Annotated in this window: 61 protein-coding genes and 1 tRNA gene (2 of these 62 running past the window's edge); 32 read left to right on the top strand and 30 right to left on the bottom strand. The window is 63.9% G+C overall.

The genetic code is table 11. The annotated features are described in order from the left end of the window. The 3 genes from ACZ5WT_RS05685 to ACZ5WT_RS05675 form a co-directional block, all read left to right on the top strand. On the top strand, positions 1–493 hold the 3' portion of the coding sequence (locus ACZ5WT_RS05685; RefSeq protein ID WP_464286410.1) for a YggS family pyridoxal phosphate-dependent enzyme. The gene continues 185 nt to the left of window position 1, outside the view; the window shows 493 of its 678 coding nt (coding positions 186–678); the start codon falls outside the window, past its left edge; its stop codon occupies positions 491–493. A gap of 150 nt (positions 494–643) precedes the next feature. Beyond that, positions 644–1,327 (top strand): response regulator transcription factor, encoded by a 684-nt coding sequence (locus ACZ5WT_RS05680; protein ID WP_464286409.1) that lies wholly within the window; start codon positions 644–646, stop codon positions 1,325–1,327. Positions 1,328–1,440: 113 nt separating this feature from the next. Continuing rightward, positions 1,441–1,899, top strand: a complete 459-nt coding sequence (locus tag ACZ5WT_RS05675) for a Crp/Fnr family transcriptional regulator (RefSeq protein WP_464286408.1) — start codon at positions 1,441–1,443, stop codon at positions 1,897–1,899. Between the two features lie 58 nt (positions 1,900–1,957). Here the strand turns inward: ACZ5WT_RS05675 and ACZ5WT_RS05670 are convergent, their stop codons facing one another. The 4 genes from ACZ5WT_RS05670 to rimM all read right to left on the bottom strand — a co-directional run bounded on the left by ACZ5WT_RS05670 (position 1,958) and on the right by rimM (position 4,894). Then, a complete protein-coding gene (locus ACZ5WT_RS05670) occupies positions 1,958–2,770 on the bottom strand; it encodes an exodeoxyribonuclease III (protein ID WP_464286407.1) in 813 nt (270 codons plus the stop codon). A 168-nt stretch (positions 2,771–2,938) separates the two neighbouring features. Then, positions 2,939–3,472 (bottom strand): 50S ribosomal protein L19, encoded by a 534-nt coding sequence (gene rplS / locus ACZ5WT_RS05665; protein WP_464286406.1) that lies wholly within the window; start codon positions 3,470–3,472, stop codon positions 2,939–2,941. Between the two features lie 190 nt (positions 3,473–3,662). Continuing rightward, entirely contained in the window at positions 3,663–4,361 is a 699-nt protein-coding gene (gene trmD, locus ACZ5WT_RS05660) for a tRNA (guanosine(37)-N1)-methyltransferase TrmD (RefSeq protein WP_464286405.1), read from the bottom strand. Next, positions 4,358–4,894, bottom strand: a complete 537-nt coding sequence (gene rimM, locus ACZ5WT_RS05655) for a ribosome maturation factor RimM (protein WP_464286404.1) — start codon at positions 4,892–4,894, stop codon at positions 4,358–4,360. The genes trmD and rimM overlap by 4 nt, the downstream gene beginning before the upstream one ends. A gap of 123 nt (positions 4,895–5,017) precedes the next feature. Here rimM and ACZ5WT_RS05650 point away from each other — a divergent pair, with 123 nt between their 5' ends. Beyond that, positions 5,018–5,317, top strand: a complete 300-nt coding sequence (locus ACZ5WT_RS05650; RefSeq protein ID WP_464286403.1) for a hypothetical protein — start codon at positions 5,018–5,020, stop codon at positions 5,315–5,317. 34 nt (positions 5,318–5,351) lie between these two features. Here the strand turns inward: ACZ5WT_RS05650 and ACZ5WT_RS05645 are convergent, their stop codons facing one another. The 3 genes from ACZ5WT_RS05645 to leuC form a co-directional block, all read right to left on the bottom strand. Then, the gene (locus ACZ5WT_RS05645) at positions 5,352–5,657 is read right to left on the bottom strand and encodes a hypothetical protein (protein ID WP_464286402.1); all 306 of its coding nucleotides are present in this window, start codon (positions 5,655–5,657) and stop codon (positions 5,352–5,354) included. Between the two features lie 122 nt (positions 5,658–5,779). After that, positions 5,780–6,208 carry a metallopeptidase family protein gene (locus tag ACZ5WT_RS05640; protein ID WP_464286401.1) on the bottom strand — a complete coding sequence of 143 codons (429 nt, stop codon included), beginning with the start codon at positions 6,206–6,208 and terminating at the stop codon, positions 5,780–5,782. After that, positions 6,199–7,605, bottom strand: a complete 1,407-nt coding sequence (gene leuC, locus ACZ5WT_RS05635; RefSeq protein ID WP_464286400.1) for a 3-isopropylmalate dehydratase large subunit — start codon at positions 7,603–7,605, stop codon at positions 6,199–6,201. The genes ACZ5WT_RS05640 and leuC overlap by 10 nt, the downstream gene beginning before the upstream one ends. 229 nt (positions 7,606–7,834) lie before the next feature. Between leuC and ACZ5WT_RS05630 the strand changes: the two genes are divergently transcribed. Together ACZ5WT_RS05630 and ACZ5WT_RS05625 are read left to right on the top strand one after the other, a co-directional pair. Next, the gene (locus tag ACZ5WT_RS05630) at positions 7,835–9,139 is read left to right on the top strand and encodes a lipopolysaccharide biosynthesis protein (RefSeq protein WP_464286399.1); all 1,305 of its coding nucleotides are present in this window, start codon (positions 7,835–7,837) and stop codon (positions 9,137–9,139) included. Positions 9,140–9,193: 54 nt separating this feature from the next. After that, complete coding sequence (locus tag ACZ5WT_RS05625; protein WP_464286398.1) at positions 9,194–10,396, top strand: carboxylate--amine ligase; 1,203 nt, start codon at positions 9,194–9,196, stop codon at positions 10,394–10,396. A 39-nt stretch (positions 10,397–10,435) separates the two neighbouring features. Here ACZ5WT_RS05625 and purH read toward each other — a convergent pair whose 3' ends face one another. The 4 genes from purH to htpX form a co-directional block, all read right to left on the bottom strand. After that, entirely contained in the window at positions 10,436–12,022 is a 1,587-nt protein-coding gene (purH, locus tag ACZ5WT_RS05620) for a bifunctional phosphoribosylaminoimidazolecarboxamide formyltransferase/IMP cyclohydrolase (protein WP_464286397.1), read from the bottom strand. 150 nt (positions 12,023–12,172) lie between these two features. Then, positions 12,173–13,771 carry a heparinase II/III family protein gene (locus tag ACZ5WT_RS05615; RefSeq protein ID WP_464286396.1) on the bottom strand — a complete coding sequence of 533 codons (1,599 nt, stop codon included), beginning with the start codon at positions 13,769–13,771 and terminating at the stop codon, positions 12,173–12,175. Positions 13,772–13,881: 110 nt separating this feature from the next. Beyond that, positions 13,882–15,183: an RsmB/NOP family class I SAM-dependent RNA methyltransferase gene (locus ACZ5WT_RS05610; protein ID WP_464286395.1), complete on the bottom strand. Its 1,302-nt coding sequence runs from the start codon at positions 15,181–15,183 to the stop codon at positions 13,882–13,884. Positions 15,184–15,191: 8 nt separating this feature from the next. Further along, a complete protein-coding gene (gene htpX, locus ACZ5WT_RS05605) occupies positions 15,192–16,175 on the bottom strand; it encodes a zinc metalloprotease HtpX (protein WP_464286394.1) in 984 nt (327 codons plus the stop codon). Positions 16,176–16,269: 94 nt separating this feature from the next. Here htpX and ACZ5WT_RS05600 point away from each other — a divergent pair, with 94 nt between their 5' ends. Then, positions 16,270–16,494: a DUF1674 domain-containing protein gene (locus ACZ5WT_RS05600; protein ID WP_464286393.1), complete on the top strand. Its 225-nt coding sequence runs from the start codon at positions 16,270–16,272 to the stop codon at positions 16,492–16,494. 2 nt (positions 16,495–16,496) lie between these two features. Here ACZ5WT_RS05600 and ACZ5WT_RS05595 read toward each other — a convergent pair whose 3' ends face one another. From ACZ5WT_RS05595 to ccmA, 7 genes are all read right to left on the bottom strand, one after another. Then, the gene (locus ACZ5WT_RS05595; protein WP_464286392.1) at positions 16,497–16,640 is read right to left on the bottom strand and encodes a Flp family type IVb pilin; all 144 of its coding nucleotides are present in this window, start codon (positions 16,638–16,640) and stop codon (positions 16,497–16,499) included. Between the two features lie 77 nt (positions 16,641–16,717). Continuing rightward, positions 16,718–17,185, bottom strand: coding sequence for an SRPBCC domain-containing protein (locus tag ACZ5WT_RS05590; protein WP_464286391.1), 468 nt, complete (start codon positions 17,183–17,185; stop codon positions 16,718–16,720). 3 nt (positions 17,186–17,188) lie between these two features. Beyond that, positions 17,189–17,722, bottom strand: coding sequence for a DsbE family thiol:disulfide interchange protein (locus ACZ5WT_RS05585; protein WP_464287153.1), 534 nt, complete (start codon positions 17,720–17,722; stop codon positions 17,189–17,191). Then, entirely contained in the window at positions 17,722–17,874 is a 153-nt protein-coding gene (gene ccmD / locus ACZ5WT_RS05580; RefSeq protein WP_464286390.1) for a heme exporter protein CcmD, read from the bottom strand. The genes ACZ5WT_RS05585 and ccmD overlap by 1 nt, the downstream gene beginning before the upstream one ends. Beyond that, positions 17,871–18,632: a heme ABC transporter permease gene (locus tag ACZ5WT_RS05575; protein ID WP_464286389.1), complete on the bottom strand. Its 762-nt coding sequence runs from the start codon at positions 18,630–18,632 to the stop codon at positions 17,871–17,873. The genes ccmD and ACZ5WT_RS05575 overlap by 4 nt, the downstream gene beginning before the upstream one ends. Before the next feature lie 11 nt (positions 18,633–18,643). After that, positions 18,644–19,297 (bottom strand): heme exporter protein CcmB, encoded by a 654-nt coding sequence (gene ccmB, locus ACZ5WT_RS05570; protein WP_464286388.1) that lies wholly within the window; start codon positions 19,295–19,297, stop codon positions 18,644–18,646. After that, on the bottom strand, positions 19,294–19,926 hold the full coding sequence (gene ccmA / locus ACZ5WT_RS05565; RefSeq protein ID WP_464286387.1) for a heme ABC exporter ATP-binding protein CcmA: 633 nt from the start codon (positions 19,924–19,926) through the stop codon (positions 19,294–19,296). Before ccmA ends, ccmB begins: the two co-directional genes overlap by 4 nt. A 170-nt stretch (positions 19,927–20,096) precedes the next feature. Here ccmA and acnA point away from each other — a divergent pair, with 170 nt between their 5' ends. The 4 genes from acnA to ACZ5WT_RS05545 all read left to right on the top strand — a co-directional run bounded on the left by acnA (position 20,097) and on the right by ACZ5WT_RS05545 (position 24,831). Then, entirely contained in the window at positions 20,097–22,769 is a 2,673-nt protein-coding gene (acnA, locus tag ACZ5WT_RS05560; protein WP_464286386.1) for an aconitate hydratase AcnA, read from the top strand. 170 nt (positions 22,770–22,939) lie between these two features. Next, entirely contained in the window at positions 22,940–23,689 is a 750-nt protein-coding gene (locus ACZ5WT_RS05555) for a DUF1223 domain-containing protein (protein WP_464286385.1), read from the top strand. 249 nt (positions 23,690–23,938) lie between these two features. Further along, positions 23,939–24,361: a DUF2794 domain-containing protein gene (locus tag ACZ5WT_RS05550; protein ID WP_464286384.1), complete on the top strand. Its 423-nt coding sequence runs from the start codon at positions 23,939–23,941 to the stop codon at positions 24,359–24,361. Then, complete coding sequence (locus ACZ5WT_RS05545) at positions 24,358–24,831, top strand: GNAT family N-acetyltransferase (RefSeq protein WP_464286383.1); 474 nt, start codon at positions 24,358–24,360, stop codon at positions 24,829–24,831. Before ACZ5WT_RS05550 ends, ACZ5WT_RS05545 begins: the two co-directional genes overlap by 4 nt. Positions 24,832–24,883: 52 nt before the next feature. Here ACZ5WT_RS05545 and ACZ5WT_RS05540 read toward each other — a convergent pair whose 3' ends face one another. Further along, complete coding sequence (locus ACZ5WT_RS05540; RefSeq protein WP_464286382.1) at positions 24,884–25,381, bottom strand: N-acetyltransferase family protein; 498 nt, start codon at positions 25,379–25,381, stop codon at positions 24,884–24,886. 87 nt (positions 25,382–25,468) lie between these two features. Continuing rightward, entirely contained in the window at positions 25,469–26,239 is a 771-nt protein-coding gene (locus ACZ5WT_RS05535; protein ID WP_464286381.1) for a Bax inhibitor-1/YccA family protein, read from the bottom strand. A gap of 195 nt (positions 26,240–26,434) precedes the next feature. Between ACZ5WT_RS05535 and thpR the strand changes: the two genes are divergently transcribed. The 4 genes from thpR (at position 26,435) to rlmN (ending at position 29,678) form a co-directional block, all read left to right on the top strand. Then, a complete protein-coding gene (thpR, locus tag ACZ5WT_RS05530) occupies positions 26,435–26,974 on the top strand; it encodes an RNA 2',3'-cyclic phosphodiesterase (protein WP_464286380.1) in 540 nt (179 codons plus the stop codon). Between the two features lie 216 nt (positions 26,975–27,190). Then, positions 27,191–27,712 (top strand): invasion associated locus B family protein, encoded by a 522-nt coding sequence (locus ACZ5WT_RS05525; protein ID WP_464286379.1) that lies wholly within the window; start codon positions 27,191–27,193, stop codon positions 27,710–27,712. A gap of 88 nt (positions 27,713–27,800) precedes the next feature. Further along, positions 27,801–28,304: an invasion associated locus B family protein gene (locus ACZ5WT_RS05520; protein ID WP_464286378.1), complete on the top strand. Its 504-nt coding sequence runs from the start codon at positions 27,801–27,803 to the stop codon at positions 28,302–28,304. A gap of 165 nt (positions 28,305–28,469) precedes the next feature. Continuing rightward, entirely contained in the window at positions 28,470–29,678 is a 1,209-nt protein-coding gene (gene rlmN, locus ACZ5WT_RS05515; RefSeq protein ID WP_464286377.1) for a dual-specificity RNA methyltransferase RlmN, read from the top strand. Between the two features lie 133 nt (positions 29,679–29,811). On the opposite strand, the gene ACZ5WT_RS05510 is transcribed toward rlmN, so the two are convergent. Next, positions 29,812–29,901 (bottom strand) — tRNA-Ser (locus tag ACZ5WT_RS05510). A gap of 124 nt (positions 29,902–30,025) precedes the next feature. On the opposite strand from ACZ5WT_RS05510, the gene ACZ5WT_RS05505 reads away from it, so the two are divergent. The 17 genes from ACZ5WT_RS05505 to ACZ5WT_RS05425 all read left to right on the top strand — a co-directional run bounded on the left by ACZ5WT_RS05505 (position 30,026) and on the right by ACZ5WT_RS05425 (position 44,120). After that, positions 30,026–30,442, top strand: coding sequence for a gamma-glutamylcyclotransferase family protein (locus ACZ5WT_RS05505; protein WP_464286376.1), 417 nt, complete (start codon positions 30,026–30,028; stop codon positions 30,440–30,442). 92 nt (positions 30,443–30,534) lie between these two features. Further along, positions 30,535–31,296, top strand: a complete 762-nt coding sequence (locus ACZ5WT_RS05500; RefSeq protein WP_464286375.1) for an MBL fold metallo-hydrolase — start codon at positions 30,535–30,537, stop codon at positions 31,294–31,296. Positions 31,297–31,527: 231 nt separating this feature from the next. Continuing rightward, positions 31,528–32,025 carry a 50S ribosomal protein L21 gene (gene rplU, locus ACZ5WT_RS05495; RefSeq protein ID WP_464286374.1) on the top strand — a complete coding sequence of 166 codons (498 nt, stop codon included), beginning with the start codon at positions 31,528–31,530 and terminating at the stop codon, positions 32,023–32,025. A 12-nt stretch (positions 32,026–32,037) separates the two neighbouring features. Beyond that, positions 32,038–32,307: a 50S ribosomal protein L27 gene (gene rpmA, locus ACZ5WT_RS05490; protein ID WP_464286373.1), complete on the top strand. Its 270-nt coding sequence runs from the start codon at positions 32,038–32,040 to the stop codon at positions 32,305–32,307. Between the two features lie 120 nt (positions 32,308–32,427). Beyond that, positions 32,428–32,958, top strand: coding sequence for a GNAT family N-acetyltransferase (locus ACZ5WT_RS05485; RefSeq protein WP_464286372.1), 531 nt, complete (start codon positions 32,428–32,430; stop codon positions 32,956–32,958). After that, a complete protein-coding gene (locus tag ACZ5WT_RS05480; RefSeq protein WP_464286371.1) occupies positions 32,955–33,491 on the top strand; it encodes a GNAT family N-acetyltransferase in 537 nt (178 codons plus the stop codon). Before ACZ5WT_RS05485 ends, ACZ5WT_RS05480 begins: the two co-directional genes overlap by 4 nt. Further along, positions 33,488–34,531, top strand: coding sequence for a GTPase ObgE (gene obgE, locus ACZ5WT_RS05475; RefSeq protein ID WP_464286370.1), 1,044 nt, complete (start codon positions 33,488–33,490; stop codon positions 34,529–34,531). Before ACZ5WT_RS05480 ends, obgE begins: the two co-directional genes overlap by 4 nt. 81 nt (positions 34,532–34,612) lie before the next feature. Then, positions 34,613–35,752, top strand: coding sequence for a glutamate 5-kinase (gene proB / locus ACZ5WT_RS05470; RefSeq protein WP_464286369.1), 1,140 nt, complete (start codon positions 34,613–34,615; stop codon positions 35,750–35,752). Further along, positions 35,739–37,019 carry a glutamate-5-semialdehyde dehydrogenase gene (locus tag ACZ5WT_RS05465; protein WP_464286368.1) on the top strand — a complete coding sequence of 427 codons (1,281 nt, stop codon included), beginning with the start codon at positions 35,739–35,741 and terminating at the stop codon, positions 37,017–37,019. Before proB ends, ACZ5WT_RS05465 begins: the two co-directional genes overlap by 14 nt. Before the next feature lie 8 nt (positions 37,020–37,027). After that, positions 37,028–37,669 (top strand): nicotinate-nucleotide adenylyltransferase, encoded by a 642-nt coding sequence (locus ACZ5WT_RS05460; RefSeq protein WP_464286367.1) that lies wholly within the window; start codon positions 37,028–37,030, stop codon positions 37,667–37,669. A 176-nt stretch (positions 37,670–37,845) separates the two neighbouring features. Next, on the top strand, positions 37,846–38,238 hold the full coding sequence (rsfS, locus tag ACZ5WT_RS05455) for a ribosome silencing factor (protein ID WP_464286366.1): 393 nt from the start codon (positions 37,846–37,848) through the stop codon (positions 38,236–38,238). A 9-nt stretch (positions 38,239–38,247) separates the two neighbouring features. Further along, the gene (gene rlmH / locus ACZ5WT_RS05450; protein WP_464286365.1) at positions 38,248–38,730 is read left to right on the top strand and encodes a 23S rRNA (pseudouridine(1915)-N(3))-methyltransferase RlmH; all 483 of its coding nucleotides are present in this window, start codon (positions 38,248–38,250) and stop codon (positions 38,728–38,730) included. A 120-nt stretch (positions 38,731–38,850) separates the two neighbouring features. Continuing rightward, the gene (locus ACZ5WT_RS05445) at positions 38,851–40,230 is read left to right on the top strand and encodes a murein hydrolase activator EnvC family protein (RefSeq protein ID WP_464286364.1); all 1,380 of its coding nucleotides are present in this window, start codon (positions 38,851–38,853) and stop codon (positions 40,228–40,230) included. Positions 40,231–40,237: 7 nt separating this feature from the next. Next, positions 40,238–41,659 (top strand): S41 family peptidase, encoded by a 1,422-nt coding sequence (locus tag ACZ5WT_RS05440; RefSeq protein ID WP_464286363.1) that lies wholly within the window; start codon positions 40,238–40,240, stop codon positions 41,657–41,659. A 97-nt stretch (positions 41,660–41,756) separates the two neighbouring features. Then, positions 41,757–42,881, top strand: a complete 1,125-nt coding sequence (locus ACZ5WT_RS05435) for a divergent polysaccharide deacetylase family protein (RefSeq protein ID WP_464286362.1) — start codon at positions 41,757–41,759, stop codon at positions 42,879–42,881. A 10-nt stretch (positions 42,882–42,891) separates the two neighbouring features. Next, a complete protein-coding gene (locus tag ACZ5WT_RS05430; RefSeq protein WP_464286361.1) occupies positions 42,892–43,428 on the top strand; it encodes an RNA pyrophosphohydrolase in 537 nt (178 codons plus the stop codon). 5 nt (positions 43,429–43,433) lie between these two features. Further along, a complete protein-coding gene (locus ACZ5WT_RS05425) occupies positions 43,434–44,120 on the top strand; it encodes an aspartate/glutamate racemase family protein (protein WP_464286360.1) in 687 nt (228 codons plus the stop codon). A gap of 90 nt (positions 44,121–44,210) precedes the next feature. Here the strand turns inward: ACZ5WT_RS05425 and ACZ5WT_RS05420 are convergent, their stop codons facing one another. The 9 genes from ACZ5WT_RS05420 to ACZ5WT_RS05380 form a co-directional block, all read right to left on the bottom strand. Continuing rightward, positions 44,211–44,636, bottom strand: a complete 426-nt coding sequence (locus tag ACZ5WT_RS05420; RefSeq protein WP_464286359.1) for a F0F1 ATP synthase subunit epsilon — start codon at positions 44,634–44,636, stop codon at positions 44,211–44,213. Between the two features lie 58 nt (positions 44,637–44,694). After that, entirely contained in the window at positions 44,695–46,131 is a 1,437-nt protein-coding gene (atpD, locus tag ACZ5WT_RS05415; protein WP_464286358.1) for a F0F1 ATP synthase subunit beta, read from the bottom strand. A 24-nt stretch (positions 46,132–46,155) separates the two neighbouring features. Beyond that, positions 46,156–47,043: a F0F1 ATP synthase subunit gamma gene (locus tag ACZ5WT_RS05410; RefSeq protein WP_464286357.1), complete on the bottom strand. Its 888-nt coding sequence runs from the start codon at positions 47,041–47,043 to the stop codon at positions 46,156–46,158. Positions 47,044–47,127: 84 nt separating this feature from the next. Next, the gene (gene atpA, locus ACZ5WT_RS05405) at positions 47,128–48,663 is read right to left on the bottom strand and encodes a F0F1 ATP synthase subunit alpha (protein ID WP_464286356.1); all 1,536 of its coding nucleotides are present in this window, start codon (positions 48,661–48,663) and stop codon (positions 47,128–47,130) included. Next, a complete protein-coding gene (locus ACZ5WT_RS05400; protein WP_464286355.1) occupies positions 48,664–49,206 on the bottom strand; it encodes a F0F1 ATP synthase subunit delta in 543 nt (180 codons plus the stop codon). A 309-nt stretch (positions 49,207–49,515) separates the two neighbouring features. Then, positions 49,516–51,684, bottom strand: a complete 2,169-nt coding sequence (locus tag ACZ5WT_RS05395) for a primosomal protein N' (RefSeq protein WP_464286354.1) — start codon at positions 51,682–51,684, stop codon at positions 49,516–49,518. A gap of 71 nt (positions 51,685–51,755) precedes the next feature. Beyond that, positions 51,756–52,430 (bottom strand): L,D-transpeptidase, encoded by a 675-nt coding sequence (locus tag ACZ5WT_RS05390; protein ID WP_464286353.1) that lies wholly within the window; start codon positions 52,428–52,430, stop codon positions 51,756–51,758. A gap of 62 nt (positions 52,431–52,492) precedes the next feature. Further along, positions 52,493–52,804: a hypothetical protein gene (locus ACZ5WT_RS05385; protein WP_464286352.1), complete on the bottom strand. Its 312-nt coding sequence runs from the start codon at positions 52,802–52,804 to the stop codon at positions 52,493–52,495. Between the two features lie 153 nt (positions 52,805–52,957). Beyond that, positions 52,958–53,698, bottom strand: partial view of an omptin family outer membrane protease gene (locus ACZ5WT_RS05380; protein ID WP_464286351.1) — the 3' portion only. 246 nt of this gene lie beyond the right edge of the window; 741 of the gene's 987 nt are visible here — the last part of the coding sequence; its start codon lies beyond the right edge, outside the window; its stop codon occupies positions 52,958–52,960.

Here is a 53,698-nt window from a genome sequence, read left to right as displayed (position 1 = left end):
AGCCAAGGACAAGTGGCCCGAACTGCGTCAGCGTCATCCCGATATAAGGCTGCACCTGATCGGTCCGCTGCAGACCAACAAGGCGCGCGAGGCCGTGGCGCTGTTCGACGTCATCGAGACGGTCGATCGCGAGAAACTTGCCAGCATGCTTGAAGAAGAGATGCAGCATGCTGGAAGAAATCTGCCCTGTTTCGTGCAGGTCAATATCGGTCTCGAACCGCAAAAGGCAGGCATCGCCCCTGCTGACACCGTCGCCTTTGTCGAGCGGTGCCGGCAGGTGCATGGGCTCGATATCGTCGGGCTGATGTGCATCCCGCCCGATGGCCAGCCGCCCGGGCCCTATTTCGCCTGGCTGGCCGAGCTTGGAAAAGCCGCCGGCACTGCCCATCTGTCCATGGGAATGAGCAGCGATTTCGAGACCGGAATTGCCATGGGCGCCACCCATGTGCGGGTCGGTTCGGCCCTCTTCGGAGGCCGTCCGAAGGCGGTCTGAGCGGAATATCGCGCTTGGTGCCGGGGCGGTTGCAACTTCCCATGGCACTGCGCCGTTGCTGTTCATAACGCCGTTGTGATTGGCAGGCCAAAAACCGGTCGCAATATTGTGACCCTTGGCTGTGTCGACGCAAAAAGTCCGGAGAAAACAATGAACAAGCGACGCATCCTGCTGGTGGACGACGACGTGGATCTGCGCCAGACCCTGGTCGAGCAGCTCGAAACGCATCGCGAATACGAGATCCTGCAGGCGGGCACGGCCAATGACGCGCTCAAGGCCACGCGCGAGCACAATGTCGACCTGATGATTCTCGACGTCGGCCTGCCCGACATGGATGGTCGCGAGGCGGTCAAGGTGCTGCGCAGCGAGGGCTACAAGAGTCCGATCCTGATGCTGACCGGCCATGACAGCGATGCCGACCAGATCCGCGGCCTCGATTCGGGTGCCAATGACTACCTGACCAAGCCCTTCCGCTTCCCGGTGCTGATGGCGCGTATCAATGCCGCCCTTCGCCAGCACGACCAGAGCGAGGATGCGGTCTTCACCATCGGTCAATACAGCTTCCAGCCCTCGGCCAAGCTGCTTGAGGCCAATGATGGCGGCAAGGTGCGCCTGACCGACAAGGAAACCTCCATCCTTAAATATCTCTATCGCCAGGGGCCCAAGACCATCACCCGCGATGTGCTGCTCAAGGAAGTGTGGGGCTACAATAACCGCGTCACCACGCATACGCTGGAGACTCACATCTACCGGCTGCGCCAGAAGATCGAGCGCGATCCCTCCAATGCCCGCCTGCTGGTGACCGAAGACGGTGGCTATCGCCTGGTTCCGTAACGCTGCAAAGCCGGTGAACCCGCGCAAAATCCGGTACAAACGGGCCGAAAATGCCCTATAGGTTGGAGCGGCTCCGTGATGACGGGGCCGCTTGTCTATCCGGAACGGGGCATATGATCAGGGACGATGCGGCCGAGGCGCTGGCTCAGGCCGAATTTTTCGATATCTGCGACGACGAGCAGCGGCGCATGCTGGCCTTTGCCGGCGATATCCGCCAGTTCGAGCCCGATGACGTATTGTACCAGGCCGGCGAGGTGCCGCTGGGCGCGTTCGTGCTGATCGCAGGAACACTCAAGGCCAAGCCCGAAGGCCCCGGCGCCGGCAAGCCCTATGCGATTTCCGAGCCGGGCAGCGTCGTCTCGGCCATGGCGCTGATCCTGGCAAAGTCCCGTCCCGTCACCATCACCGCCGTCACCGAATGCGACGTGCTTTTCGTTCCGCGCTCGGCCTTCCTCAAGCTGGTGCAGCAATCGCCCGACCTAGCGCAGCGCGCCGTGGCCCGCGTGCAGCAAGACTTGGGCAATTATCTCGGCGCGCTGGAACCGGTGCGCCGCAAGATGAAGCCGGAATAGGTTTTTTGCCACGCCTCGGGGATCGAGGTCGCAAACGCTGTCGCCGCACGGGCTTTCTCTAGATCCCCGCGAAGCGGGCAATAACGGGCACGTGGTCGCTCGGCTGCGGGCTGTAGCCGCGATAGGGCTTGATGATCTCGGCGCCGATGCAGTGCTCGGCCACGTCATGGGTTGACCAGATATGGTCCAGGCGGCGCCCCTTGTCGGCGTTTTCCCAGTTGGCGCTGCGATAGCTCCACCATGAATAGAGCTTCTGGTCATGGGGCACATGCTTGCGCACCAGGTCCGTCCAGCCATGGCCGCCATTGAGGATCGCATTGAGCGCCTCGGTTTCGACCGGCGTGTGGCTGACGATCTTGAGCAGCTGCTTGTGGCTCCAGACGTCGTTTTCATGCGGGGCGATGTTGAAGTCGCCCGCGATCAGGTGGCCGCGCTGGAACATGGGTTCGCTGAACCACTGGGTCAGCTCGGACAGGAACCCCAGCTTGTGCTTGAACTTGGGGTTGATCTCGGGGTCGGGCTCATCGCCGCCGGCCGGAATATAGAAATCGTGCAGCGTCACCGGGCCATGGCCGAAATCGGTCAGCGCCGAGATGTGGCGCGATTCCGGGATTTCGCAGAACATGCGGCTCGATACGTCGGTCAGCGGGAATTTCGAAACGATGGCGACGCCGTGATAACCCTTCTGGCCGTGCACGGCATGGTGGGGGAAACCCGCCTCGGTGAAGGCATTGCGCGGGAACTGGTCATCCGTGCACTTGATCTCCTGGAACATGATCACGTCCGGGCTGTGCTGGGCGATGAAGTCGAGCACCATCGGCAAGCGCAGGCGGATGGAATTGATGTTCCAGGTGACGATCTTGATGGACATGGACGGACTCGAACAGGGCAGGGTGCCCCCTTATCGCCAAGCCGGTGCCGGGGGACAAGCCGGAAATGGCGGAGGCCGCCCCACCGCGGGCCAGCGTTTCACGTGAATCCACCCCAACAAAAAACCCGGCCTTGCGACCGGGTTTTTAGATTCAATCCAATGCCGGACTTATTCGGCCTTGGGTGTCTCTGCTGCTGCAGCTTCGGCGGCGGCGGCAGCTGCTGCTTCCGCTGCTGCTGCTTCTGCGGCAAATGCCTCTGCAGCGGCGATCTTTTCGGCTTCGCGGGCGTTCTTGGCTGCGGCAGCGGCTTCGCGCTCGCCGGCCTCGATCTTCTTGGTGCGCGAGTTGGTCGATTCGAAAATACGAGCCGACTTACCGCGACGATCGCGCAGGTAGTACAGCTTGGCGCGACGAACCTTACCGCGCTTGAGCACTTCCACCTTGGCAACGTTGGGCGAGTAGAGCGGGAACACGCGTTCCACGCCTTCGCCGTACGAGATCTTGCGCACGGTGAACGAAGCGGTGATGCCGCCGCCATTGAGGGCGATCACGACGCCTTCATAAGCCTGCAGGCGTTCCTTTTCGCCTTCGCGGATCTTGACCCACACCTTGACGGTATCGCCATGGGTGAAGTCGGGCAGTTCGCGCTTGGCGGCCAGTTCTGCAACATGCTCGGCATTGAGCTGCTGGATGATATTCATTGATCCGTCCTGAATCTTTTCAAAGGAGCGTTTGCGGGCCTTGCGGCTCGTCGCCCGGTCTTGGTTGGTAACGGAGTTTTGGTCGTCTTTTTATTGGTGCGCCACGGGTCCGATTAGCCCAGCGACGCGGATAGTGGCGCGGCTATAGGCGAAAATGACCGCAGAGTCTAGGGTTTCCGTCGGTTTTATGTCAGCGGCCGCGCTTGGACGGGGTCAGCAGGTCCGGCCGGCGCGCCTGCGTCAGCGCCAGGCTTTGCTCGGCCCGCCATTTGGCAATTTTTCCATGATCGCCCGAGGTCAGCACCGCCGGGATGTCGACGCCCTCGAAGGTTTGCGGCCGGGTATATTGGGGATATTCGAGCTGGCCGTTCTCAAAGCTCTCATCGGCATGGCTGTCCGCCCCGCCCAGTACGCCCGGAATGAGCCGCACAACGGCTTCCAGCAGCACCATAGCGGCAACCTCGCCACCGGCCAGCACATAGTCGCCGATGGACACTTCCTCGAGCTGGCGGGCGTCGATGACGCGCTGGTCGATGCCTTCAAAACGCCCGCAGACGATAACCACGCCGGGCCCGAGTGCCAGTTCGCGCGCGCGCTGCTGGGTGAGGGGCTTGCCGCGCGGCGACATCAGCAGGCGCGGGCGTGGATCGCCTGCCGGTGCCACCGTGTCGATTGCCTTGGCCAGGATATCGGGCTTGAGCACCATGCCGGCGCCGCCGCCCGAAGGGGTATCGTCGACTGTGCGATGCCGGTCGGTGGCAAAGTCGCGCAGATGGGTGGTCTGCAGCGTCCAGAGGTTATCGGTCAGACCGCGCCCAAGCACCGAAGCGCCCAGCGTTCCGGGGAACAGGTCGGGGAAAAGCGTGATGATGTCGGCGGAAAAACTCAATCGGGTTCTTCCTCGCCCTCTTCGGCATCGAGCGGCACGACGATGGTCAGATAACCCTCGGCGATGCGGATGACGGGCACCACGGCCTTGGTGAAGGGATAGAGGAAGGTGTCGCCGCTGGTGGGGTCGCGCACCTCGATCAGGTCGCCCGCGCCAAAATTGGGCAGCGCCGAGACCTTGCCGATGGTGGTGCCATTGTCGAGCCTCGCATCGAGCCCGATCAGGTCGGTGTGGTAGAAATCATCCTCGTCGTCGGGCTCGGGCAGGCGGCTGCGATCGACGAACAGGCTGACCCCGTTGAGGGCTTCGGCCGCTGTGCGATCATCGATTCCCTTGATGTGAGCGATGACCACATTTTTTTGCAGCCGCGCCTTGGTGATGGTGATCACCAGGCCCGGCCGGTCGGTCTCCAGCGGGCCGTAACTGCCAATGGCCTCGGGGTCCTGGGTATGGGCGCTGATGCGGACGCTGCCCTTGATGCCATGGGCCGCACCGATCTGGCCGAGAAAAACGCGATTGGTTGGGGTCGTCATGCTGGCTCCGGCGAGTTTGGGGCTTCTTAGCAGGCGTTGGGCGGCTTGGGAATTGCGGTGCGCCAGCACGGAACCAACGCTGCACAGCGCGATTGTTGGGGTAGACGATAAAGGATGCCGATCATGGCCAGGACCCTGACAAAACGCGAAGACATCCGCCAATGGGCCGAAGCCCGTGGCGGCAATCCGATGCTGATGGATACACCCGATGGCACGGGGATACGAACCCTGCTGCAACTGACCTTTGGTCAGCACGCCATCAATACCGACGGCAATGAAGGTCCTGACCGCATTGGCGGGTTTCATCTGGTGAGCTGGGAGGAATGGTTCGCCGCGCTCGACGAAGGCAAGCTGGCGCTGCGCGTGTCGGACGATCAAGCAGGCGGCAACGAGGCCGAGTTCGAATTCGTGGAACGCAGCTAGAAATGCAGGTCGCCGCCTGCCAGGCTGATAGGCATCAGGCGCTTGCCGGAAGCGAGTTCAGCCCGCTTTCGTAGAGTCGCATGGTGGCCTCGATGTCTTCGAGATGCATGGCCAGGCCTTGCTCGACAGCTTCAACCTGACGGCGCAGCAGGTCGCGGCGCGAGATCAGTTCAAAGCGTTCGCTTTCCAGTTCCTTCACAGCCAGGTCGATACGGTCGCGATGCGTGGCGAGACGCTGCACCATCGGGGCAGCCTGCCGGGCGGTATCATGCAAGATCGCTTCGACCTGTTCGATTTCAGGCTGCACGATCTTAAGCGCTGTCTTGGGCTTAACAGTCATGTTCGTGTTCCCACATCTTTGGCGTTTACGGGCGCAGTATAGGGTTTTTGCGCCCAGTGAGACGATATCCAAAGATTTAACGGATTAACGTGACTGGTCTATCGAGCCTAATTCTGGCGGGTTCAGTCCTCTTCCGCCGCGGCCTCGATCGCTTCCATATCGTCGTCGGAAAAACCGAAATGGTGGCCCAGTTCGTGGATCAGCACGTGGGTGACGACTTCGCCCAGCGTATTGTCGTCATTCTCGGCCCAGTAATCCAGGATTGCCCGGCGATAGAGGAAGACCGTATTGGGCAATTGCCCGGTCTGGGGCGTGGCGCCGTCCTCGGTCATGCCGATGCCGTGGAACAGCCCCATCAGCTCGAAAGGGCTTTCCATGCCGAAACCGGCGAGAACGTCGTCCTCGGCAAATTCGGCGACCGAGCAGGTGACATCGGCGGCCAGCGACTTGAAGGGCTCAGGCAGGGCCTTGAGCGCCTCGGTCGCCAGCGCTTCGATATCGTCAAGGGTGGGCGCGAACCGCGCGCCCCAATCGCTGGCGGTTACTGCCACTCGCGGATGTCGACGAAGTGGCCGGCAATCGCTGCCGCGGCTGCCATGGCAGGCGACACCAGGTGGGTGCGGCCCTTGAAGCCCTGGCGGCCTTCGAAGTTGCGGTTGCTGGTCGAAGCACAGCGCTCCTGCGGCTTGAGCTTGTCCGGGTTCATGGCCAGGCACATCGAGCAGCCGGGCTCACGCCATTCAAAGCCGGCATTGATGAAGATGGTGTGCAGGCCTTCGGCCTCCGCCTGATCCTTCACTAGGCCCGAGCCAGGCACGACCATGGCGCTGACCGTGGAAGCGACCTTGCGGTCGCCGATGACGGCTGCGGCGGCGCGCAGGTCTTCGATGCGGCCATTGGTGCACGAGCCGATGAACACGCGGTCGACGCCGATCTCGGTGATCGGGGTGCCGGGCTTGAGGCCCATATAGTCGAGCGCGCGCCACTTGGAGGCCCGCTTGTTCTCGTCGGTGATCTCGTCGGGGTTCGGCACGGCGCCGGTGACCGAGATCACGTCTTCGGGCGAGGAGCCCCAGGAGACGATCGGCGGCAGCTTGGCAGCGTCGAGGATCACGACCTTGTCATAGACCGCGCCTTCGTCGGTATAGAGGGTCTTCCAGTAGTCGAGCGCCATGTCCCAGGCCTTGCCCGTGGGCGCACGGTTGCGGCCCTTGACGTATTCGAAGGTCTTTTCGTCAGGCGCGATGAGGCCGGCGCGGGCGCCGCCTTCAATGGTCATGTTGCAGACCGTCATGCGGCCTTCCATCGACAGCGACTGGATGGCTTCGCCAGCGAATTCAATGACGTGGCCGTTGCCGCCGGCCGTGCCGATCTCGCCGATGATGGCCAGGATGATATCCTTGGCGGTGACATGGGGCGGCAGCTTGCCGTCGACACGCACCAGCATGTTCTTGGCCTTCTGCTGGATCAGCGTCTGGGTGGCCAGAACGTGTTCCACTTCCGAGGTGCCGATGCCATGCGCCAACGCGCCAAAGGCGCCATGGGTCGAGGTGTGGCTGTCGCCGCAAACGATGGTCATGCCGGGCAGGGTAAAGCCCTGCTCGGGGCCCACGATATGCACGATGCCCTGGCGCTTGTCGAAGGGGTCGAAATATTCGATGCCGAAATCGCGCGTGTTCTCGGCCAGAGCAGCAATCTGGATCGCGCTTTCCGGGTCGGGATTGGGCAGCGAACGGTCGGTGGTGGGAACGTTGTGATCGACCACGGCCAGCGTGCGCTCGGGGTGGCGCACCTTGCGGTTGTTCATGCGCAGGCCTTCAAAGGCCTGGGGGCTGGTAACCTCGTGCACGAGGTGCCGATCGATATAGATCAGCGAGGTGCCATCCTCGTTGTTCTGGACCAGATGGTCGTCCCAGATCTTGTCGTAGAGCGTGCGGGCCTTGGTCATAGCGGGGTGTTCCGGCATCAATAGTTTGGAGTGGTTCTAAGCCCCAAAGGGCGCAGGGGTCAAGCACAACCGTACTCGGCGGTACGGCTCGTCCGGGTGGCCCCTGGCGGCGATCGGCACGGCGGTTTAACCGATTTGACACGTCTGAGGGTCAGAGTCACCGCCGCTGGCCGGACGGGATCTGTCGTCCGTCGGATGGGCCAGCCCGATTGAAACAGGCAGTGAGCCGATGAAGCGTATCTTGATGGCGGTTGTCGGGCTCATGGGAGCCCGGCTGGCCGGGGCCGGCTTTGGCTTTTTGAGCCAACTGGTGCTGGCGCGCACCTTCATGCCCCATGATGTGGGCATGGCCTTCCTGGCCATGAGCGTCACCGCCTTCGTCAGCCTGCTGGCCACGGGCGGCTATCACACCATTGCCCTGACCTATCTGGCGCGCTTCCGGGCCTTCGGGCGCGAGGGGCTGGTGCAAGCTTTTTTGTGGGCGGCCCGGCGCGACATGGCAGTGCTGATTGTCCTGTTCCTGGTCGCGGCGCCCCTGACCTTCCTGCTGCCGCTCGAGGACGGCGTTGCCAAGGCCGTGCTCTATGGCGTGCTCGCCGCCATTCCGCTGGCCATGATCCGCCTCAACAACAGCGCCGCCAATGCGCAGAAGCGCTTTGCCCTGTCCTATGTGCCTGATTTCGTGGTGCGGCCGGGTCTGCTTCTGGTGTTCTTGGGCGTTCTGGTGGCGCTGGGGCTCAATTCCAATATCGATTATGTGCTGATCGCCATGGTGGTGATCGCGGTCGTGGTAGCGGCCGGGCAGGCCGTGCTGATGGGCCGGGACAATGCCTTTGCCCGCGCCACGTCCGACCAGATGCGCGACCTGCGCCCCTTCTATCGCCGCCGCGCGGCCGCCATGCTGATGGTCACGGTGGTGGCCGGGGCCACTGCAGATCTCGTGGTGCTGGTGGGTGGCGTCTTCCTGCCGCCAAGCCAGGTGGCGGTGCTGGGCGTTGCAGTGCGCGTGGCAGCGCTGGTCGGGTTCTTCAGCTCCGCTTCCCAACATTTCGTGCTGCGCGATCTGGTGTCGGCCATGTCGAGCATGAGCCGCACCGAATCCGATGCCTTGCTGTGGCGCACCAATGTGGTGGGCCTGGGCACCATGGTGGCAACGACACTGATGGCGATTGCCTTCGGACCCTTCGTGCTCGCCCTGTTTGGGCCCGATTATGTGCAGGGCTATTGGCCCCTGGTCATCTTCCTCATCGGGCAATCGGTGCGGGTCATGGGCGGCATGAACGGGCACCTGCTGGCGCTGGGGGGCCATCAGGTGCGCAGTGCGGCGCTCTGCGTGGTGGCCGTGGTGCTGCTGGTGGGGCTCTCGGCCATCCTGACCCCGCTCTGGGGGCTGGTGGGGATCGCGCTGGCCATGCTGGTCGCCGAACTGGTCTGGGCCATCGGGCTGGGATGGCTGACCCAGCAGCTTGTCGGTCGGCGCGGCGACATTTTTCAGGGGCTTGCCGCTCATAGATTGTTTACAGCCGCGCGCTAAGCAGGGTTGTTTTACCTGGGGCGGGCCGTTCCGTCCCCGATTGGCAGACTAGTCGTGATGACGCTTGCAGCCCAGAAGTCAGATCTATCGACCGGTATTGCCGGGGTCATTATCCTCGGCGGGTCCTATGGCAGTCTGGCAGCGGCGCGCAGCCTGGGACGGCAGGGCATCAAGGTCGCCTATTTCAGCACCCAGCATACGGCGGCGCAGTATTCGCGCTACCTGACCCATCATATCCCCTGGGCGGGCCCCGGCGCGCCCGATGCACTGGAACAATTTCTCGCCACCTGCGACCGGTTGGGCATGAACGGCTGGGTCGTGCTGCCCAGCAGCGACCACGAGGTGCAATTCCTCACACAGCACCATGAGCTGCTGTCACGGCGCTTTGCGCAGGTCACCATGCCCTGGGAGGTGCTCGAGCGGCTCAACGACAAGGGGCACCTTTACGTGCTGGCCGAGGCACTGGGCCTCGATTTCCCCCGGGTTTACTGGGATGGCGACGCCCATCAGGTCGGCGCGGATCAGATCCGTTTTCCCGTCGTGCTCAAGCCCGCCTCGACCGAAAAGGTCAATCCGTTGACCAAGGCCAAGGCCTGGCGGGCGGATAGCCGCGCCGACTACGACAGCAAGTTTGCCCTGGCGACGCACTATATGGGCCCGCGTGGTTTCGTGGTGCAGGAGATGATTCCCGGCGACGGCGCCACGCAGTTTTCCTATGCCGGGCTGTGGGATCATGGCCGAGAACTGTGCGGGCTGACCGCCCGGCGGTCGCGCCAATTCCCGGCGGAGTTCGGCACCAGTCCGTTTGTCGAGACCGTGGACCTGCCACGCGTCGCCGACGAGGCGCGCCGGTTGCTCAAGGCGGTCGACTATCACGGGCTGGTCGAGGTGGAGTTCAAGCTCGACCGGCGTGACGACCGGCTCAAGCTGCTCGACGTCAATACCCGCATCTGGGCCTGGATCGGCCTGGGCGCGGCAGCGGGGCTGGATTTTCCGGTGCTGGCGGCAACGCTGGCGACGGGGCGGCAGCCGGTCATCGGGCCAGTGCGCTATGGCGCCAGCTGGCGTCATCCGGTGCCCAACGTTCTATCGCTGCTGCAATCGCTGCTTGGGACTGGCGGGCTGGGCTATGCCGGCCGCCAGTCGCTGTTCGATCACGCGGTTTCGTCGGTCTTTGCCGTCGACGATCTCAAGCCGGCTTTGGCCGAGATACCGGTTCATCTCATCCGCAAGACGCGCGGGCTGTTCCAGCGCTAGGCCCGGGTCGCTCTGCGACGTTGGATCAGCCGCTTTCGCCTAGTGGCGGAAGTGGCGCATGCCCGTCATCACCATGGCGATCCCGGCCGCATCGGCGGCGGCGATGACTTCGTCGTCGCGCATCGAGCCGCCCGGCTGGATCACCGCCGTCGCGCCAGCGGCGACCAGCGCCTCCAGTCCGTCGGCAAAGGGGAAGAAGGCGTCCGAAGCGGCCACCGAACCTGCGGTCAGCGCGCCTTCGATCCCGGCGGCAGCAGCTGCGTCGATCGACTTGCGGTGGGCAGTGCGGGCCGAATCGACACGCGACATCTGCCCGGCACCGATGCCCACGGTCGCGCCGTCCTTGACGTAGACGATGGCGTTGGACTTGACGTGCTTGGCAACCTTGGCGGCGAGGCGCAGGTCGGCCATTTCCGTCGCGGTGGGCTGGCGCTTGGTCACAACCTTGAGGTCGCAATCATCGACATTCTGGTTGTCACGAGACTGCACGAGCAGGCCCCCGGCCACCGACTTCACGGTCAGGCCGTCGGCCTTGGGATCAGCAATGCCACCAGTCAGCAGCAGGCGCAGGTTCTTCTTGGCGGCGATGATGTCTTGGGCTTCCTGGGTGGCCGAGGGGGCCACGATCACCTCGGTGAACACCTTGACGATTTCGGTGGCGGTGGCGGCGTCGATCTCGCGATTGGTGGCGACGATGCCGCCAAAGGCCGAGACCGGGTCGGTGCGCAGCGCATTGTGATAGGCGGTGGTCAAGTCACGGGCGACGGCCACGCCACAGGGATTGGCGTGCTTGATGATGGCGACGGCAGCCACTTTCGCGGGGTCGAATTCCGAGACCAGCTCGAAGGCGGCATCGGTATCGTTGATATTGTTGTAGCTGAGCGTCTTGCCCTGCAGCTGGGTGGCGGTGGCCACGCCCGGGCGCTGCTCGCCAGTGCTGTAGAAACCGGCCCACTGATGCGGGTTTTCGCCATAGCGCATGACTTCGCGCAGTTCGCCGGCAAAGCTGCGATAGGGGATTTCGGGATAGTCGATCGCCTGAGCGAACCAGGTCGAAATGGCGCTGTCATAGGCGGCGGTGCGGGCATAGGCCTTGGCAGCGAGCTTCTGGCGCAGCGCGAAGGGCACGCCGCCGGTCTCGGTGATGGCGGCGAGGATTTCCGGATAGTCGGCGGGGTCGACGACCACGGTTACATAGGCGTGGTTCTTGGCCGCCGAGCGCACCATGGCCGGACCGCCAATGTCGATATTCTCGATAATCTCGTCATAGCTGGCGCCCGAGGCGACGGTCTTTTCGAAGGGGTAGAGATTGACCGCGACCAAGTCGATGGCGCCGATTTCGTGCTCCTGCATCGAGGCGGCATGGTCAGCCTTGTCGCGCACGGCCAGCAGGCCCCCATGCACCTTGGGATGCAGCGTCTTGACGCGGCCATCCATCATTTCGGGGAAGCCGGTCAATTCGGAAATCTCGCGGACCGGCAGGCCCGCATCCTTGATCAGCTTGTGGGTGCCGCCGGTAGAGACCAGCTCCACCCCTGCGGCGCTAAGCCCCTTGGCGAAGTCCGCCACGCCCGCCTTGTCGAATACCGAAAGCAGCGCCCGCCCGACCTTGACCGTCTTGCTCATGAGGATGTCTCGCCTGTGATGTGGATTTGCGCGCTCGCTAGCACGAAGCGGGCCCTGCGCCAACCCGGAAACCGGGATTGCAGCATTGCGTGGGCAGGTCGCTAGGCAGCAGAGGTGCTGGTCAGCGCCTCCTCGGCCTTACGGCGTGTCTCAGCTCTGTTCGAGCGTAAAGATCCAGGCGACTTCGCCATTGGCGGTCACGTCGGTTTCCAGCACCAGCTGACGCGTCTTGTGAAAGCCCAGATAGGCCGACTGGCGCACGCTTTCCTCTTCGCGGAAACTGGCGCCTTCCCACAGGAAGCTCCATACCGCGCCGTTGGGCAGCACCAGCCGCACTATGCCTTCGCCGCGATTGCGCCGCACCATGACGCCCGGCGCCAGGTGGAAGCGGATGGCCAAAAGGCCAGATGGCGTGCCGGTGGCGATCAGCTGGTCCTGACCGACCAGGGTGGTGCCCGCTGACAGCAGCGTCACCCGCCGCTCGATTTCCACGCCGAAGGGCTTGGCATAACCGCTGGTGCGCAGCGTCAGGTTATGGTCGACCGGATCAAAATTCATCACCGGCGCTGTGGCGCCCGGGGCATCCTCGGCGTCGATGGTGGGCGCCGAATGGGCAATGCCCTGGCGAAACAGTGCCTTGCTGTCCGGCAGGTCAGATGGCGCGGGCCCGCAGGAGCCCAAGATCAGCTCGCTCCCATGAGAGAATTCGAGCGCCAATGCGCTGGCGTGGATATCGCCGTCGTAACCGGGCTTGGGCAGCAGGCCGGAATCGGCCACCACCACGGCCTCGCCGTCGCGCAGGATGCCGTAGCCGCCCAAGAGCGCCGAGCGACGCTTGCGTGCGGGACCATTGGCCTGGATGGCGATCAGCACGTCATGCGGCAGCTGTCCGCAGCCGTTGAAATAGACGGGTTCGCCGCTGGAAAGCGTCAGCGCATCAAGGCTTTCATGCATGCGGTCGATCTGCGCCGCCAATTCGTTGGCGGCCTCGGATTTGACCGTGCCGGCAACCCGGCGGACGCTGACCAGCTCCACCAGCAGGTGGAGCTGCAGGCGCGGATTGCGCGAGAGATGCAGGCCGTCGCTGTCGAGCTGGGTGGCCAGTTGGGCATTGAGCTTTTCGACCCGGCGCGGCACGTCGGCCTTGTCGTCCTGGTCGCAATATTCGGCCCCCAGCAGGGCGATGGCGGCAAACAGCGCATCGACCGGATCGCTGGCAAGCGGCGCGCGCACCTTGAGGCTCTGAACTTGCGCGCCCAGGGCGCGCTGGATGGTCTTGGCTTCGGGGCCGGTGGCGCCTTCGAGCAGCAGGGGCAGGTGGCGCAGCCAGTTCAGTACGCGTTGTGCAGTGAGGGCCGGGGCCCAGGTCTGATGCTGGAACTGGCCTTCCCGGCCGATCCAGTCGAGCACCAGCATGCGGGCAAAGCCGCGCTCGCCGGGGTCGCGGACGTCGCGGAAATGGCGCATCCAGGAGAAACCATGCAGGTTCAGCCACCAGTCCAGGTGGTCGACATCGAGACTGAAGGGCGAGGCGCCGCCGGTTTCGACGAGCTTGCTGGCCAGCAGGTAGCGGCCGGCCATCATTTCGCGCACGGCCTCGCGGTCCGGCGGGCGGAATTCGGGGAGTTCGCGGGCATAGGCATTGTCGGCCAGGCCCCGCCAGGTCCAGCGCATGATGGGCAGGGTGACGACACCATCGGCCAGACCAAGCGCCAGCCGGCGCAGGCTATGGGCCAGCGACCGCGCCATCAGCGCGCCCGCTCCCGCCGCGCGGGGTGCGCCAGCGTTGTCTTATATTTGCCCGTCAAAAGACCCATTCCTAGTTCGGCGCTGTCCCCCAACAGCGCCCTTGCATATTGTCAGCGGCGCCGAAACCGCGCCACGAAAAACCCATCCATGCCACCTTCGTGCCCGCCCGGTGCCATGCCCGGATGGGTACGGACCAGGCCGCGCGCGGTGACGGCGCTTTCCAGTCCAGGCATTTCGTCCGGCGCGACCGGCCAAAGCTCGAGACCGGGCAGCGAATCAAGCGCCCAATCGACCTGTTCCTCGCCTTCGGCCGGTTCGAGCGAGCAGACGCAATAGACGAGCACGCCATCGGGTTCAATGCAACGAAAGGCGTTTGCCAGCAGTGCCCGCTGCAGGCGCACGCGGCCGGCCACGTCATTGGCCGAGCGGTGCCAGATCACTTCGGGATGGCGGCGGAACGTGCCGGTGGCCGAGCAGGGTGCATCGAGCAGCACGCCATCAAAGGCCGATACCGGCGCGAAATTGGCGGCGTCGGCGACGACGGTCTCGGCCTCGTAGTTGAGGCGCTTGAGGTTGTCCTGCAGGCGCGCCATGCGGTTGGCGTCGCTGTCGAGCGCGGTGACGGTATAGCCGGCCTTGATCAGCTGGGCGGTCTTGCCGCCAGGGGCGGCGCAGAGGTCGAGCACGCGGCCGCCGGCCTTGGCGCCAAGCAGGCGCGCCGGAATGGCCGATGCCGCATCCTGCACCCACCAGTCGCCGCTGTCATAGCCGGGCAGGGCCTCCACCGGCCGGTCGCGCTGCTCGATGCGCACGGTATCGGCCATGATGGGCTGCGCGCCCAGCGCGTCGATCAGCCCGGCATCGTCGGTCTTGAGGGTGAGGTCGAGCGGCGCACCGGCCAGCAGGGCGCGCGAAAAGCCGCTGATGGCCTCTTCGCCATAGGCGTCCAGCCAAGTGTCGCCAAAAGTGTCGGGGATCAGGAGGTCGTCGCTCAGCATGCCGAACTTGGCCGAATTGGCCTGGGCGCTGCGCAGCACCGCATTCATCAACCCGCTGAGATGGCGCGCCTTGGGATCGCGCTTGATGGCTTCAACGGCGAGGAACAGCGCGCTGTGGGCGCCCAGATCGGGCAGGAAGACCAGCTGCGCCAGGCTCAGCCGCAGCACCGCTTCAAAGCTGCCGGACTTGCCGGGCATGCCCTTGTCGAGCAGCGCATGGATGATGAAATTGAGCTGGCCCTGGCGGCGCAGGGCGGTGGTGATCAGCCGGTTGGCCAGCGCGCGGTCGCGCCCGTCGGCCAGCTCGGCCGCGGTCAGGGGCGAAAAGTTGTCGCCCGCGAGAACGTCCTTGAGCCGCTGTGCGGCAATAAGGCGGAGCTTGAGCCCCGCCGGATCAGGTTTGTTATGCGCCACGCTTGTTACTATCCCCAGGGACCGCGTTGTCCGCCGTCCTCGTCGGTTCGTCCGACGGTCGGCACGCGCCAGCCGCCACCGATATCGCGACCGGTCGAATCCGGTTGCGGGCGAGGCTGAGGCCTGCGGCCCTTATCATCCACGCTCATCTCCGCTGCAAGCCTGCGCAGCGCATCAATGCGGTTGCCGGTGTCAGGATGGGTGGAAAACAGGTTGTCCATACGCTGCCCCGACAGGGGATTGATGATGTACATATGGGCCATGGCCGGGTTGCGTTCGGCCGCGACATTGACCTCGCGGCTGGCATAGCCGGCGATTTTCTGCAGGGCCGACGCCAGAGCCAGCGGGTCGTTGGCGATCTCAGCGCCCAGCTTGTCGGCCTCGTATTCGCGGGTGCGGCTCACCGCCATCTGCACCAGCATGGCGGCGACGGGCGCCAGGAACACCATCAGCAGCGCACCGATGCCGCCCAGCGGATTGTCGCGATTATTGCCGCCGCCAAAGAACAGGCCAAACTGCGCCAGCGCGGAAATCGCACCGGCAAAGGTAGCGGTGATTGTCATGGTCAGCGTGTCGCGATTGCGGATATGGGCCAGTTCGTGGGCCACGACTGCCGCGACTTCGCGGGTTTCCAGCGTCTGCAGCAGGCCGGTCGACACCGCGACGGCGGCGTTCTGCGGGTTGCGCCCCGTGGCGAAGGCATTTGGCTGATCGGTCTGGATCACATAGACGGCCGGGGTCGGCAGGCCGGCGCGGCGCGACAGGGTATCGACCATGTCATAGAGCTCGGGCACGCGGCTGCGCTCGACCGGCACGGCGTTCTGCATGCGCAGCACCATCTTGTCGGAGTTCCAGTAGCTGAACAGGTTGGTCACCACGGCAAAGCCGAAGGCCACCACCATGCCGCCCGTGCCGCCGATAAAATAGCCCACCACCATGAACAGCGCGGTCAGCGCCGCGAGCAGGATGGCCGTGCGAAGCGTATTGAACATTGGGAGCCCTTGGGTTCGTGTTCTCGAGCAATTATGTTGTGTGCCCAAGGGTTCCATGCAAGCGGGAACGCCAAATCGCAATGGTGAAGACGGTATGAGCGAAGACGAAACGCCCCAACAGATCCCGGAAGAGGCTGTGGAAGCCCCGCGCCCGCCGCTGAGCGAAGCGGCCAAGCGCGCCCTGGCCGAGGCCGAGGAACGCCGCAGGGCAATCGACGCCAAGACCGCCTTTGCGCCCAAGGAGCAGGGCGGCCGGGGCGGGCTCGAGCCTGGGCGTTATGGCGACTGGGAAATTAAGGGGTTGACCAGCGACTTCTGATTCTAGCCGACGAAATCCGCCAGGCTGTATCCGGCAGCCGAGACGGCAACGGTCATGACAACGGCCAGGATCGCAGCGATCAGGCCATATTCTACGGGTGTCACGCCAGCATCGTCTTTGGCAAATCGGATCAGTCCAGTCAGCATGGATAGGCTTTCAGTCGGTAGCAGTGATCCCGACCATGCCGCCGCTATGCTGAACGCTATCTGAACAGAATGCATATTCACGGGTCGGCGACGACATAGTCCGCAAGATTCTGCAGCGAGGCGGCAAATCCTTCGGCGTGATCCGCCGCGCTGATGCCCTCGGGCACATTCTCGGCGATGATGGTGACCCGGGTGCCGGTACCCTCGGGGGCGAGCAGCCAGCGCATAGTCATGGTGCCGGCAAAGCGGGGGTCATCGGCGACGAAATCGACTTCCTGCACCACGCTCTGGTCCGGCACCAGCACGACGAAGCGCACGGCCACGATATCGGTGCTGTCGCCGCTCTTGCCGTCTATCTGCTTGTCGTCATAGCGCAGGGCCATGCGGTAATGCCCGCCGGGGCGTGGCTCGAAAGCCAACATTTGCCCACTCATGCCGCTGGGCGGGAGCCAAAGCTCCAGGGCTGTGGCTGAGGTCATGGCCCGGTAGATGGCGCTGGCGGGTGCCTCGATAACGCGGTGTGCGGTATCGGTGCGGCCCGCCATGGCTCAGCTCCGCGCCCGCTCGATGGCCGGTACCAGTTCGGCTTCGATATCGGCGGGGCTCAGGGGGCCGGTATGCTTGAAGGTGATGACACCCTCGGCATTGACCACGAAGGTTTCGGGCACGCCATAGACGCCCCAGTCGATCGAGACACGGCGATTGGTGTCGGCGCCGACCGCGTCATAGGGGTTGCCCAGCTCATTGAGGAAGGCGCGCACGTTTTCGGTGGCGTCGGCCTGGTTGATGCCGAACAGGCGCACGCCGGAGGCCTGCTTGAGTGCCGTCAGCAGCGGATGCTCGGCCCGGCAGGGAATGCACCAGCTGGCAAACACATTGACCACGGTGACCTCGCCCTTGAGGGCGGCGGTATCAAAGCCCGGTACGCCGAGGTCAGGCACCGCGGCCAGCGCGAATTCTGGCACCGGCTTGTCGATCAGCACCGAGCGCACGAGGTTCGGGTCGCGGTTCATCGAGCCGGCGAAGATCGCCACCAGCCCGACCAGCAGGATCAGCGGCAGCCCGAACAGGACGTAGCGCATCACCGTGCGGGCCGCCGTGCTTCGAGCGCCTCAAGCTTTTTGGCGGTGGCGCGGGCGTCATAGAGCGTCCAGGCGATCAGCGCGGCAACCGCGCCGAAGACCCCGACATAGCTCATGACGATGAAGACGGCGTGGGGTCCCAGGTCGATCATGGCCGTGCCTCCTGTGCGAGGCGCCGTTCCAGCGTGGTGACGCGGCGGCGCTTGATTTCGGTATGCATGGCCTTGAGCTGCAGCGTGACCAGCAGGAAGGTAAAGGCGAAGAACATCACGAAGAGCGGTGCCAGGATCGAGCCGGGCATGGTCGGGCCATCGGCACGGAACACGCTGGCAGGCTGGTGCAGGGTGCTCCACCAGTCGACGGAGAACTTGATGATCGGAATGTTAACAGCGCCCACAAGCGTGAACACTGCCACGATGCGGGCCGCGCGCAGCTGGTCATCGAAGGCGCGCCACAGCGCGATGATGCCGAGATAGATGAACAGCAGGACCAGCGTCGAGGTCATGCGGCCGTCCCATTCCCAGAAGGTGCCCCAGGTCGGGCGGCCCCAGAGCGAGCCGGTATAGAGCGCCAGCACGGTGAACAGGGCGCCAAGCGGAGCGGCGGCCTTCATCGAAACGTCGGCCAGCGGATGGCGCCAGACCAGCGTTCCTAGGGCCGAGCAGGTCATGATCACATAGGTGAACTGGCTGAGCCAGGCGGAGGGCACGTGGACATACATGATCCGGACCGTGTCGCCCATCTGGTAGTCTTCAGGGGAGTTGAAGAAGGCAAACCACAGTCCAATGGCGAACAGGGCCACGGTGACGATGGTCAGCGGCCACAGCAGGTGCCGGGACCAGGCGACGAATTGGCCGGGATGGGCGATACGGCTCCACCAGCTTTGTTTTGGTTCGATGTCAGTGCTCATGGATATTGGCTCTAATCTTCGCTGGATCGTATCGCAAGGGCGGCGGCGAAGGGAGCCAGTGCAACGGCCATGAGGCTCAATGCCGCAAGAAACAGCATGGCGGCATTGGACTGGCCTACAGCAATGCTGCCGACGCCAAAGATCAACACGGGAATCGATAGGGGCGCAATCAGGATCGGCGCGATCAGCCCGCCCCGCCGAATGGCCACGGTAATCGCTGCGCCGATGGCGCCAAAGGCCGCCAAAGCCGGCGTGCCGAGCAGCAGGGACAGCACCGTGCGCCAGAAGGCGTCGAGGTCCATGGCCAGCAGCACTGCCAGGATCGGGCTGGCAATGATCAGGGGCAGGGCTGCGACCAGCCAGTGCACGATCAATTTTGCGGCAACAATGGCGCTGAGCGGCAATTCGGCCTGTCGCAGCAGGATCAGCGAGCCATCTTCATGGTCGGGGCGGAACAGCCGGTCGAGCCCGAGCAGCATGGCGAGGAATGCGGCGATCCACACCACGCCCGGGGCGATGGTGGCGAGCAGGGCTTTGTCGGGTCCCACGGCAAAGGGCACGATGGCCCCGACAATGACGAAGAACAGCACCAGCGTCAGCAGGTCGCCGCCGCCGCGCAGCGACAGTTTGAGGTCACGCGCCAGCATGGCGCCAAAAGCGGTCATCGTGGCGCCCCCAGCACAAGGGTTTCCATGCGGTTGGGATCGGGCAGGGTGATCGGGTCATGCGTTGCCGCCAGCGCCATGCCGCCCATGTCCAGATGCCGGTTGAGCAAGCGTGTCACCAGGTCGTGGCCTTCCACGTCGAGGGCCGCAGTGGGTTCGTCGAGCAGCCAGAGCGGGCGGTAGCTGACCAGCAGCCGCCCCAGTGCCAGCCGGCGCGATTGCCCAGCCGACAGGTGCCCCGCATCGAGCCCCGCAATATGGCCGAGCCCCACCATGTCGAGCGCTTCGGCAGTGGACATGCCGTTGGGGCCATTGGCCGCCGCCCAAAAGGCCAGGTTTTCGCTGACGCTGAGGCGCGGCTTGATGGCGTTGCGGTGGCCGCAATAATGCAGCACCGGCGCATCCTCCTCGCCGCCCTCGAAGCGGAAACTGCCGCCCAGGGGCGCGACGATCCCGGCCAGGGTCAGCAGCAGGGTGGTCTTGCCGGTGCCATTGGGGCCGCGCAGCAGCAGGCATTGCCCGGCGCTGGCGGTGAAGTTCAAATTATGGGCGAGCGCCATGCCGCCACGGCCGCAAACGAGGCCATGGACGCGCAGCGTCAGCGGGGAAAAGACTTGCCGATCAGTCATGACCCCATCTCGTATTGAAGGGAAGGTCGGGCTGGCAAGCCCATTCGTCTTTCTCTATAAACCCAGACAGATTGGACTCATTCCAGGAAAGGCGGCGCTGTCGAGCGGATTTCGGGCATTTTGTCCGGGCCGGCGCGCCTGTCGTAACTGTAAAGAATAGGGCGGAAACCATGACCTCGGTAAACAGCTTCAAGTCGAAATCGACCCTGGTGGTCGGCGGCAAGACCTACACGTATTACTCGATCGCCGAAGCCGAGAAGAATGGCCTCAAGGGCGTGTCGAGCTTGCCCCATTCGATGAAGGTGGTGCTGGAGAACCTGCTGCGTTTCGAGGACAACCGTACGGTGACCAAGGCCGACATCGAGGCCGTCGCTACTTGGCTGACCACCCGCACGTCCGAACATGAAATATCCTACCGTCCGGCCCGCGTGCTGATGCAGGACTTCACCGGCGTGCCCGCCGTGGTCGACCTTGCCGCCATGCGCGATGCCACCGCCAAGCTCGGCGCCAATCCGCAGAAGATCAACCCGCTGGTTCCGGTCGACCTGGTCATCGACCACTCGGTGATGGTCGACAGCTTCGGCACCCCGACCTCGTTCGGCCAGAACGTCGAGCTCGAATATGAGCGCAATGGCGAACGCTATGAATTCCTGCGCTGGGGCCAGTCGGCCTTCGACAATTTCCGCGTCGTGCCCCCGGGCACCGGCATCTGCCACCAGGTGAACCTCGAATACCTGGCCCAGACCGTCTGGACCAAGGACGAGAATGGCGAAACCGTCGCCTATCCCGATACGCTCGTGGGCACCGACTCGCACACCACCATGGTCAACGGCATGGCCGTGCTGGGCTGGGGCGTGGGTGGCATCGAAGCGGAAGCCGCCATGCTCGGCCAGCCGATCACCATGCTGATCCCCGAAGTCGTGGGCTTCAAGCTCACGGGCAAGATCAACGAAGGCATAACCGCCACCGACCTCGTGCTCACCGTTACCGAGATGCTGCGCAAGAAGGGCGTGGTCGGCAAGTTCGTGGAATTCTACGGCCCGGGCCTCGACTATCTCAGCCTCGAAGACCAGGCGACCATCGCCAACATGGCGCCGGAATATGGCGCGACCTGCGGCTATTTCCCGGTCGATGCCGATACGCTGAAATACCTGACCACGTCGGGCCGCGCCGAAGACCGCGTGGCGCTGGTGGAGGCCTATTCCAAGGCCCAGGGCATGTTCCGCGAAACCAATTCGCCCGACCCGGTTTTCACCTCGACGCTCGAACTCGACCTCACCACCGTCGTGCCCTCGATCTCGGGCCCCAAGCGCCCGCAGGACCGTATCGCGCTCGACAATGCCAAGGCTGCTTTCGCCGCCGCCTTGCCCAAGGAATTCGGCAAGACCGATGATCCCAAGGTCCAGGTCGAAGGCGCCGACTACACGATCGGCCATGGCGACGTTGTGATCGCCGCCATCACCTCGTGCACCAACACGTCCAACCCCTCGGTGCTGGTCGCTGCCGGTCTCGTGGCCCGCAAGGCGCGCGCGCTCGGCCTCGACTCCAAGCCCTGGGTCAAGACCTCGCTGGCCCCCGGTTCGCAGGTCGTCACCGACTATCTCGATAGCGCTGGCCTATCGGAAGACCTCGACGCCATCGGCTTCAACCTTGTCGGTTATGGCTGCACCACCTGTATTGGCAATTCGGGTCCGCTGCCGGTCGAAATCTCCAAGGCCGTGCAGTCGGGCGATCTCGTCGCCGCTTCGGTGCTCTCGGGCAACCGCAACTTCGAAGGCCGCGTGAACCCCGACGTGAAGGCGAACTTCCTCGCCTCTCCGCCGCTGGTCGTGGCCTATGCCATTGCCGGTTCGATGAAGATCGACATCACCAAGGATCCGATCGGCACCTCCAAGGATGGCAAGCCGGTCTATCTGAAGGACATCTGGCCCTCGAACCAGGAAGTGGCCGAGATCGTGCGCCAGCACGTCACCAAGGAAATGTTCCAGGGCCGATATTCCGACGTCTTCAAGGGCGACACCAACTGGCAGGGCATCGCCGTCGATGGCGGCGAGACCTACAAGTGGAACTCGGCTTCGACCTATGTGCAGAACCCGCCTTACTTCGAAGGCCTGACCATGGAACCCAAACCCGTCACCAATGTCGAGAAGGCAAAGGTGCTGGCGCTGTTCCTCGATTCGATCACCACCGACCACATTTCGCCGGCTGGCTCGTTCAAGGCATCGACCCCGGCGGGCAAGTATCTGGAAGAGCGCCAGGTCGCCCCGCGTGACTTCAACTCCTATGGCGCCCGCCGCGGCAACCATGAAGTGATGATGCGCGGCACCTTCGCCAATATCCGCATCAAGAACCAGATGCTGGCCGGCGTCGAAGGCGGCTATACCCGCGGCCCTGATGGCAGCCAGATGGCGATCTACGATGCCGCCATGGCCTATCAGGCTGCCGGCACGCCGCTGGTGATCTTTGCCGGCAAGGAATATGGTACCGGCTCCAGCCGTGACTGGGCTGCCAAGGGCACCAATCTGCTCGGCGTGCGCGCCGTTATTGCCCAGTCGTTCGAGCGTATCCACCGTTCGAACCTCGTCGGCATGGGCGTCATCCCGCTGCAGTTCAAGGATGGCGAGAGCTGGCAGACGCTGGGTCTTGATGGCACCGAAACCATCGATATCGACGGCGTCACCGAAATCGCGCCGCGCGCCAAGGTCAATGTCCGCATCACGCGCGCCGATGGCTCGGTGGTCAATGTCGAAACGCTGTGCCGCATCGATACGGCCAACGAGCTCGACTACTACAAGAATGGCGGCATCCTGCATTACGTGCTGCGCAGCCTCGTCGCCGCGTAAGTCAGCCATCCGGCTGTTGCCTTGAAGAATGTATGGCGGTCCCAAGGGGCCGCCATTTTCTTTGTGCCGTCGAGGCCTACCGGGCCGGAAAAACCACAAAACGGCTCCAAACCCGCTTTCACCCTCTTTTGACTGGCGAATTTCCGTCGCGGCGGCTTACAACCTTGCCCATGACGCTCAGACCCCTTCTCAGCATTGCCACCGTTTTCGCCCTTGGCAGTGCCGCCCTCGCACTTGTCGCCGTCCCCGCCAGTGCCGACAGCACCAAGGCGAACCCCAAGGCCGTTGTGGAGCTGTTCACCAGTCAGGGCTGTGCCCAATGCCCCCCCGCCGATGCGCTGCTGACGAGCCTGGCCACCACCGATGACGTCGTGGCGCTGGCCTATCACGTCGACTATTGGGACTATGTGGGCTGGGAAGATACCTTTGGCGATGCTGTCTATTCCGATCGCCAGCGCGACTATGCCAAGAGCTGGGGCTCCTCGCGCATTTATACGCCGCAAATGGTGGTTAATGGCGCCAAGGCCGTGGTGGGGTCACGCCGCAACGAGGTGCATGGCGCCCTCGATGGCGCCAGCCTGCCGCTGTCGGTCGACATCGTGCATCAGGGCGACATGCTCAAGATCGCCATTCCGCCCAAAGCCAACATGGATGATGCGGTAGTCTGGATGGTGACATATCTCGACCGGGCCGACGTCAACATCGATAGCGGCGAAAATGCCGGCAAGACCATGGTCTATACCCAGGTCGTCACCGGACGACAGGTGCTGGGCATGTGGGAGGGCGCGACCGGCGCCAATCTCAAGCTGCCGCTGCCCGAAGTGCTGCGCGAGCACAATAGCGGCATTGCGGTGATCGTGCAGCAGGAGCGCAATGGCCTGCCCGGACCGATCCTCGGCGCAGCGACCTTCGAGCGCTAGGCCCGAGAAGAGTCAAAAAAAATACCCGCCGCTTGGGGGAGCGGACGGGCATGAGGTCGTTAACTCGATAGGTCGGCTGGCACCTGAGCATCTGGGTTTGGGGGCTCGTTCAGCCCAGGCACCAGCCTTGGAGGCAATGATCACATCATTGTGCTGCTTTCGGGCGCCTTGAGGGACAAACTGTGACCAAAATGGGGTTTTTGCAGCGGTCCGGCCGGGCGCTTGCATCCGCCCGCAAATACCGCAATCATGTCACTGCGTTGTCATGAGGATGTACGGACGGTGCAGGGCCGCAAGCCAAACAGCAAACCTTCTGCACTCTCGCTGGTGCATACCGGCGATGGCCCGGTGCTGCAGACGCCCAGCAAAACGCCCACCATCGTGACCTTCGATCGTAAGGAACTGGCGCTGATTCTCAACGTCTACGGCCGCAAGGTCGTGCTGGGCGAGTGGCGTGACTATGCCATGGACTTCCTGCGCGAACGCGCGGTGTTCTCGGTCTATGCGCGGATGTCGGAACGCCCACTCTATATCATCGAAAAGGCCCCCAAGCTGCGCAACCGGCAGGGGCAATATGCGATTACCAACCAGCAGGGGCGCATTCTCAAGCGCGGGCATGAGCTCAATCAGGTGCTGCGCGTGCTCGATCCTCATCTGGTCGTGGTGGAGTGAGCGCGCCGCGCATCCGTGCCGCCCAGCTCGATGATTGTGCCGCCATGAGCACGGTACTGATCGCCTCGATCACCCAGCTGTGCGAGCCCGACCACCACAATGATCCCGCCTGGCTGGAGCCGTGGCTGGCCAACAAGTCGCCCGAGGGCCTGCGCACCATGCTGTTGGCCGGCATCCGCACCCTGTTCGTGGCCGAGGTCGATGGGGTTGTCGCGGCGGTCGGGGGGATCTCGGGCGATAGCGTGGTACTGAACTATGTTGCCCCGCAATACCGCTTCATGGGGGTCAGCCGAGCGTTGATGTGCGCCCTCGAAGCGAGCCTAAAGGCGCAGGGCCACAACACGATCCGCCTGATGAGCTCGGCCACGGCCCATCGCTTCTATCTGGATCTCGGCTGGCAGGACCTCAGCCAGCCCGGCATCGACTACTCCCACACCGGCCGCCCCATGAGCAAGGTGCTCGCGCCGTAGTGCCACGACCTTCGACAGGCTCACCGCGGGTTCAGGCGGCGCTTAGGCACGCCTAGAGGGCTTTCTGCAGATGCACGATGTCGAGCCAGCGATTGAATTTGAAGCCGACCGCCTCGTAGCGCCCGACATGGCGGAAGCCGAATTTTTCGTGGATGCGGATCGAGTTCTCTGTGTCGGCGGTGATGACGGCGATCATCTGCCGGAAGCCGAAGGCCTTGGCGCGCGCCAACAGTTCGGTGAGCATGACCTTGCCCAGCCCGCGCCCGGTGGCGTCGGGGTGGATGTAGATCGAATCCTCGCAGGTGAAGCGATAGGCCGGGCGCGGCCGGTAGGTCGAGGCATAGGCATAGCCCAGCACGCCTCCCGCCGCTTCCGCCACGATCAGCGGGTGCCCCAGCTGTTGCAGGTGCCCAAATTTCTCGGCCATGGCCAGTTCATCTGGCGGCTCGGTATCGAAGGTGATCGCTGTCGTTTCGACATAGTGCCGGTAGATGGCGGTGATGGCGGGTACGTCGGCCCAGGCAAAGGGGCGCAGCTGGATGTCGGTCACGGCGCGATGTTCCGGAAAAGAAAAGACCGCAGCTTTTGTAAGCTGCGGTCCAATTTGTCGTCCATTCAAATCGCCGGAGCGATGAAGTTACTCGCGGTTGCCGAAGAGGCGGAGCAGCATCATGAACAGGTTGATGAAGTCGAGGTAGAGGCTCAGCGCGCCCATGATGGCGCCCTTGGCCAGCAGTTCGGCGCCGTGAGCTTCCGAATAGCCTTCCTTGATCTTCTGGGTGTCGTAGGCGGTCAGGCCGACGAAGATCAGCACGCCGACCACCGAGATGATGAATTCCATCATCGAGGACTGCATAAAGATGTTGACCACCGAAGCGATGATCAGGCCGATCAGGCCCATCATCAGGAAGCTGCCCATCTGGGTCAGGTCACGCTTGGTGGTGTAGCCGTAAAGGCTCATGGCACCAAAGGTGGCGGCGGTGATGAAGAACACCTTGGCAATCGAGGCGTCGGTATAGACCAGGAAGATCGAGCTCATCGACACGCCCATGATGGCGGCGAAAGCCCAGAAGGTGGCCTGAGCGGCCGGTACGGACAGCTTGTTGATGCCGAAGCTCAGCACCAGCACGAAAGCCAGCGGAGCGAGCATCACAACCCACTGCAGCGGGCTGGCATAGAGCAGGGCGCCCCACTGCGTCACGAGCTGGCCATTGGCCAACTGGCCGACGGCGGCGTCCGGATTGGTGGTGATTGCGGCAGCCGCAGCGAACCAGGCAGCAAGGCCGGTCACAATCAGGCCCACACCCATGTAATTATAGACCTTGAGCATGTAACTGCGCAGGCCCTCATCGATCGCCAGGGCCGAACCGGCCTGGGTACCGATGGTCTGACGGTCGTATTCAGCCATAGTCGGTTTCCTTTCCCTATCGTTGCGATCGAGGATCGCCGGTGGGCTTTTGTGCCACTTGTCGCACAATATGGATGTGGTTCCATGTGTTTACAAGAGATTGGCTGGAACTGCGACGAATCGACTGGCCGCGAAAACGGGGTGTGCTACCGTCATTGGCGAATCGATTGCTGTCCCCAAGAAGAGGAGGGCCGCATGCCTCGGCTCTTTACCGGCCTCGAGATTCCGGCCGATATCGGATTTGCCCTGTCGCTGAAGCGTGGTGGGCTGATTGGCGGTCGCTGGATCGACCCGGAAAACTATCACATTACCTTGAGATTCATCGGCGATGTGGATCAGCACACTGCCTATGAGGTGGCGGACAGTCTCGATCGCCTCTCCAATTCCATGCAGTTCTCGGTGCGGCTGACCCATCTGGGCAGTTTTGGCGGCGACAAGCCACGAACGCTCTATGCCGGCGTCGAGCCCAGCGAACAGCTCAGCCGGTTGCAGGCGGCGCAGGAGCGCGTGCTGCAGCGGGCGGGTCTGCCGCCCGATGGCCGCAAATTCGTGCCCCATGTTTCGCTGGCCCGGCTGCGCGGCGCCAGCGCCGGCGACGTGGCGCGCTTCATGGCCGAGGCGGGGCGGTTTGAGCCGCTGAGCTTTCCTGTCGGACGGTTCGTGCTCTATTCGAGCAAGGAATCGGTGGGCGGGGGGCCCTATGTCGTCGAGCAGGAATATCCGCTGGCGGCCTGATCGAGGTCACGCAAGTGTTAGACAAATCTTAACTGTCACGGCGCAAACCGGAGCTAGCATGACCGCTGTGGTCAAATTCCCGCCGCGATTGCCTCGCACTTGATGCAAATACAATCAGATGCGGCGGCGTTTGATACCTTGGTAACCATGTCTGGGGCAGAGTTTGCGGGACACTCTCTTCCAGACCGGACCTTCGACAAAAAGGATGAATTGGCAATGACGACGAAAACCGGTGGCCTTGCACTTGGGCTCGCGGTCGGCGCGATCATGGCTCTGGCCCCTGCCGCTCAGGCGCAGCAGGCAACCGAGCTCGGGACTTTCAACGCCTGGACGGCGTGGCAGGCAAACGATGCCTCCGGCATGATCTGCTACGTCTCGGCGACGCCGCAGAAGTCCGAGCCGGCCGGTGCCAATCGCGATCCGATCCACTTCATGATTATCCACCGCAAGGGCATGGGCACCAAGAACGAGGTGCAGACCATCATCGGTTATCCGTTCAACACCACCAATGCCGGCGCCAGCGCCACCATCGATGGCAAGGCCTATCCCATGGTCACCGAAGGCTCGGCCGCCTGGCTCGCCTCGACCGGTGACGAAGGCGGGTTCGTGCAGGCGTTCAAGGCGGGGAGCTCGCTCGTCATCAAGGGCACCAGCCAGCGCGGCACCAATACCGTTGACACATACTCGCTCTCAGGCGCGACCGCGGCGATCAACGCCATCGACGCCGCCTGCAAGTGATTTTTGGGTTGCCCATAGCGGGCGATCCGCCATATCTGGGCGATGGGCCGGCGCGGCCCCTCGCCCTTCTGTGTTCCAAGGGGTCCTGATGACCAAGTCCGCCATAGCGTTCGCCGCAGTCGCCAGTCTCCTGCTCACCACCAGTGCCAGCGCGCAGCAGGTCAAGCTCCTCGGCGAGCACCGGGCTTGGTCGAGCTATTCGGCCAGCGATGGCACGGGCGCAGTGTGCTTTGCCATGACCAAGCCTGAAAAGGTCACCCCAACCCCCGACGGCTATAGCCAGGCCTATATCTACATCACCAACCGTCCGGCCGAGAACGTCACCACCGAGTTCAACCTGGTGGCCGGTTTCACCTTCCAGCCCGACAGCAGCGCCACGATCAATGTCAGCGGCCAGGTGTTCAACCTCTTCACCCAGAACGACGCGGCCTGGCTCGATGACGCAGGGCAGGCCAGTGCGCTGGCCAGCGCCATCCGCGCTGGGTCCTCGATGGTTGTCGAAGGCACCACCGCCGCGGGCATCAAGGTGACGCAGACCTATTCGCTCTCCGGCGCCACCGCTGCACAGCAGTCGATCAATTCGGGCTGCTAGGCCAGGGGCTCACGGCCTCCGATCCTTTCGGACTTATTCGCGGCCCGGCGAAACAGCGGCCTGCGCTGGCCGCAAGCCCGCCTCCCGGGAGCGGTGCTTTGCGCAAACGCGGGCAATATGGTATTGCCGCGCCACTCCACCATTTTCGGACACCGAAGCCACGCCATGAGCATTGCGCTGAATCTTGACCATTCGACTGCCGTCCGCCCCGCCGTGGCAAGCCGGCCGTCGCTGATTGGCCTGAGCAAGCCGCAGCTCGCCGAGGCGCTGACCACGGCCGGGATCGCTGCCGACAAGGAAGCGCGGATGCGCGCCAGCCAGCTGTGGAACTGGCTCTATGTCAACGGCATCACCGACTTCGACCGCATGACCAATGTGGCCAAGCCCGTGCGCCAGAAGCTGGCCGATACCTTCATTCTCGACCGGCCCGAAATCGTCACCGAACAGGTGTCGAGCGATGGCACCCGCAAGTGGCTGTTCCGCTTCCGCGATCCGCAGAACCCCAATTTTCCGCCCGTCGAAGTCGAGACCGTCTATATCCCCGAGCAGGATCGCGGGACGCTTTGCGTGTCGTCCCAGGTCGGCTGCACGCTGACCTGCTCGTTCTGCCATACCGGCACGCAGAAGCTGGTGCGCAATCTCACCGCCGGCGAAATCCTGGGCCAGATCCTGATGGCGCGCGAGCGCCTGGGCGATTTTCCGGGCGGTTCACGCCCCGATGACGGGGGCCTCGTGCCGGGCGGGGAAAGCCGCGCTATCACCAATATCGTGATGATGGGCATGGGCGAGCCGCTCTACAATTACGACAACGTCAAGCAGGCCCTGCTGATCGCCTCGGCCGGCGACGGCATGAGCCTCAGCAAGCGCCGCATCACGCTGTCGACCTCGGGCGTCGTGCCTTTCATCGAGCCGACCGGCCGCGAAATCGACGTCATGCTGGCCATTTCGCTGCATGCCACCAACAATGACCTGCGCGACGTGCTGGTGCCGATCAACAAGAAGTGGCCGATCGAGGAGCTGCTCGAGGCCTGCCGCAACTATCCCGGCCTGTCCAATGCCCGCCGCATCACGTTTGAATATGTGATGCTGGACGGCATCAACGACAGCGACGCCGATGCGCGCGAACTGGTGCGGCTACTGGCCAATATTCCGGCCAAGATCAATCTGATCCCGTTCAATCCCTGGCCGGGCAGCAATTACGGCACCTCGCCGTCATCGCGCATCGAGCGCTTCGCCGACATCGTCAACAAGGCCGGCTATGCCAGCCCGGTGCGCACGCCGCGCGGCCGCGATATCTTCGCCGCCTGCGGCCAGCTCAAGAGCGAGAGCGAGCGCCTCAGCAAGAAAGACCGCGACGCCCTCGCCGGCGCCTGACGCCACCCGCCTTTCGCAAATCATCTGACCGGCTCGCCAAAACCTGGCGGGCCGCAGTCATGTCTGCTCAAGACGCTGCAATAAGGGATTTGGAAGGTCGCGATCAGCAACCGGAAACAGCGTGGCTGTTAAGTGGCGGAGAGAGAGGGATTCGAACCCCCGATGGAGTTGCCCCCATGCCGCATTTCGAGTGCGGTGCATTCAACCACTCTGCCATCTCTCCGCGAGATCGATACGGGCACTTCGGGAGAAGTGCGCGGCTGGTCGACACGGCGGGGCTTATGACATAGCCATAACGAGCCCGCAACACCCCTTGTGGGAATTCCGCACGGTTTGGTTTGCATCCCATGCTTTTTGTTTATGGCACCCTGCAGGATCCCGACATTTTGCGCCTGGTACTGGGGCGCGTGCCCGATGCCGCGGCCATGATGTCGGCAGAGGCGCCGGGCTATCGGGCTGTCGCCTATCCCGGGCGGGTGTATCCCGCACTGGTCGCCGTGCCGGCCGATTCTGCGCCAGGGCTGGTGATCTCGGGGCTGACGCCGGAGGAATTCGGGAAGCTCGATGCTTTCGAGGGCGACGAATACCACCGGGGCCGGGTCGCGGTGTTGGCCGGAGGACAGCCGCTGGTGGCGCAAACCTATCTGCCGGTCGAGAAGATCGCGGGTGATTCCCTGCCGTGGTCCCTCGGGGCATGGACGAAGCTGCACAAGCAGGCAATGCTGGCTCGCGAAGCGGAGGCGGCGCGCCATCGGGTTCCCTGAGGACTGGTCACGATTTCGTGGGAGGGCGAACCATGGGGCGGCTGTCGCGTTCGATCCGCGCAACATGTTCACAATGACGGGAGTAGACGACGATGGTACAGCGCCGCGAAATTGTTCTTGGGCTCGCCGCCCTGCCACTGGTCTCGCTGATCCCGGGAGCGCTCGCCCAGGAAGTCATCGCCGTCGGTGACACCATCCCGACGACCGAGGGCGATATCAGCGTCTATCCGATCCAGCATGCCAGCCTGGTGCTGGTATTCGGCGATCACGTCATCTACGCCGACCCGGTCGGGGGCGCGGCACTCTATGAAGGCCTGCCGCCGCCAACCGCCATCCTGGTGACGCATGGGCATGGCGACCATTTCGATGTGCCGACCCTCGAGGCGATTGCCGGGTCAGCGCCGATCATCACCAGCCAGGAAGTGTTCGACAAACTGCCGGACGGTCTCAAGGCCAATGCCACGGCGCTGGCCAATGGCGCCAGTGGCACACTGGACGGCATCAATGTTGCGGCTGTGGCCGCCTACAACGTCACCGAGGATCGCCTGCAATATCACCCCAAGGGCGTGGGCAATGGCTATCTGCTGACCATGGGCGACAAGGTGGTATATGTGGCCGGCGACACCGAGCCGACGCCCGAAATGCTGGCGCTGACCGGCATCGCGGCGGCCTTCCTGCCAATGAACCTGCCCTATACGATGACCCCCGAACAGGCGGCCGAGGCCGTCAATACGTTCAAGCCAGCGATCCTTTATCCCTATCACTATGGCGAGAGCGATCTGTCGGGGCTGGCGGCACAGGTCGACGACACCACTGACGTGCGCCTGCTCGACTGGTACCCGGCTGGCGCCTGATCTGTGTATCCGCCGCCAAGCCTTGACTCCGGGGCCATTTGCCACGATAAGCGGCCCCGGAATGCGCGCTAGCTGGACTGGCGCGCTTCCTTTGTTTGAAAACGCTGTTCGAGGCTGCCCGCCGGTTTACTCCGGCAGACTGATCGAAGGCCGCAGGAATAGGGCTCTGAGCCTGCGGCGCCGTAGAGCGCGACACAAAGGGACCGGGCGTTTGACGCTCCCGGTTATGCTATGACTTTCGCCGTGATCAAGACCGGTGGCAAGCAGTACAAGGTTGCCGCCAACGACGTTCTGAAGATTGAAAAGCTCGATGCCGAAGCCGGCACCATCGTGACCTTCGACCAGGTTCTGATGGTTGATGGCGAAGTGGGTGCTCCGCTCGTTGAAGGCGCGCTCGTCGCTGCCGAACTGCTTGAGACCCGCAAGCAGAAGACGGTCATCATTTTCAAGAAGAACCGTCGCCACAATTACCGTCGCCGCAACGGGCATCGCCAGCTGCTGTCGACCGTGCGCATCACCGAGATCCTCGTTGGCGGCGCCAAGCCGACCATCAAGGCTGCAGGCGTTGCCGCTTCGAGCGAAGCCGTGACCGAAGAAAAGCCGGCCAAGAAGGCTCCGGCCAAGAAGGCTGCACCCAAGGCCGCTGCCGCTGATACCGATGCCGCTGCTGAAAAGCCGGCAAAGAAGGCCCCGGCCAAGAAGGCCGCGCCCAAGGCCGACCAGGAATAAGGAGCCCTAGAGATGGCACACAAAAAAGCAGGCGGTTCATCCCGCAACGGTCGTGATACCGCTGGCCGTCGTCTTGGCGTGAAGAAGTTTGGTGGCGAGACCGTTATCGCCGGCAACATCATCGTTCGTCAGCGCGGCACCAAGTGGCATCCCGGCACCGGCGTTGGCCTGGGCAAGGATCACACCATCTATGCACTGATCGACGGCAACGTCTCGTTCCGCACCCGTGCAAACGCCCAGGTCTTCGTTTCCGTTGACCCGGCAGCCGAGGCCGCTGAATAATCCGGCAGGTCTTTTGAACCCGGCCGGTGACCAGTTCCCCGGCGCGTGTTCCAGCACAGCGATATTGCAAGGGGGAGCCGGTTCGCCGGTTCCCCTTTTCGCATTCAAGGCAGAATCATCATGGACAGCATCAAGGCCCGTCTTCAGCCGACCCTGCACACGCAGCGTCTGGTGCTGACCACGCCAAGCCTGTCTCATGTCGATGATATTGCGCGGCTCGCCAACAACCGGCGGGTTCATGCGATGATGGCGCGGCTGCCTTTCCCTTACGAGCAGTCCGATGCCCGTTTCTTTGTCGAGCAGATCGTACCCAGCGATGCCGAGCATTGCTATGCGATCCTGATCGGCGGCACGATGTTTGCCGGCATTGTCGGCCTGCATTTCGCGCCGGGCCAGGCGCCCGAGCTGGGCTACTGGCTGGGCGAACCGCATTGGGGGCAGGGCTATGCCACCGAAGCGGCGCAGGCCGTGGTCGCGGCGGCCCGCGCGATTGGCGTTCCGGCGCTGCGCTCGCGGGCGCTGCTGATCAATGCCGGTTCGCGCAACGTGCTGCGGAAGGCCGGATTCCACGAAACCGGGGAAGGCATCGAGGCCGATAACAACCTCGCCGGACAGGCAATGATGCAGATGTGGCAGGAGCTGGGGGCATGAGCCTGATCCTGCAGAGCGAACGTCTCATCCTGCGGCCCCCACAGGCGGCCGATGCCGAACTCATCGCGCGCTATCTCAACGATTTCGAGGTGGCGGGCAATCTGGCGCGGGTTCCGTTCCCCTACCACCTGAGCGATGCCCGGGCGTGGCTCACCACCCGGCGGCAGGACCTGCCGGTCGAGGAAACGGCGTTTTCGATTGATCTCGCCGATGGGCGCATGGTCGGCCATCTCAGTTTCCATCGGGGACCCGATGGGCCTATTATCGGCTATTGGCTGGGACGGCCCTTTTGGGGGCACGGCATCATGACCGAGGCGGTGACGCGGAGCCTTGACTGGTTCTTTGCCGCATCGAACGCCGACGAACTCTATTCGGGCGTGTTCCACTTCAACGCGGCTTCGCTCGCGATCCAAACCAAGCTCGGTTTCATCCAAACCGGGCGCTCGAAGCTGCTCTGCCTTGCGCGCGACGCCGAGGTAGAGCATATCGACACCAAATTGACGCGCAGCGTCTGGAAGGCCAGAGAAAAATGAAATTCCTCGACCAGGCCAAGGTCTATGTTCGCTCGGGCGATGGCGGCGCCGGCGCGGTGTCGTTCCTGCGTGAGAAATTTGTCGAATTCGGCGGCCCCAATGGGGGCAATGGCGGACGCGGCGGTGACGTTGTGATCGAATGCGTCGACGGGCTCAATACGCTCATCGACTATCGCTATCAGCAGCACTTCAAGGCCAAGACCGGCACCCATGGCATGGGCAAGAACCGCACCGGCGCCGATGGCGCCGATACGGTGCTACGCGTGCCCGTCGGGACGCAGGTGTTTGAAGACGATAACGAGACCCTGATCGCCGACATGGTCGAGGTGGGCCAGCGCGTCGTGCTGCTGAGCGGCGGCAATGGCGGCTTCGGCAATGCCCATTTCAAGACCAGCGCCAACCAGGCGCCACGCCGGGCCAATCCGGGGCAGGTGGGTGTCGAAAAGTGGGTCTGGCTGCGCCTCAAGCTGATCGCCGATGCGGGCCTGGTCGGCCTGCCCAATGCCGGCAAGTCGACTTTCCTCGCCGCAGTATCGGCCGCCAAGCCCAAGATTGCCGACTATCCCTTCACGACGCTCCACCCCAATCTGGGCGTGGTGTCGATCGGTGAGCGCGATTTCGTGTTGGCCGATATTCCGGGCCTGATCGAAGGCGCGAGCGAAGGCGCGGGGATCGGCGACCGGTTCCTGGGGCATATCGAGCGCTGCGGCGTGCTGATCCATCTGATCGATGGCACCCAGGACGACGTCAAGACCGCCTATATCACGATCCGCAACGAGCTCTCGGCCTATGACGAGCGGCTGGGCGAAAAGCCCGAGATCGTGGTGCTGAACAAGGTCGACGCCATCGAGCCCGATGACCTCAAGGAAAAGGTCAAGGTCCTCAAGAAGGTCAGCAAGGCAGCGGTGCTGCAGATCTCCGGCGTGACGCGCAAGGGTGTCGATCAGGTGCTCTATGAAGTGATCGCCGTGCTCGACGCCGAAAAGGCCGCCAAGGCCGAGGCCGCCCGCCGCAAGGTGGAGCCCACCTGGATGCCGTGACCACGGCATCCCAAGGCTGATCGAGTTTCCTTCCTCCAACGCCATCCCCTTGCGGGGAGCCACAGATCGAGTTGCGATAGCATGAACGCCCTCGCGTCCTACAAGCGCCTGACCATCAAGATCGGCTCGGCTTTGCTGGTCGACAAGACTGGCAAGTTGCGGGCGGAATGGCTGGCCGATCTGGCCGCCGATATCGCCACGCTCAAGGCCGGTGGCTGCGAAGTGGTTATTGTCTCCTCGGGCGCGATTGCGCTGGGCCGTGGCCGGCTGGGGCTCAGTGCGGTGGCGCTGACGCTGGAACAGAGCCAGGCTGCCGCCAGTGCTGGGCAGATTGCGCTCAGCCAGGCCTGGGCCGATGCGCTGGGGCGGCATGGCATCGTCACCGGGCAGATCCTGATCACGCCCAATATTACCGAAGAACGGCGCTACTATCTCAACGCCCGCACCACGATCGCGACCCTGCTGGGGCTCGGCGCGGTGCCGATCATCAACGAGAATGACAGCGTTGCGACCGCCGAAATCCGCTATGGCGACAATGACCGCCTCTCGGCACGCGTCGCCACCATGATCGAGGCCGATTGCCTCGTGCTGCTGAGCGATATCGACGGGCTCTATACCGCCCCGCCGGCCAAGGATCCCGACGCTGCCCATATTCCCGTGGTCAAGACGATCACCCCGGCCATCGAAGCTATGGCGGGCGGCGCTGCTAGCCATCTGTCGCGCGGCGGCATGACCACCAAGGTGGAGGCCGGCAAGATCGCGACGCAGGCTGGGACGGCCATGATCATCGCCAAGGGCACCGAGAGCCATCCGCTCCAGTCCCTGATGAATGGCGGGCTGCATACCTTGTTCCACGCCGCCCAAAGCCGCGCCCAGGCGCGCAAGCGCTGGATCATGGGCACGCTGGCCGTTGGTGGTTCGCTGCAGGTCGATGCTGGTGCGGCGCGTGCGCTGCTCACCGGCAAGTCGCTGCTGCCGATCGGTGTCACCAAGGTTGGTGGCACGTTCGAGCGGGGCGATGCCATCGCCGTGCTCAATCCCGATGGGGTCGAGATCGCGCGGGCGCTGGCCGGGCTCGACAGCGACGAAGCGCGCCTGGTGATGGGCAAGCGCAGCGATGCGGTGATCGAGCTGCTGGGCGCCGGCAATCGCGCCGCTGTGGTGCATCGAGACAATCTGGTACTGGTGGGTGCCAAGGAGGAGAGCAATGAGCGTGGCTGAGGCAGCAAAGCCGGTCGCAGAGATCATGGCCGAGATCGGCCGCAATGCCCGCATTGGCGCCAGGGCACTGGCGATTGCCTCGCCGGAGCAGAAGCGCACGGCGCTGAACACGGCGGCCGGCGCGATCAATGCGCATCGCAAGAAGATCCTGGCGGCCAATGCCAAGGATATGGCGGCGGCCCAGGCCAAGGGCATTTCCGCGGCGTTCCTTGATCGCCTGCTGCTGACCGATGCGCGCATCGATGGCATCATCGCGGCGGTGACGACCATTGCTGACCTGCCCGATCCCGTGGGCGCCACCATTGCCGAATGGGACCGGCCCAATGGGCTGCATATCGAGCGCGTGCGCACGCCGCTCGGCGTGATCGGGGTGATCTTTGAATCGCGCCCCAATGTGACCGCCGATGCCGGTGCGCTCTGCATCAAGTCGGGCAATGCGGTTATTCTGCGCGGCGGCAGCGACAGCTTCCACTCCAGCCACGCCATCGTCGAATGCATGCTGGATGGCCTGCATCTTGCTGGCCTGCCGGTGGAGTGCGTGCAGCTGGTGCCCACGACCGACCGCGAAGCGGTGGGCGAGATGCTGAAGGGCCTCAACGGCAATATCGACGTCATCGTGCCGCGCGGCGGCAAGACGTTGGTGGCCCGTGTGCAGGACGAGGCCCGCGTGCCGGTCTTCGCCCATCTCGAGGGGCTGGTGCATGTCTATCTCGACAAATCCGCCGACCTCGACAAGGCCGTCTCCATCACGCTCAATGCCAAGATGCGGCGCACGGGCATTTGCGGCGCCGCCGAGACGCTCCTGGTGCATCGCGATGTCGTCGCGACCCACCTCAAGCCCGTCATCGAAGCGCTGGTGGCCAAGGGCTGCGAGATCCGCGGCGATGCCACGGTGATGTCGCTGATCCCTGACGCCAGGCCCGCAACAGAGCAGGACTGGCGTACCGAATACGAGGACGCCATCATTTCGGTGAAGGTCGTCGACAGTCTTGAGGCGGCCATCGCCCATATCGAGACCTATTCGAGCCATCACACCGAGGCGATCATCGCCGAAGACGGGGCTGCGGTCGAAAAGTTCTTCAACGAGATCGACAGCGCCATCCTGGTTCACAATGCCTCGACCCAGTTTGCCGATGGCGGCGAGTTCGGTTTCGGCGGCGAGATCGGCATTGCCACCGGCAAGATGCATGCGCGTGGTCCGGTGGGGGTGGAGCAGCTGACGAGCTTCAAATACCGCGTCCGCGGCACCGGCCAGACGAGGCCCTGAGAGCGTCGTTGACCCTCCGCCAGCCCCTCCGCATCCCCGGGATTACCGAGCTGCCGCCTTCCGGGACGGGGATGCGCATCGGGCTGTTCGGCGGGAGCTTCAATCCCATTCATGACGGGCATCGCCTCGTCGTGGAGGAAACGTTGCGGCGCCTGCAGCTTGACGCTATCTGGCTGATGGTGACCCCCGGCAATCCGCTGAAAAATCACAACGACCTGGCCCCGCTCGCAGATCGGGTGGCTGCCGCGCGCTGCCTGCTCAACCATCCCAAGGTGCGGGTCACCGGATTCGAGGCGGCGCATGGCTTCACCTATTCCTGGCAGACCATCCGGTTCCTGACCGAGGCCATGCCGGACCGGCGCTTCGTGTGGATCATGGGCGCCGACAATCTCGTCGATTTCCATCGCTGGGAGCGCTGGCGCGATATCGCCGCCATGGTGCCGATGGCGATCTATGTGCGGCCCGGCTCGGGGCGACGGGCGCCGGTGTCGCTGGCGGCGAGCGCGCTGGGGCCGTGGCGGATCGATGAGGACGATGCGCCGCGGCTTGCCATGCTGCCGCCACCGGCCTGGGTCTATCTGCATGGCCGCCAGTCGCCGCTGTCTTCCTCGGCAATCCGGGCAAGGCGGCAACACGTTTCGTCAATATGAGTCGCAATCTTGCGAAAAGCCTAGTAAACGCGCATATTAGAACGTGTGATTTTAGTCACCTGAACAGGAACTGATTGCTTGCCGTTTGCAAAGACGCCTGCACATTCCGATCAACAACCAAGGATGCTGACCCAACGCATGACCCATGCACTGTCATGGGCGGAAGGCCATTGCTGATGGCCGCGCTGCCCGAGAACACCATTCCCACGCCACAGGCCAACCAGGCCGTGCCCGAGCGTCCCATGATCGATGTCATCATCAACTGCCTTGACGATGCCAAGGCCGAGGACATCGTTGCGGTCGATATCACTGGCAAGTCGTCGCTGGCCGATCACATGGTCGTCGCCTCCGGCAGGAGCCAGCGCCATGTCGGTGCCGTGGCCGATCAGCTGATCAACGCCTTGCGCGACGCCGGATTCGGCAAGCCGCGCGTCGAAGGCCTGCCCCATTGCGATTGGGTGCTGGTCGATGCCGGCGACGTCATCGTGCACGTCTTCCGTCCCGAAGTGCGCGAGTTCTACAATATCGAAAAGATGTGGCAGGCTGACTTCGCCGCCGACGCCCACTAGTCCTTTTCGATGCGCATCACGATTGCGGCCGTCGGCCGAATGAAGGCCGGGCCGGAGCGGGAGTTGGTCGCCCGCTATCTTGATCGTGCCGTCGGCGGTGGCAAACCGCTGGCGCTGACCGGTTTCGACGTCATCGACTTCAACGAGTCGCGCGCCTCTTCTGCGGCCAGCCGCAAGGCCGACGAGGCCAAGGCGCTGCGCGCCTCGCTGCCCGACGGCATCGTCGTCGCGCTCGATGAGCGCGGCAAGTCCATCGGCTCGGAAGCCTTTGCCAAGCTGCTTGGCCGCTGGCGCGATGACGGCCGGCCGGCTGCCAGCTTCGTTATCGGCGGGGCCGATGGGCTGGAACCCGAATTCGTCGCAAAGGCCGACCTGGTGCTGAGCTTTTCGCCCATGGTCTGGCCGCACCAGCTGGTGCGCATCATGCTCGCCGAACAGCTCTATCGCACCACCACGATCCTGTCCGGCCACCCCTATCACCGGGGCGATTGAGCCAGCCGGCATGGAGCAGCCGATCACGCTATGGTTAAGCAACGTTAACCTGCGGTTTGCGGGCGTGTTGCTATGGTGCGTCGATTGATTCGGGCGCGGCGCGCCGCTGCGGGAGACGTCATGGCTGGTGGGCCGGGCAAGAGACTGGGTTTGTTGCTGGCTGGCGTGGTGCTGGCGGGCAGTGCAACCCTGCCGCTGCTGGCCCAGAGCGAGACGATTCCGCCTGCCGCCATAGCCCCGGCGGAAGCAGCGCCCGCCGAAAGTGTCCCGGCCGAAGTCGCTCCCGTTGAAGAACCGGCAACTGTCTCGCCACCGACGGTTGACGACCTCAAGGCCATCGAATCCTCGATCACGCTGAGCCAGGAGCGCATTGATGCGCTCAAGGCCGAACTGGCGGAACTGGAGGGCGACCAGACCCGACAGAACGCCGCGCTGATTGCCGCTGCCCAGCGGGTCAAGATGGCCGAGATCGAGGTTGCCGATGTCGAGGAGCGCCTTTCGGCACTGATCGTGTCCGAGATGGAAGTGCGCGGGCGGCTGGACGGTTCCAAGGCCGAGATCGCCAATGTGCTGGCGGCGCTGGAACGCATTTCGCTCAATCCGCCGCCGCCCTTGATCGTTGATCCCGATGACGCGCTGGGTTCGGCGCGCAGCGCCATCCTGATCGCGGCCATCGTGCCGCAATTGCGCGCCAAGGCCGACCTGGTCACCGCCGATCTCAAGGCGCTGACCGACATCAAGGCGCAGGCGCTGGCCGAGGAAGCCACGCTCAAGGCAAACTATTCGGTGCTCGAGGAAGAGCAGCTGCGCATCGCCACGCTGATTGCGGCGCGCAAGCAGGGCATTGATGTGCGCAGCAGTGAATTGGCTGCCGAAGAGAGCGAGGCCATGGCGCTGGCCGCGCGGGCCAGCTCCCTCAAGGAACTCATTGGCAGCCTCTCCGAGCGCGCCGGCAATGTGGCGACGCCGTCGGCCAACGGGCCGCTCGACCCCAATGTGCCGGTGCTGACGACCGCCGAGATCCAGACCGCCTTTGCCAACAACGCCCGCACCGAGCCCGCCATTCCATTTGCGGCGGCGCGGGGCTGGCTGACCCTGCCGGCCAATGGCGTCAATGTGGTGGATTTCGGCACCAGCGACGGCTTTGGCGGCATTAGTCACGGCATTTCGCTGGTGACGCGGGCCGAGGCCCAGGTGGTGGCTCCGGCCGATGGCTGGGTGCTCTACAAGGGCCCCTACCTCAATTACGGCCAAATCGTCATCCTCAATACGGGAGAGAGCTACACCGCGCTCCTGGCCGGGCTTGAAACCGTGACCGTCGATATTGGCCAGTTCGTCCAGATGGGCATGCCACTCGGCAGCATGGGTTCACGCACAATTGGGCGCTCGGTTACCACCAATGCTGGCGCCGCCCAGCCGACCCTCTATATTGAATTGCGACAGAACAACGAGCCCGTCGATCCAACCGGTTGGTGGGCCAACCTGACACAGAGTGGATAGTACCCTCATGCGCCTGACCTCCCTTCGCACGCTCGCCATTGCCCTGGCGCTGTCGTTGCCTGCCGGTAGCCTGATCGCCCAGGAGCCCGCACCGGCTCCGGCTCAAAACGAGGCGCCGCCGGTCGATCTGGCACCCGGTGGTGAAAAGCCGGAACCGACCGCCGAGGAGAATGCCGCGGCGCCGCGTGACCCGCTGGAAATCTATGCCGACCTCAATCTGTTCGGCGAGATCTTCGACCGCATCCGCGCCGAATATGTCGATCCGCCCGATGAGCAGGAACTGATCCGTGCCGCCATCCAGGGCATGCTGACCTCGCTCGACCCGCATTCGGGCTACCTGCCGCCCACCGACTACGACGAAACGCGCGAAGATATTTCGGGCGAATTTGGCGGCTTGGGCATCGAGGTCACCATGGAAGACGGCGTGGTCAAGGTGGTGTCGCCGATCGACGAGACCCCGGCGGCGCGCGCCGGCATCATGGCCAATGACTTCATCGTCGAGATCGACGGCGTGCCGGTGCAGGGCCAGAGCCTTGACGATGCCGTGTCCAAGATGCGTGGGCCGATCGGCACCAGCACCAAGATCACCGTCGTGCGCGAGGGGGTCAGCGAGCCGCTCGAGTTCGAACTGACCCGTGCCGTCATCGCGGTGCGTGCCGTGCGCTGGACGATGGAAGGCGGCGAGGAAGAGGGCAAGGGCGACGTCGCCCTGGTGCGTCTCAGCCGCTTCTCCGAACAGGCCTATGTCGGCCTCGAAAAGGCGATCAAGGACATTTACGCAGCGCGCGATGGCGTGGCGCCCACGGGCATCATTCTCGACCTGCGCAACAACCCCGGTGGTCTGGTCGACCAGTCGGTCTATGTGGCCGATGCCTTCCTCAAGCAGGGTGCCGTCGTGTTGACGCGTGGCCGTCTGCCCGAGGAAAGCGCCCGCTATGACGCCCAGCCCGACCCGATCGACGCCCAGCTGGCCGACGTGCCGCTGGTCGTGCTGATCAATGGCGGCTCGGCCTCGGCCTCGGAAATTGTCGCCGGCGCCCTGCAGGACCACAAGCGGGCGACCCTGGTCGGTACCCGGTCCTTCGGCAAGGGCAGCGTGCAGTCGATCATTTCGCTCGGCCCCGATGGCGCCATGCGGCTCACCACGGCGCGGTACTACACCCCGGACAACCGCTCGATCCAGGCGCTGGGCATCACGCCCGACATCGAGATCAAGCAGGTGGTTCCCGAGGAGTTCAAGGGCCGCGACGAGATCATCGGCGAAGCCGGTCTTGCTGGCCACATCACCATTGAAGGCCAGGAAGAAACCAGCGTCGGCTCGTCGGTCTATGTGCCGGTGGACAAGGCCGAGGATACCCAGCTGCAGTACGCCATTCGCCTGATCAAGGGCGAGGAGACCAACGCGGCCTTCCCGCCCAAGGCGGAATAACGGGTCGGCTGACCTCTGTGCTAATAAATTGAAGGGGGCGGGGCCGCTGATTCGCTGCCGCGCCCCCTTTGCCATGTGCCATTCGGGATACTGAATCATGGTCGATGACCTGACCACGCCACTGACCGGGCGCAAGCGCAAGCCCGGTGCGCGCACGCATCTGCCCGTTGCGCGGACGCTGTTTGCCGTGCTGGCCCTGATCGGGACCGCCTTCGCGCTGCGTCTGGCGCTGACCGACGATCCCAATGGCGGCCGGCCAAGCCATGAAGTGGCCATCACGTCAAATCAGAGCGGCAATGCAATCGCCAATGCCGTCAGCACGGGCCCCGTGACCATCACCGCCGATCCCCAGCAGTTCCCCGCTGGCGGCTCCGTGCAGAGCGTGCCTGCCGGTACCAGTGATGCGAAGTCGATCGCCGGCCTGCCCGACGTGTTCGGCGCGCTGCCCGATCTCAGCGAAGAAACCGGGCAGGGCACCATTCCGCGCATGTCGGCCACCGGGCTCACCCCATTCGCCGCCTATTCGCGGCCGACCGATCCCGCCAGCGTTGATGGCAAGGCCCAGATCGCCATCGTGGTCACCGGGCTGGGCATTAACGAGCAGGGCTCGCTTGAGGCCATCGACCAACTGCCCGAGGATATCACCCTGGCCTTCGCGCCCTATGGCAAGACGCTGGCCAATACGGTGGCAACGGCGCGCCGCGGCGGCCATGAAGTGCTCCTGGAAATCCCGCTCGAACCTTTCGACTTCCCGCAGAACGATCCCGGTCCCCAGACCCTTCTCACCGGCGATACGCCGCGCGCCAATATCGACAAGCTGTTCTGGCTGATGTCGCGCTTTGGCGGCTATGCCGGCGTCATCAACAATATGGGCGCGCGCTTTACCGCTTCGGCCGCCGATTTCTCGCCCATCATGGAAGAGTTGGGCACGCGCGGCCTGGGCTATCTTGATGATGGCTCGTCCAACCGCTCCGTCGCCGGCCAGCTTGCCAGCGGCAACAAGGTGCCGTTCTCTCGCGCCGACCTGATGATCGACATCAATCCCTCCCGGTCTTCCATTCTCGAAGCGCTTGCCAGCCTTGAGGCAAAAGCGTTGGAGAAAGGCCATGCAATCGGTATTGTCAGCGCTCTGCCCATATCGATCGTGGCCATCACGGAGTGGTCGCAGGAGCTGGCGTCCAGGGGCATTGTGCTGGTGCCGGCCAGCGCCCTGATGAAATAGAGTTTTGCCGATGACTGTCCATCCCGACCGAGAATCCCTGCCCTATCGCGACTGCGTTGGCGTCGCCGTTTTCAATCGTGCCGGTGAGGTGCTGATCGGTCGGCGCAGGCTCGAAGACGATCCCGAGACCAGCGCCAAGCTCGGCGCGCCGTGGCAGATGCCGCAGGGCGGCATCGACAAGGGCGAGGACCCGCTCAAGGCGGCGTTGCGCGAATTGCACGAAGAGACCAGCATCACCAGCGTGAGCCTTTTGGCCGAGGCGCCGGAATGGATCTATTACGACCTGCCCGATGACTCCCTCGGCATTGCGCTGCACGGCCGCTACCGCGGTCAGCGCCAGCGCTGGTTTGCCTTTGCCTTTACTGGCGATGACAGCGAGATCAATGTCACCGCGCCCGGGGGCGGCAAGTTCCCGGCCGAGTTCGACGAATGGCGCTGGGAAAAGCTCAGCCGCACGCCCTCGCTGATCGTTCCGTTCAAAAAACAGGCCTATGACAAGGTGGCGGCGGCCTTTGCCGAGCTGCCGCAGCGCTTCGCGGCGGCCTGATTGCCATGAAGACTATCGGGCTGATCGGCGGCATGAGCTGGGAATCGACGGCTCACTACTATCGCGTCATCAACCAGGAGGTCGCAGCGCGGTTGGGCGGGTTGCATTCGGCCGAGATCATCATCCACTCGGTGGATTTCGCTCCCATTGCGGCGATGCAGTCGGCGGGTGACTGGGATGGGGCAGGGCGCGCCCTGGCGGCTATTGCGGCGCGTCTGGAGGCCTCTGGGGCCGAAGTCATTGGTTTGGCGACCAACACCATGCATATCGTCGCCGATCAGCTCACGGCTGCGCTCAGCGTGCCTTTCGTCCATATTGCCGAGCCGACCAGCGCCGCCTTGCTGGCCGATGGCTTTCAAATTGTCGGTTTGCTCGGAACGCGTTTCACCATGGAGATGGGTTTCTACCGCGACCGACTGGCTGCCAGCGGCCTGACGGCGCTGATTCCCGAGGTCGATCGCACCAATCTCAACGGCATCATCTATGAAGAATTGTGCCGGGGCATCGTTACCGAAGCGTCGCGCCGCATCTATGTGACGGCCATAGAGCGTCTGGCGGCGCGGGGTGCCGAAGCGGTGATCCTGGGTTGCACCGAGATCGGCATGCTGATCGACGATTCCATCAGCCCGCTGCCTGTCTATGACACGACGGATCTGCACGCCAAGGCGCTGGTCTCTGCCGCGCTGGCCTGATCCCTGCGACGCTCCACATCGTTGGCGCAACGAAAAAAACCCCGCTGGCAGCACCAGCGGGGTTTGTCATTTTCGCGATACGCGTGCGTCTTAGTGGACGTGGCCGCCGTTGATCTGGCCGGCTTCGATGGCCAGGTTGAGCAGGGCGCTGACGACCTGCTGGGCGTAGGACTTGTCCTCTGGGGTCGGCGCGGTTTCCAGCTCGGCTTCGGCCGCCTTGATCTGGGCAGCCAGGTCAGCGTGGTCGAACTCGGCGAATGGAACGGAATGCTCGGCCAGAATGGTCAGGCCATCCGGGGATACGTCGGCAAAGCCGCCCTTCACGAAGAAGATCTCGTCCTTGCCGCCCGATCCGTTGACGGTGATGAAGCCTGGGCGCAGCGTCGTCATGAACGGCGCATGGTCGTCCATCACGGTGAAGTAGCCTTCGCTGCCCGGAACGGTGACCGCGGTCACGACTTCCGACAGCACCAGACGCTCCGGCGACACGATCTCGATCTTGAGGCCATCAGCCATGTTTTTGGTCCCTTAGCGGAAGGTGGGGCTCGCCGCGTACGGCAAGCCCGAGGGGCAATTAAGCGGCGGCAGCCAGCTTCTGGGCCTTCTTGACGGCATCTTCGATGGTGCCGACCATGTAGAAAGCGGCTTCTGGCAGGTGGTCGTACTCGCCGTTCACCAGGCCCTTGAAGCCCTTGATGGTGTCTTCGAGCTGCACGAACACGCCGGGCGAACCGGTGAACACTTCAGCCACGTCGAACGGCTGGCTCATGAAGCGCTCAACCTTACGGGCGCGGGCCACGATCAGCTTGTCCTCTTCGGAAAGCTCGTCCATGCCCAGGATGGCGATGATGTCCTGCAGGGCCTTGTACTTCTGCAGCACTTCCTGCACGCGGCGAGCCACGTCGTAGTGATCCTGGCCAACAACGTTCGCGTCGAGAATACGCGAGTTCGATGCCAGCGGGTCCACTGCCGGGTAGATGCCCTTTTCCGAGATCGCGCGGTTCAGCACGGTCACGGCGTCGAAGTGAGCGAACGAAGTCGCTGGGGCCGGGTCGGTCAAGTCGTCGGCGGGCACGTAAACGGCCTGCACCGAGGTGATCGAACCCTTGTTGGTGGTGGTGATGCGTTCCTGCATCGCGCCCATGTCGGTCGCCAGCGTCGGCTGATAGCCCACGGCCGACGGGATACGGCCCAGCAGTGCCGACATTTCGGCGCCAGCCTGGGTAAAGCGGAAGATGTTGTCCACGAAGAACAGCACGTCCTGGCCCTGGTCGCGGAAGTTCTCAGCGACGGTCAGGCCGGTCAGTGCCACGCGAGCGCGTGCACCAGGGGGCTCGTTCATCTGGCCGAACACCAGGGCGCACTTGGAACCGGCGGCCGAGCCACCGTTCGCTGCGGGATCCTTGTTCACGCCCGATTCGATCATTTCGTGATACAGGTCGTTGCCTTCGCGGGTGCGTTCACCCACGCCAGCGAACACCGAGTAACCACCGTGCGCCTTGGCGACGTTGTTGATCAGTTCCTGGATCAGAACGGTCTTGCCCACGCCGGCGCCGCCCATCAGGCCGATCTTGCCGCCGCGTGCATAAGGAGCGATCAGGTCCACGACCTTGATGCCGGTGACCAGAACCTGGCTTTCCGGGTTCTGCTCGGCGAAAGCGGGAGCTTCCTGGTGGATTTCGCGCTTGGCTTCGCCCGAGATCGGGCCAGCTTCGTCGATCGGCTCGCCGATCACGTTCATGATGCGGCCCAGGGTCGCTTCACCGACGGGAACCGAGATGGCGCCGCCCAGATCGATCACTTCGGCGCCGCGCACGAGGCCTTCGGTGGTGTCCATGGCGATGGCGCGCACGGCATTTTCACCGAGGTGCTGCGCCACTTCCAGCACCAGGCGCTGGCCATTGTTGGTGGTTTCGAGAGCGTTCAGGATCGCGGGCAGGTGGCCGTCGAACGTGACGTCCACGACGGCACCGATGACCTGCGATACGCGACCGGCCTTTTTCTCTGCCATTTGTTTCGTCCTTCGCTGGATTGCTTAGAGCGCTTCCGCGCCCGAAATGATTTCGATGAGTTCTTTGGTGATCTGGGCCTGGCGCTGGCGGTTGTAGCTCAGCTGCAGCTGACCGATCATTTCGCCGGCGTTCCGGGTCGCATTGTCCATTGCGGACATCTGCGCACCATAGAACGAGGCGCTGTTTTCGAGCAGGGCCTTGAGGATCTGTACCGAGATGTTGCGCGGCAGCAGGTCTTCCACGATGGCTTCTTCGCTCGGCTCGTACTCATAGGGCACGGCTGCGGCAGCGACTTCGCCTTCACCAGCCGGCTTTTCGAGCTTGGCCGGGATGAGCTGCTGGGCAGTCGGAACCTGGCTGATCACGGAGCCGAACTTGGCGAAATAGAGGGTCGCCACGTCAAATTCACCGGCCTCGAACATGGCCAGCACCTTGGCCGCGACCTGCTCGGCCTGGGCGAACCCGACCTGCTTGACTTCGCGGAAGTTGAAGGTGTCGACGATCAGGTCCGGATACTGGCGGCGCAGGATGTCGTGGCCCTTGCGGCCCACGGTCAGCAGCTTCACCGTCTTGCCCTGGCTGATCAGCTTGGCAGCATGATCACGCGCCAGGCGGGCGATCGAGGAGTTGAAGCCACCGGCCAGACCACGCTCGCCGGTCGCAACGACCAGCAGGTGAACCTGATCCTTGCCCGTGCCGCCGAGCAGCGCCGGAGCATTTTCCTGGCCATCATAGACAGCGCCGAGAGCCGCAAGGACCTTGCCCATGCGTTCGGCATAGGGGCGAGCCGCCTGTGCCGCATCCTGGGCACGACGCAGCTTGGCCGCCGCGACCATCTGCATGGCCTTGGTGATCTTCTGGGTCGATTTGACCGAATCGATACGGTTTTTGAGGTCCTTTAGCGACGGCATGTGCCTATCGTCTCCTTGAGGGCCTTAGCGCACGACCGACAGCGAGTGTGCAACACCAACTGCCGGCCACGTGCCAAACCTGAATTAAGCCGCGTAGGTCTTCTTGATATCGTCGAGAGCCGCCTTGAGCTTGGCGCGCGTGTCGTCGCTCAGAGCCTTCTCGGTGGCGATGGTCTTGAGGATATCGGCATACTTGCCACGCAGGGCGGAGAGCACGGTCTTCTCGAAGTCCGCAACCTTGTTGACGGGCAGGCTGTCGAGATAGCCCTGGCCGCCGGCGAAGATCACCGCAACCTGTTCTTCGCTCTTGAGCGGGGAGAACTGGGGCTGCTTCAGCAGTTCGGTCAGGCGCGCACCGCGGTTCAGCAGGCGCTGGGTCGAGGCGTCGAGGTCCGAACCGAACTGGGCGAAAGCCGCCATTTCGCGGTACTGGCTGAGCTCACCCTTGAGCGAGCCGGCAACCTGCTTCATCGCCTTGATCTGCGCCGAACCACCCACGCGGGACACCGACAGACCGACGTTCACGGCCGGACGGATACCCTGGAAGAACAGGTTGGTTTCGAGGAAGATCTGGCCGTCGGTGATCGAAATCACGTTGGTCGGGATATAGGCCGACACGTCGTTGGCCTGGGTCTCGATCACGGGCAGTGCAGTCAGCGAACCCAGACCGTGGTCTTCGTTCATCTTTGCAGCGCGCTCGAGCAGGCGGGAGTGCAGGTAGAACACGTCGCCGGGGTAAGCTTCGCGGCCCGGCGGACGGCGCAGCAGCAGCGACATCTGACGGTAGGCAACGGCCTGCTTGGTCAGATCGTCATAGGCGATCACGGCATGCATGCCGTTGTCGCGGAAGAATTCACCAATGGCGCAGCCGGTGAACGGCGCGATGTACTGGAGCGGTGCCGGGTCCGAAGCGGTTGCGGCGATCACGATCGAGTAGGGCAGTGCGCCCGATTCCTCGAGCTGCTTGACGAACTGTGCCACGGTCGAGCGCTTCTGGCCGACGGCGACATAGATGCAGAACAGCTTGTCGGTGTTGGACGCGTTGGCGTCGTGAGCCGGCTTCTGGTTGAGGAAGGTGTCGAGAATGATGGCCGACTTGCCGGTCTGGCGGTCGCCAATGATCAGCTCGCGCTGGCCACGGCCGATCGGGATCAGGGCGTCGATGGCCTTGAGGCCGGTCGACATCGGCTCGTGCACCGACTTGCGGGGCAGAATGCCGGGAGCCTTGACGTCGACGCGGCGGCGTTCGGTGTGAACGATCGGACCCTTGCCGTCGATCGGGTTACCCAGACCGTCGACAACGCGGCCCAGCAGGCCCATGCCGACCGGGGTGTCCACGATGGCGCCGGTGCGCTTGACGACGTCACCTTCCTTGATCGAACGGTCATTGCCGAAGATCACGATACCGACGTTGTCGGTTTCGAGGTTCAGGGCCATGCCCTTGATGCCGCCCGGGAACTCGACGAGCTCACCGGCCTGCACGTTGTCGAGGCCATAGACGCGAGCAATACCGTCACCGACGCTCAGCACCTGGCCGACTTCGGAAACCTGGGCTTCCTGGCCGAAATTCTTGATCTGGTCCTTGAGGATCGCAGAGATTTCCGCGGCTTTGATGTCCATTTATCCGACCTCTTTCATGGCGATCTTCATCGCGGTCAATTTCGTCTTGAGGGTAGAGTCGATCATCTGCGATCCGACCTTCACCTGAAGGCCACCGATCAGCGAGGGATCGACGAACTGGTTGAGCGTAACGGTCTTGCCGACCTTGGCCTTGAGGGCTTCGGCGAGGGCCTTGACCTGGTCGCCCGAGAGCGGCGCAGCCGAGGTCACGTCAGCGGTGACTTCGCCGCGGGCCTTGGCGGCCTGCTCGCGGAAGGCCACGATGATCGCGTCGAGCGCGAACAGGCGGCCATTCTTGGCGATCAGCTTGAGGAAATTTGCGACCAGCGGATTGGTGCTGGCCTTGGCCAGCAGCGCGTCGAGCGCTTTCGCCTTGTCGTCGCCGGAAATGATCGGCGAACGGAGGAAACGCGCAAAGTCAGCGCTTTCTCCGATGAGACGGGAAACGTCGGAAAGCGACGTCTCGACCGATGCCAGTTGATTTTCGCCCTCAGCGAGGTCGAACAGCGCCGACGCATATGGCCGTGCGATGTGGGTAAGCACTGAATTCTGCGCTGCCAATGCCGCTATACCCTCTTGGTTGCCTGTCCGCTTTGCCGCCGTATTTCTCTTGGAATACCGGGCGGGTGCCGACGCATGTTCTTGTCAGGAAAAAGGGGCGGTCCGGACACCCCTTCAAAGTCGCGCTCGCTCTAGCACAAGGCCCGCGCGACACGCAAGGCTTGGGGCTGCGATTCAATCGCGGCGAAAGTGTCGCAGGCCACCGTCGTCCAGCCGCCTGGCTAGGGCTTTGGGCCCTTATCCCCCGATTTGGCCGAAAGTGGCGGCCAGCCGGGCCTTTCGGCACATGGTTTACATAAAGCTGATGGGGTCGATATCGACCTGCACGCGCAGGTTGCCGGTGATCTTTTCGGCGGCGTTGAGCCAGAATCGCACATAGCCCGAGAGATCGAAATCCTTGCCCGATTGCGCCAGCAGGCGAATCCGGTGCCGGCCGCGCACCATGGCGACCGGGGCATCGGCGGGCCCGAACAGGCGCAGCCCCTCGGCCATCGGCGCTGCCGACAGCATCTTCTTGGCATAGTCCATGGCCACGGCATGTTCGTTGGCCGAGACGATGAGGGCCGCCAGCCGGCCGAAAGGAGGAAGGCCCCCCGCCTGCCGGGCTGCCAGTTCATGGGCGTAGAAGGCTTCGCGATCGCCCGAGACCATGGCTTTCATCACCGCATGGTCGGGGTGATAGGTCTGCAGGAAGGCCTTGCCGTTGCGCGAGGCGCGTCCGGCCCGGCCGGCCACCTGGGTCAGGATCTGGAAGGTCTTTTCAGCGGCGCGCGGATCGCCATGCGCCAGTCCCAGATCGGCATCGAGCACGCCCACCACCGAGAGCTTTTCGAAATGGTGGCCCTTGGAAACCAGCTGGGTGCCGATGATGAGGTCGAATTCCCCGCGCTCGATTTCTGAGAATCGCTCGCGCAGCTGGGCATTGCTGCCCATATCCGAGGACAGGATCACCCGGCGCGCATCGGGAAAGCGCGTGGCGGCCTCCTCGGCGATGCGCTCGATGCCGGGGCCGACCGCGGTGAGGCTATCGGTATCACCACAGGCACCGCAGGCCTTGGGCGTGCGTACTTCATGGCCGCAATGGTGGCACATCAATACGCCCCGGAAGCGATGCTCCACCATCCAGGCCGAGCAGTCGGGGCACTGATACTGATGGCCACAGGAGCGGCAGAGGGTCAGCGGGGCATAGCCGCGGCGGTTGAGGAACAGCAGGGCCTGTTCGCCCCGGTCGAGCGCGGCAAACACCTCGCGCGCCAGGGTGGGGGCGATCCATTCGCCTTTTTCCGGTCCGTCGATCCGCATGTCGATGGCGGTGACGTCGGGCATGGCGGCTTCGGCAAAGCGGGAGGTCAGCAGCACATGGGCGTAGCGGCCGGTATTGGCATTGTTGCGGGTTTCCACCGACGGCGTGGCCGAGGAGAGAATCACCCGCGCATTGGCCAGGTGCGCCCGCACCACCGCCATGTCGCGGGCATGATAGGTGATGCCATCGCTTTGCTTATAGGCGCCGTCATGTTCCTCATCGAGCACCAGCATGCCCAGTTCCCGGAAGGGCAGGAACAGGGCCGAGCGCGCCCCGACCACCGCCCGCACCGTGCCGTCGAGCACGCCGCGCCACACCTTGCCGCGCTGAACGGGCGTCATGTCGGAATGCCATTCGGCGGGCTTGGTGCCGAAGCGCTTGGTGAAGCGGGCGATGAAGGTGTTGGTCAGGGCGATTTCGGGCAGCAGGATCAGGGCCTGCCGCCCGGCGCGCAGCGTATCGGCCACGGCCTCGAAGAACACTTCGGTCTTGCCGCCGCCGGTAACCCCGTCCAGTAGCGCCACGCCAAACTGGTTGGCGTCGAGCGCCAGGATCTGGTTGAGCGCTTGCTGCTGGGCGTCCGAAAGGGTGGCGATGGCGCTGTCGGGATCGGGCGGCAGCACGACGGGCGGGGGCGCCATTTCCAGCCGCTCCACGGCCCCGGCGCGCTCCAGTCCTTCAATCACCGAGGGCGAAACTCCGGTGGTGCCGACCAGTGCAGTCTTGGGCCAGGCCATGCCGTCAAGCAGCGCATCGAGCACCCGCAGCCGGGCCGGGGTCAGCTTTTCGGGCTCGTGGCCGGTGCTGCGATAGGCGATGACGGGCTTGGGGGAATCGAGCGCTTCGCTGGAGCGCAGCACGGCCCGCAAGACCTGGCCGGGCGCCGAAAGCGTATAGCGGGCGACCCAGTCGACCAACTTGAGCAGTTCTTCGCTCAGCGGCGGCACGTCGTAGGCTTGGGCAATGTCGCGCAACCGATTATGCGCGACCATATCCTTGGGTGGGCCCCAGACGACGCCGAGCGTCAGTCGCGGGCCCAGCGGCACCGCGACGATGGAGCCACGTTCCACCTGCATGCCGGGCGGAATGCGGTAGCTGTAGGGGCCCTCGACGGCGACCCCTACCATGACGGCAACTATGTCTGGACGGTCCTGCATCTGTGCCCGTTCTGTTCGCATCCGAACATAGGGAGCGCAAGTGATTCTGCCAAAGCCCAGACGCCGGTCCGCTAGATGACCAGCAGGGGCGAACCGGTCTTGACCGCATCATGCAGGTGGATGATGTCCTGCTGCAGCAGGCGAACGCAGCCGCTCGACACGGCCTTGCCGATGGTGCGCTCGTCTGGATTGCCGTGGATGCGGTAGATGGTGTCGACATTGCCCTGGTGGATATAGAGCGTGCGGGCGCCGAGCGGGTTATCGATATTGGCTTCCATGCCATAGCGATAGGGCTCGAGCTCGGGCTGGCGGGCGATCATCTCGGCCGGCGGGGTCCAGCGCGGCCAGGACTTCTTGTAGGCAATGTGGGCGCGGCCCGACCAGGCATAGCCATCTCGGCCGATGCCGACGCCATAGCGCATGGCCATGCCATTCTGGCCGACATGGTAGAGGAAGCGGTTGGGTGTATCGACGACCACGGTGCCCGGCTTTTCGCCGGTCGGGTCGATGACCTCCTGGCGCCAGTAGATCGGGTCTATCAGCGACATGTCGGCGGCGCGCAGCGGGAAGGGCTCGGTCAGCACCGGGCCATACATCAGCTGCACTTCGGGCGGCACCGCATGACGGATCGGCGCGGGCGGCGTGGTGACGGCCGGGGTAGTGGTGGCGCAGCCGGCCAGGGCCAGCGCGGAAAGGCTTGCGGCGCCTGCCATGAACTGGCGGCGGCCGAGGGTAAGGGTGGTCATGTCAAAACTCTTGGATTCGGCCGGTTCGGCCGCAGGAACGGAAAGGGCGAAGGGAAGTGGACCTACGACCGCCGTGGCGGGGGCAGCTCGGCCTCCGCCATTGTGGTCGCAAATGCCCTTGCGACGTTCGACGGTGGCTGCAGCCGGGCTGGCGGATCGATGAAGGCGATTGGTGCCGCCATGACGCCCTGGTCGGGGTGGCAGGGCAGCACGCGCTTGCCGCCCAGTGTCTTGCAGCTGAATACCTTGGTTTGCGTAGCCGAGGAGACCTGCGTCTCCATCGGGGTCCAAACCGGCATGCGTGCGCCCATGCCAAGCGACACGCTCGGCGCACAAAGCGCCAAGAGGGCAAGGGTCAGGACGAAAAAGCGCATCAGCCGCATCATGGTTTCGCTCTAGCCTACCGACCCGTCACACGAAAGGCCGCTCACGGTCGCGTGTGCGCCGGAACGTCGACAGATCCGTCTTGTGGTGCACACAAGCCACAAAACCCCAGCAATTGCGGCAAAAACGGGGCAAATTCGCCATCAGAATCGGCCGCGCAGGCCTGCGGTGATCTCGGCGCTGCGCAAGCCGCCCGCCGCCACGTCGGCCAGAGTGTGGGTCTGGGCGCCGCTGGCAATGTTGTAATAGCGAGTATCGCCGCGCACTTCGAAAATGTGGTCATATCGGGCCGCCAGTGTCACTTCGGCATTCTTGCCGAGGGCGAAGCCGATATCGGCGCCCACGGTCACGGTCGGGGCAACATAAAGCTCATCGACGAAACGCAGGTTGCGCATCCAGTGATCGTCGGTCGCGACGGAGAGGAAGGTCAAACCGCCGCGCAGCAGGCCCCCGACGCGGAAATTACCGTAGGTTTCTTCGCCGTCCACGCCCAGAAACACTTCGGGCAGTTGCTGACGATAGGTAATGCCCGGCGTGCCCGCAGGCCACGATCCCACCTGGTCCCGGAAGCCGCCGCCGCTGCTATAGACGTAGGTGCCGCCATAGGCCGCCCACTGCACATCGGTGTATTTGAGGCCGCCATGCGCGCGGATCACCGCCTTGTCGTCGCGCACGAGCTCATAGCCGACCATGCCGGCGCCGGTGAAATAATGGTCGAGATTGGTATCGGGATGCTGGCTGCGGTGTGACCAGTTGGCGGTGGTGAAGTCGCCCTTGAGCCAGTCATAGTCTTCCATATAGCTGCTGGCGAAACCGGCAACGCTGCCTTCGCCCCGCAGGCTGAAGCCGTTGGGCAGGTTGACCGCGATGCTGCCGCGCAGCAC

It is taken from the genome of Devosia sp. T2-14 (assembly GCF_055397495.1).
The sequence above is the reverse complement of the archived record's forward strand: the minus strand, read 5'-3'. Positions and strand labels throughout refer to the sequence as shown.

What these genes read in the sequence shown, in the direction of transcription:
- ACZ5WT_RS05550 (WP_464286384.1), top strand. Translation starts at nt 23,939, where the DNA reads ATGTCACTGCGTTGTCATGAGGATGTACGGACGGTGCAGGGCCGCAAG.
- ACZ5WT_RS05385 (WP_464286352.1), bottom strand. Translation starts at nt 52,804, where the DNA reads ATGCGCTTTTTCGTCCTGACCCTTGCCCTCTTGGCGCTTTGTGCGCCG.
- ACZ5WT_RS05420 (WP_464286359.1), bottom strand. Translation starts at nt 44,636, where the DNA reads ATGGCTGATGGCCTCAAGATCGAGATCGTGTCGCCGGAGCGTCTGGTG.
- ACZ5WT_RS05435 (WP_464286362.1), top strand. Translation starts at nt 41,757, where the DNA reads ATGGTCGATGACCTGACCACGCCACTGACCGGGCGCAAGCGCAAGCCC.
- rsfS (WP_464286366.1), top strand. Translation starts at nt 37,846, where the DNA reads ATGGCCGCGCTGCCCGAGAACACCATTCCCACGCCACAGGCCAACCAG.
- ACZ5WT_RS05505 (WP_464286376.1), top strand. Translation starts at nt 30,026, where the DNA reads ATGCTTTTTGTTTATGGCACCCTGCAGGATCCCGACATTTTGCGCCTG.
- htpX (WP_464286394.1), bottom strand. Translation starts at nt 16,175, where the DNA reads ATGTTCAATACGCTTCGCACGGCCATCCTGCTCGCGGCGCTGACCGCG.
- ACZ5WT_RS05675 (WP_464286408.1), top strand. Translation starts at nt 1,441, where the DNA reads ATGATCAGGGACGATGCGGCCGAGGCGCTGGCTCAGGCCGAATTTTTC.
- ACZ5WT_RS05480 (WP_464286371.1), top strand. Translation starts at nt 32,955, where the DNA reads ATGAGCCTGATCCTGCAGAGCGAACGTCTCATCCTGCGGCCCCCACAG.
- ACZ5WT_RS05670 (WP_464286407.1), bottom strand. Translation starts at nt 2,770, where the DNA reads ATGTCCATCAAGATCGTCACCTGGAACATCAATTCCATCCGCCTGCGC.
- ACZ5WT_RS05630 (WP_464286399.1), top strand. Translation starts at nt 7,835, where the DNA reads ATGAAGCGTATCTTGATGGCGGTTGTCGGGCTCATGGGAGCCCGGCTG.
- ACZ5WT_RS05500 (WP_464286375.1), top strand. Translation starts at nt 30,535, where the DNA reads ATGGTACAGCGCCGCGAAATTGTTCTTGGGCTCGCCGCCCTGCCACTG.
- ccmD (WP_464286390.1), bottom strand. Translation starts at nt 17,874, where the DNA reads ATGATCGACCTGGGACCCCACGCCGTCTTCATCGTCATGAGCTATGTC.
- ACZ5WT_RS05485 (WP_464286372.1), top strand. Translation starts at nt 32,428, where the DNA reads ATGGACAGCATCAAGGCCCGTCTTCAGCCGACCCTGCACACGCAGCGT.
- leuC (WP_464286400.1), bottom strand. Translation starts at nt 7,605, where the DNA reads ATGACCAAGGCCCGCACGCTCTACGACAAGATCTGGGACGACCATCTG.
- rpmA (WP_464286373.1), top strand. Translation starts at nt 32,038, where the DNA reads ATGGCACACAAAAAAGCAGGCGGTTCATCCCGCAACGGTCGTGATACC.
- purH (WP_464286397.1), bottom strand. Translation starts at nt 12,022, where the DNA reads ATGAGCAAGACGGTCAAGGTCGGGCGGGCGCTGCTTTCGGTATTCGAC.
- ACZ5WT_RS05595 (WP_464286392.1), bottom strand. Translation starts at nt 16,640, where the DNA reads ATGCTGACTGGACTGATCCGATTTGCCAAAGACGATGCTGGCGTGACA.
- rplU (WP_464286374.1), top strand. Translation starts at nt 31,528, where the DNA reads ATGACTTTCGCCGTGATCAAGACCGGTGGCAAGCAGTACAAGGTTGCC.
- acnA (WP_464286386.1), top strand. Translation starts at nt 20,097, where the DNA reads ATGACCTCGGTAAACAGCTTCAAGTCGAAATCGACCCTGGTGGTCGGC.
- ACZ5WT_RS05440 (WP_464286363.1), top strand. Translation starts at nt 40,238, where the DNA reads ATGCGCCTGACCTCCCTTCGCACGCTCGCCATTGCCCTGGCGCTGTCG.
- rlmN (WP_464286377.1), top strand. Translation starts at nt 28,470, where the DNA reads ATGAGCATTGCGCTGAATCTTGACCATTCGACTGCCGTCCGCCCCGCC.
- ACZ5WT_RS05600 (WP_464286393.1), top strand. Translation starts at nt 16,270, where the DNA reads ATGAGCGAAGACGAAACGCCCCAACAGATCCCGGAAGAGGCTGTGGAA.
- rplS (WP_464286406.1), bottom strand. Translation starts at nt 3,472, where the DNA reads ATGAATATCATCCAGCAGCTCAATGCCGAGCATGTTGCAGAACTGGCC.
- rimM (WP_464286404.1), bottom strand. Translation starts at nt 4,894, where the DNA reads ATGACGACCCCAACCAATCGCGTTTTTCTCGGCCAGATCGGTGCGGCC.
- atpA (WP_464286356.1), bottom strand. Translation starts at nt 48,663, where the DNA reads ATGGACATCAAAGCCGCGGAAATCTCTGCGATCCTCAAGGACCAGATC.
- ccmB (WP_464286388.1), bottom strand. Translation starts at nt 19,297, where the DNA reads ATGACCGCTTTTGGCGCCATGCTGGCGCGTGACCTCAAACTGTCGCTG.
- ACZ5WT_RS05680 (WP_464286409.1), top strand. Translation starts at nt 644, where the DNA reads ATGAACAAGCGACGCATCCTGCTGGTGGACGACGACGTGGATCTGCGC.
- proB (WP_464286369.1), top strand. Translation starts at nt 34,613, where the DNA reads ATGAACGCCCTCGCGTCCTACAAGCGCCTGACCATCAAGATCGGCTCG.
- ACZ5WT_RS05410 (WP_464286357.1), bottom strand. Translation starts at nt 47,043, where the DNA reads ATGCCGTCGCTAAAGGACCTCAAAAACCGTATCGATTCGGTCAAATCG.
- ACZ5WT_RS05525 (WP_464286379.1), top strand. Translation starts at nt 27,191, where the DNA reads ATGACGACGAAAACCGGTGGCCTTGCACTTGGGCTCGCGGTCGGCGCG.
- ACZ5WT_RS05465 (WP_464286368.1), top strand. Translation starts at nt 35,739, where the DNA reads ATGAGCGTGGCTGAGGCAGCAAAGCCGGTCGCAGAGATCATGGCCGAG.
- ccmA (WP_464286387.1), bottom strand. Translation starts at nt 19,926, where the DNA reads ATGACTGATCGGCAAGTCTTTTCCCCGCTGACGCTGCGCGTCCATGGC.
- rlmH (WP_464286365.1), top strand. Translation starts at nt 38,248, where the DNA reads ATGCGCATCACGATTGCGGCCGTCGGCCGAATGAAGGCCGGGCCGGAG.
- ACZ5WT_RS05585 (WP_464287153.1), bottom strand. Translation starts at nt 17,722, where the DNA reads ATGCGCTACGTCCTGTTCGGGCTGCCGCTGATCCTGCTGGTCGGGCTG.
- ACZ5WT_RS05430 (WP_464286361.1), top strand. Translation starts at nt 42,892, where the DNA reads ATGACTGTCCATCCCGACCGAGAATCCCTGCCCTATCGCGACTGCGTT.
- thpR (WP_464286380.1), top strand. Translation starts at nt 26,435, where the DNA reads ATGCCTCGGCTCTTTACCGGCCTCGAGATTCCGGCCGATATCGGATTT.
- ACZ5WT_RS05520 (WP_464286378.1), top strand. Translation starts at nt 27,801, where the DNA reads ATGACCAAGTCCGCCATAGCGTTCGCCGCAGTCGCCAGTCTCCTGCTC.
- ACZ5WT_RS05445 (WP_464286364.1), top strand. Translation starts at nt 38,851, where the DNA reads ATGGCTGGTGGGCCGGGCAAGAGACTGGGTTTGTTGCTGGCTGGCGTG.
- atpD (WP_464286358.1), bottom strand. Translation starts at nt 46,131, where the DNA reads ATGGCAGAGAAAAAGGCCGGTCGCGTATCGCAGGTCATCGGTGCCGTC.
- ACZ5WT_RS05535 (WP_464286381.1), bottom strand. Translation starts at nt 26,239, where the DNA reads ATGGCTGAATACGACCGTCAGACCATCGGTACCCAGGCCGGTTCGGCC.
- ACZ5WT_RS05390 (WP_464286353.1), bottom strand. Translation starts at nt 52,430, where the DNA reads ATGACCACCCTTACCCTCGGCCGCCGCCAGTTCATGGCAGGCGCCGCA.
- obgE (WP_464286370.1), top strand. Translation starts at nt 33,488, where the DNA reads ATGAAATTCCTCGACCAGGCCAAGGTCTATGTTCGCTCGGGCGATGGC.
- ACZ5WT_RS05590 (WP_464286391.1), bottom strand. Translation starts at nt 17,185, where the DNA reads ATGGCGGGCCGCACCGATACCGCACACCGCGTTATCGAGGCACCCGCC.
- ACZ5WT_RS05615 (WP_464286396.1), bottom strand. Translation starts at nt 13,771, where the DNA reads ATGGCGCGGTCGCTGGCCCATAGCCTGCGCCGGCTGGCGCTTGGTCTG.
- ACZ5WT_RS05575 (WP_464286389.1), bottom strand. Translation starts at nt 18,632, where the DNA reads ATGAGCACTGACATCGAACCAAAACAAAGCTGGTGGAGCCGTATCGCC.
- ACZ5WT_RS05425 (WP_464286360.1), top strand. Translation starts at nt 43,434, where the DNA reads ATGAAGACTATCGGGCTGATCGGCGGCATGAGCTGGGAATCGACGGCT.
- ACZ5WT_RS05395 (WP_464286354.1), bottom strand. Translation starts at nt 51,684, where the DNA reads ATGCAGGACCGTCCAGACATAGTTGCCGTCATGGTAGGGGTCGCCGTC.
- ACZ5WT_RS05555 (WP_464286385.1), top strand. Translation starts at nt 22,940, where the DNA reads ATGACGCTCAGACCCCTTCTCAGCATTGCCACCGTTTTCGCCCTTGGC.
- ACZ5WT_RS05650 (WP_464286403.1), top strand. Translation starts at nt 5,018, where the DNA reads ATGGCCAGGACCCTGACAAAACGCGAAGACATCCGCCAATGGGCCGAA.
- ACZ5WT_RS05645 (WP_464286402.1), bottom strand. Translation starts at nt 5,657, where the DNA reads ATGACTGTTAAGCCCAAGACAGCGCTTAAGATCGTGCAGCCTGAAATC.